Origin of the sequence: Streptomyces sp. CBMA291 (genome assembly GCF_014596525.1) — a bacterium.
Lineage (GTDB): Bacteria > Actinomycetota > Actinomycetes > Streptomycetales > Streptomycetaceae > Streptomyces.
Window position 1 is genome coordinate 1 of record NZ_MSJP01000043.1, and the last position, 56,032, is coordinate 56,032.

Below are 56,032 nucleotides of genomic sequence, written 5' to 3' on the forward strand. Positions count from 1 at the left end.
ATAGTGTTTCGGTGGTCATAGCGTTAGGGAAACGCCCGGTTACATTCCGAACCCGGAAGCTAAGCCTTTCAGCGCCGATGGTACTGCAGGGGGGACCCTGTGGGAGAGTAGGACGCCGCCGAACAATTTTTAGCCTCAACCCCCGGACCTTGTCCGGGGGTTGAGGCATTTTTGCGTTCAGGACCCGGTCCGGTCCTAGGCTGTGGCCATGAGCTTCGACATGGTGATCTTCGACAACGATGGTGTGCTCGTGGACAGCGAGCCGATCTCCAATTCCCTGCTCGCCGCGTATCTGACGGAAATCGGGCACCCCACCACGTACGAGGAATCGGTACGGGACTACATGGGGTCCGCCATGCACCGCATCCACGACATGGTCGAGGAGCGCAGCGGACAGAAACTGCCGGCGGATTTCGACGAGGTGTTCCACGCACGGGTCTTCGCCGCCTTCCAGGAGCGGCTGGAAGCCGTACCCGGCGCCGGGAAGGTCGTCGAGCGGCTCTCCAGGGCAGGGGTGCCGTACTGCGTGGCCTCCTCCGGGAGCCATGAGCGGATCCGGGTGGGGCACCGTAAGACCGGGCTCGACGCCTGGTTCCGGGACGAGATCATCTTCAGCGCCGAGGACGTCGGGCGCGGCAAGCCGGCGCCGGACCTCTTCCTTCATGCCGCCGAACGGATGGGCGTGGCGCCCGAGCGGTGTGTGGTCGTCGAGGACAGCCTGCTCGGGGTTCAGGCGGCGCTCGCCGCGGGGATGGAGGTGTACGGGTTCACCGCGATGACCCCGCCGGAGAAGCTCGCCGGCGCCCACCGGCACTTCGCGACGATGGACGAACTCCCGGCGATATTGGGTCTGTGATCCATCTACCCAGCGGTAGTTTTCGGCCGTACGCTGTGCCGCCATGACAGATGCGCGGTTGCGGCGTGGGCGGGGATCCCTTGCGGTCAGCTTCTTCGTGCAGGGGGTCACCTTCGCCCTGCTCGTGACCCGAATACCGGCGATCCAGGACCGGTACGGGATCTCGGACGGGCTGCTGCCCGCCTTTCTCGCGGCCGTTCCGATCCTGGCCGGAGTGGCGAGCGTGGTGACCGAGAAGGTCGTCGCGAAGATCGCCCCGGCCGTGGTACTGCGCTGGGCACAGCCCTTCGTCCTGCTTGCCCTCCTCGCCGTCGGCATGGGCTCCGAACTCTGGCAGGCCGCCGTGGCCCTGGGGCTCTTCGGCCTCGCCGTGGGCGCCCTCGACGCCTCCATGAACATGCTGGGGGTGAGCCTCCAGCGGGCGTACGGGCGGAGCATCATGCTCGGCTTCCACGCCTCGTACAGCCTCGGCGGGATCGTGGGGGCCTCGCTGGCCTGGGCGGGGGCGCACTGGCACCTGTCGCTGTTCGTGTCCTACCTGCCGGTGGTCGCGGTGCTGCTGCCCGCCGCCGCCCTCGGGAGCCGGTGGTACGCGTCCGGTGGGGACGGGCCCCGGGCCGAGACGGCGGAACCGGTGGAGGGCAAGGGGAGCGCGGGCGTCGCCTTCCGGCTACTGCTGCCGCTCTGCCTGGTGATGTCCTTCGCCTATATAGGGGACTCGACGGTCTCCAACTGGAGTGCCAAGTACCTCCAGGACGTCCTCGGCAGTTCCGAGGAGCTGGCCACCGTGCCGTACAACGCGTACATGGTGACGACGCTGCTCGGGCGGGCCGTCGGGGACTTCGGGGTGCGGCGGCTCGGGGCCGCGGCGGTCGTGCGGGGCGGCGCGGTGCTCGCGGCGCTCGGTTTCGCCGCGGTGGCGACGGCGCCGGGCGCCTGGGCGGGGATCGCCGGGTTCACGGTCCTCGGGCTCGGGCTGAGCGTGCTCGTGCCGCAGACGTTCGCGGCGGCCGGGCGGCTCTTCCCGGGGAACAGCGACGCGGCGGTGGCGCGGCTCAACGTCTTCAACTACGTCGGGTTCCTGATCGGATCCCCGCTGGTGGGGGCGCTCGGGGACGCGTGGAGCTACCGGGGGGCGATGGTGGTGCCGATGCTGCTCGTCCTGGTGACGGTGGTGTACGCCACGTCGTTCGGTGCGCGCGGGGCCCGATACGGTGGCGGGCATGAGCGGCCGCACACTGTTGATGTGGGATGAAGCTGTCACGGAGTACGACTTCGGGCCCGAGCACCCGATGGACCCGGTCCGGCTCGCGCTGACGATGTCGCTGGTGCGGTCCTTCGGCCTCGACCAGGCGGTGGACGTGACGGCCGCCAAGCCGGCGGGGGACTCCACCCTGCGGCTGGTGCACCGCGAGGACTACGTGGCCGCGGTGCGGGCCGCTTCGGAGGATCCGCGCCACGCGGACCAGGCGTACGGGCTAGGGACGGTCGACGATCCGGCGTTCGCCGGAATGCACGAGGTGTCGTCGCTGATCGCCGGGCAGTCGGTGGCGGCGGCCGAGGCGCTCTGGCGGGGCGAGGCCGCGCACGCGGTGAACTTCGCCGGCGGACTGCACCACGCCATGCCGGGGGCCGCGTCCGGCTTCTGCATCTACAACGACGCCTCGCTGGCGATCGCCCGGCTCCTCGAACTGGGCGCGGAGCGGGTGGCGTACGTGGACGTGGACGTCCACCACGGGGACGGGGTGCAGGCGGCGTTCTGGGAGGACCCCCGGGTGCTCACCGTCTCGCTGCACGAGCATCCCCGGACCCTGTTCCCGCATACGGGATGGCCCGAGGAGACCGGCGCGGACGGGCCCGGCGAAGGCGGGGCCGTGAACCTGGCGCTGCCCGCCGGGACCGGTGACGCGGGCTGGGTGCGGGCCTTCCACGCGATCGTGCCCGAGCTGCTCGCCGAGTTCCGGCCGCAGGTCCTGGTGACCCAGCACGGGGCGGACACGCACTTCGAGGACCCGCTCGCGCACATGGCGGTGTCGCTCGACGCGCAGCGGGCGGTCCAGGAGGCCTGCCACGGACTCGCGCACGAGTACGCCGACGGGCGCTGGCTGGCGCTCGGCGGCGGGGGGTACGCGGTCGTGGACGTCGTCCCCCGGTCGTGGACGCATCTGGTGGGGATCGCGGCACACGCCCCGGTGGACCCGGCGTCGGCGATCCCGGAGTCCTGGCGGGACGAGGTGTACGCGCGGACCATGCAGCCGGGCCCCCGGCGGATGACGGACGGGCGGTGGCCGGTGGACTTCCGGGAGTGGACGGCGGGGTACGACCCGGCGGACCGGCTCGACCAGGCCGTGCGGGCGACCCGCAGGGCGGCCTTCCCGCTGCGGGGGCTGCTCGCCTGACGGCGTCCGGCGGACCGGTCTCCACGGCCCGCCGGAACGTTTCGCGGATCCTCGGCGAGCGTCTCCCGGTGCCGCGAAGGATCGTTTCCCTGCCGGGATTACGCCGACTGTGCGGTGTGCGGGGGATTCCAGGGCCCGCCCCGGGGCGTTCCGGCAGCATCGGACGGGTGTTGAGTACCGGGGCGCTGCGGGCGCATCTGTTGGCGGCGGGGTTGGCGGGCACGGTCGCGACTCCTCGGGAGGCGAATCTGCGGAGCTATCGGCTCTTCGCGGCGCGCGATCCGAGGGTGCTGCTGGGGCTCGATCCGGCATGGGCGTGGGACGAGGCGGATCTGCTGCGGCTGATGGCCGACAAGTGCGGGGTGTCGGGCGATCCGGCGCACCGGTCGGGGGCCGACCGGATCGACCCGGAGCGGACGGTACGGGCCCTCGACGCGTTCGCGGCTCGGCTCGGCGAGGCGGCCGCGCGGCGGGTTCCGGTGCTCCTCGGGACCGGACATCCCCATCGACTGCTCGGTTTCTACGTCGCTCTCGCAGACGCCTTGTCGGCGGCGGGATGTCTTGTCCTCACCCCGGCGCAGGGGAGATGTGTCGACATAACGACCCGGTTCGGCGTACGCACGCACCACCTCGACTACGTCCGGGGGGTCGCGCTCGTACGGGAGTCGGGGCCGTCGGGCGAGGGGCGCGCGATGGGGGCGCATTCCCATTCTCCGCTGCCGGTTCGCGCCGCGCTGGAGAGCGCCGCCGGGCAGGGCGGACCGCTCCCCGAGCTGGTGGTGGGAGACCACGGATGGGTCTGCGGTGCAGGTCAGCTGGGTATCGAGGCCATCGGTCTGGCCGATACGGATGATCCGGCCCTGTTCGTCGGTGAGGCGGAGGGGCAGGTGTCGGTGGCCGTTCCGCTTGATGACGGCGTACGCCCCGCGTACTACCGACCGCTCACACGCTATGTACTCAATCGAGCCCGTCTGTCACGGTAAACGGCCGATGGCAGCTCCTCTTCCCCACTCGTACCACCCGCCCCTAGTCTGGAGAGTGAGCGCTCGGCGACGAAGAGTCACCGGAGGGGAAGCCGGTGAGCGTCGCGGCGGAAGGTACAGGTGGGTCATGGCTGCTGGCGATCGGCCTCTCAACGAGGTCAAGTTTCTGACCGTGGCGGAAGTAGCCTCGGTGATGCGCGTCTCCAAGATGACCGTGTACCGCTTGGTGCACAGCGGTCATCTGCCGGCGATCCGGGTGGGCAGGTCCTTCCGGGTGCCGGAACAGGCGGTGCACGAGTATCTGCGGGAGTCCTTCGTGGGGGTGGGGACCGCGTAGAGTGAGCGCGGCGATACAGCCCGGCTAGCTCCCTATGTCCCTCGGATTACAAGCGCGGTGCTCGGGACGGTAGGCTAGGCCGACGTAGGTCGTGTGGGCCCAGACGCCCCGCACCGATCCCCGCCGGGAGGCTGGGATGTTCCGAGAAGTGAGCGAGGGTAGTCGTGGGCTCTGTTATCAAGAAGCGGCGTAAGCGGATGGCCAAGAAGAAGCACCGCAAGCTGCTCAAGCGCACGCGCGTTCAGCGTCGCAACAAGAAGTAAGCGACCGCTGTTCCGCAGCGATTCGTGCGTCAAGCGTGGCCCCTCACCGTTCGCGGTGGGGGGCCACGCTTCGTTGCGGGGAGAACCTCAGGCGCTACGGTGGCGGCAACGGAAGACCGACGGAAGGCGCTGATCTTGGGCAAGGTCGTGCTCGTCACCGGTGCCGCCCGGCATCTGGGGGGCCGTTTCGTACGCCGGATCCAGCGGGACCCGGAGGTGGAGCGGGTGATCGCGGTGGACGCGGTGGAACCGGCGCATGGGCTCGGGGAGGCCGAGTTCGTCCGCGCGGACATCCGCCGACCGGAGATCGCCAAGGTCCTCGCCGCGCATGACGTGGACACGGTGGTCCATCTGGACGTCACCGGCACGGCGCTCGGCGGCGGTGGCCGTACGTCGGTCAAGGAGACCAACGTCATCGGCACCATGCAGCTGCTCGGCGCCTGCCAGAAGTCGCCGAGGATCGGGCGTCTGGTGGTCAAGTCCAGCACCAACGTCTACGGCGCCGCCTCCCGCGACCCGGCCGTCTTCACCGAGACGACGCCCGCGAAGGCACTGCCGCGCGGGGGCTTCGCGAAGGACGCCGTCGAGGTCGAGGGATATGTGCGCGGGTTCGCCCGGCGCCGCCCGGACGTGGCCGTGTGCGTGCTGCGGTTCGCCAACATCCTCGGGCCCCGCGTCGACTCCCCGCTCTCCGAGTACCTGGCGCTGCCCGTCCTGCCGACCGTCCTCGGCTACGACCCGAGGCTTCAGTTCGTCCACGAGGACGATGTCGTCGACGCGCTGCGCCTCGCGGCGCACGAGCCCCGCAGGGCCACCCAGAACAGCGGCACGTTCAATGTGGCGGGGGACGGGGTGCTGCTGCTCTCCCAGTGCGCCCGGCGGCTCGGACGGCCCACCGTGCCGGTGCTGCTGCCCGCCGTGACCTGGGTGGGCTCGGCGCTGCGGACCGTCGGGCTCACCGACTTCGCACCCGAGCAGATCCGGCTGCTCACCCACGGCAGGGTCGTCTCGACGGTTCAGACCCGTGAGGTGTTCGGCTTCTCGCCGCGCCGGACGACGGCGGAGACCTTCGCCGACTTCGTCCGCGGGCGTGGCCCGGGGCTGCTGCCGCCGGAGACCCTGGCCGGGGCCGTGGACCGACTCGCGGAGCGGGTGGGGGCGCGGCTGGAGGTGCCGGTGGGGGAACCGGGAAGGGAGCCGGTGGGGGAGCCGGTGGGGCCTTCGGCGCCCTCCGCCGTACCTCCTGCCACCCCCGTACCTCCCATCACCTCCGTACCCCCTGTCACCCCCGTACCCCCTGTTAATCCTGTTCACGACGGATCCTGAGGAGACCGGACAGCGATGGCGGATGCCAAGGTCATTCCGTTCGACGACGACCGGTCCCGGGCGCGGCGGCGGCCCGGACGCTCCGACGGCGAGGCGGCGGCCGTGCGCGCCCTGCCGGGGGCCGTGGAGGGCGCCGGGCGGGCACCCGGGCCGGAGCCCGAGCACATCGGCGCCGGCTCCGGGGCCGGGGGCTGGGAGCGGCGGCTCGCGGGCGGGCTGTCGTTTCTGCGGCGGCGGATCACCGGCGACTACGAGGTCGACGAGTTCGGCTACGACGAGGAGCTGACCGATCAGGTCCTGATGTCGTTGCTGCGCCCGTTGTACGAGAAGTACTTCCGGGTCGAGGTGAAGGGCGTCGAGAACATCCCGGAGAAGGGCGGGGCGCTGATCGTCGCCAACCACTCGGGGGCCCTGCCGCTGGACGGGCTGATGATGCAGGTCGCCGTCCACGACCACCATCCGGCCGACCGGCATCTGCGGCTGCTCGCCGCGGACCTGGTCTTCGCCCTGCCGGTGGTGAACGAGCTGGCCCGCAAGGCGGGGCACACGCTCGCCTGCGCGGAGGACGCGGAGCGGCTGCTGCGGGCGGGCGAGATCGTGGGCGTGATGCCGGAGGGCTTCAAGGGCCTCGGGAAGCCCTTCTCCGAGCGGTACAAGCTTCAGCGCTTCGGCCGGGGCGGCTTCGTCTCGACGGCGCTGCGGGCGGGGGTGCCGATCGTGCCCTGTTCGATCGTCGGGGCCGAGGAGATCTATCCGATGGTGGGGAACGCCAGGACGGTGGCGCGGGTGCTGGGCCTTCCGTACTTCCCGGTGACCCCGACCTTCCCCTGGCTGGGGCCGCTGGGGGCGCTGCCGCTGCCGACGAAGTGGACGATCCAGTTCGGCGAGCCGATCTCGACGGACTCGTACGCGCCGGAGGCGGCGGAGGATCCGATGCTGATGTTCAACCTGACGGATCAGGTGCGGGAGCAGATCCAGCACACCCTGTACAAGCTGCTCGTGCAGCGCCGGTCGGTCTTCTTCTGAGCCGTTCAGGAAGGAAGGGGCGCCCCCGTCGTCGGGGGCGCCCCTTCCTTCCTGCTAGCGAGCGTCCTCGCTGTCGATGCCGAGGCCTGGAAGCAGCCCTGGCAGGAGCGGCGGCAGGGTCACATCCGGTACGTCGGAGGTCGCCGTGCTGCCGGTGGGGGACGTCGGCGTGCTGGTGGGGGAGGGCTTGAGCAGCCCGCCGGCACTGCCGCCGAGGAGACCGGCGTCCTCCGGGGAGCCGCTGCCGCCGTCCGGGCTCGGACTGCCGCTGGGGCCGGGGGAGTGCGGCGACGCGGAGTGGCTGCCCGTCGGGGAGGACTCCTGGGCGGACGGCGGATGGTGCGTGCCCGTGCCCTGGTGGTCCCGCGCCGTGCTGGGCCTTCCGCTGGGGCTCTCGGAGCCGACCGCGCCCGTCTCGGGCAGCCGGGGGAGCACCGACTGGAGCGGCTCGACCTCTTCGTCTATGGCGTCGAAGACGTTCGTCACCTCGCTGCCGACGTCCGCGAGCTGTACGGGCAGCCGGTCGCGGAGGCCGTTCCAGGTGGTCCGGTGGGCCTGGGAGAAGGAGTTGAGCCGGGCCATCGGGCCGATCTCGCCGTCCCGCTCGTACGCCTGGAGGAGCAGCCGGTGGCCCTCGGTGGCGTCGTGTCTCATCCCGCTGAGGACACGACGGATCTCGGAGAGGGACTCGTGGTCGAGATCGCCGGACCGGCCGCGCTCCATGAGCCTGCGGGCCTCGCTGAGCCGGGTGGACGCCTGGTCGAGGTAGAGATCGCCCCGGTCCGCGTCGTCGTCCGCCATGCCCAGTTTGATGTCCTCCATGCCCCGCTTGAGCCCGTAGAGCGAGTCGCCTGGGAGCGCGTCGGAGCTGGCGGCGGCGACTCCGCCGAAGGCGCCCGCCGCCACACCCACGGTGAGGCCGCCGGCGGCGAGCCCCTTGGACCAGCGGGACCGGGGGCGGAGTTTTCGCAGCGGGGACGCCCGGTGGGTGCCCTTGCCCGCGGTCCGTTGCTCCGGCACCGTGGGGCTCGCGGTCGTGCTGCCCTCCCTGAGCATCGCTTCCATGGCGGCGACGAGCTGGGCTCGCTGCACCACCTTGACCTCGGGGTCGAGCTGTGGCTTCGGCAGTTCGCCGAGACCGTTCGCCAAGGCCACCAGCCGACCCTGCTCGGCCGGTTCGGGCGGGGCCTCGGGCTGTTCGGGCGCAGTGCCCTCGGACGCCCGGTCCTCCAGGGCCTGGGCGAAGGCGTTCGCCCGCCGGTGGGCCGATACGTTCGCGATCACTGGCGGCACCTCCTCTCGTCATGACGGTCGACTCCCCGGGGTTTCCGGAAGGTTGCACACCTTGGGCGCGGCCACACGAAAGGGTGAGTGGCTGCGGACAGGGTGTGTCCACAGGGAGCCTGCATCCCGCACAACGAGCGGCGCGGCACTTGGGTTACGCGCGAAAGATGATCGGACCAGTGCGTCATCGAGGCGTCACCGACTGTGAGTTGGGTGGGGATCGTGGGTGTGCGCGGGGGACGGCAGGGGAGGGCCGGGGAGCCGTGGGGGGAGTCGGGGCGGAGGGGCCCGCCGGGCCGGTGTGGGGGACGCGTGCCGGGGCGCGCGTACCGGTCAGCGGGCGTCGTCCGGGAGGAGCCGGGCCAGGGTGCGTACGGCCCGGTACTGGAGGGTCTTGATCGCGCCTTCGTTCTTCCCCATGACCCGGGCGGTCTCGGCGACCGAGAGTCCCTGGAGGAAGCGGAGGGTCACGCACTCCTGCTGCTGGGGGTTGAGGCGGCGGACCGCGTCGAGCAGGGCGGCGTTGGAGAGGGACTCCAGGACGGAGTCCTCGGGGCTCCGCTCGACCTCGTTGGCGTCGAGCATCTCGCCGGTGGTGACTTCGAGGCGGAAGCGGCTGGACTTGAAGTGGTCGGCGACCAGGTTCCTGGCGATGGTGACGAGCCAGGCTCCGAAGTCGCGGCCCTGCCAGGTGAAGGTGGAGATCCGGCGCAGGGCGCGCAGGAAGGTCTCGCTGGTGAGGTCCTCCGCCGTCGCCTTCCCGCCGACGCGGTAGTAGATGTAGCGGTAGACCGTGTCGCTGTACTGGTCGTACAGGCGCCCGAAGGCCTCGGCTTCGCCCGCCTGGGCGCGCTCCACCAACTCCATCATCCGGGCGCTGTCGCTGTCGGCGGTGGGTCGGCGGGCGGTGGCCGAGGCCCCGGAGCCGGTGCGGGCACCGCGTCTGCCCACGGCTGCCCTGCCGTCGGCCAGGGCATAGCAAGGGCCGGCGGGTGCCGGGGCGGCGAAGGCGAAGGCGGGGACAGGGCCGGCGTACGCGGTGGGGACGAAGCCGCGCAAGTGGTCGAGGACCGTTGCGCGCAGCGTAGCCAGGCCCGAGGCGTCAACCCCGACGTGTGGGTACACGGGACTCCCAGAGGCAGAGCTTCCATCACGTGCAGTGCGGGACCATTCACCCGTCGTAGCGACGTGAGGGGTCCTTTGTGCGTTTGAGGAGAATAACGCTTCGTACAGGCAGCGCTACACCCAGTTGCTGAAATCACCGATTCCGTCGGTTTCGTTACTCATTGCAGTCGGAATTGCTTGCAATAAGTGGTCGAATTTTGATCGATTTGCTTTCGGGTGTGACTGCGCGCGCGTTGTGTTGTGCTCAAGTCCGGGGCCGGAGAGTGATCGGGGCCGCTGCGGGGTAAGGGGGCGGGAATGCCCGGTGGTCGAGGTGTACGGGGATGTTCGACCACGGATGGGTGAGGGCCGCTGGTCCGGGGCTGTCGCAGATGATCGAGGCCGAACGGGGGCGGGGTCCGCGCGGGGGCGATGGCGAGGGGCGGCCAGGGGCGGCCGGAGGCGGCTGCCGCGGCAGAAGGGTCGACGGGGATCGTCCGGGGGCCGCCGGGCGGTAGCCGGGGGCCGCTGCGGGCCGGTGGCGACCGGTCGGTGCCGACCGGTCGGCGAGGCTCAGTCGCGGGGCTCGGTCGGTGGTGCTCGGGTGGGTCAGGCGCGGCGGCGGTGCAGGGCGACCGCTGCGGCGGTGCCGCCGGCGATCGCGCCCAGGCCCGCGGCGGCGGGGATGCCGACCTTGGCGGCCTTGCGGCCGGTCCGGTAGTCGCGCAGCCGCCAGTCCCGTTCCTTGGCGTGCCTGCGGAGCTTGGCGTCCGGGTTGATCGCGTACGGGTGCCCGACGAGGGACAGCATCGGGATGTCGTTGTGCGAGTCGCTGTACGCGGCGCAGCGGCTCAGGTCGAGGCCCTCGGCTGCGGCCAGCGCCCGGACCGCCTCGGCCTTGGCCGGGCCGTGCAGGGGCTCGCCGACCAGCTTGCCGGTGTAGACGCCGCCGACGGACTCGGCGACCGTGCCGAGCGCGCCGGTCAGGCCGAGGCGCCGGGCGATGATCGTGGCCGTCTCCACCGGGGCGGCCGTGACCAGCCAGACCTTCTGGCCCGCGTCCAGGTGCGCCTGGGCGAGGCCCCGGGTGCCGGGCCAGATGCGGTCGGCCATGTACTCGTCGTAGATCTCCTCGCCGATCGACATCAGTTCGGAGACGCGGTGGCCCTTGACGATGGACAGGGCGCTGTCGCGGGCGTCCTGCATGTGCTCGGGGTCCTCGACGCCCGCGAGGCGGAACCAGGCCTGCTGCCAGGCGAAGCGGGCCAGCTCGCGGCGCTGGAAGAACTTCCGCTTGTACAGACCGCGGCCGAAGTGGAAGAGCGCGGCGCCCTGCATCACGGTGTTGTCGAGATCGAAGAAGGCGGCCGCGCGTGCGTCGCCGACGACGGGGAACTCGGGCTCCTCGGGGGTCTCCGCCTCGGCGGACGCCTCCGCCGCCTCCTCCCGCTCGCGTTCCAGCCGGAGCGAGGTCTCGCGCGCTGCCTCGGCAGCGGCCTCGCCTGCGAGGACGCTGCGCGCGGTGGCGGAGCGCCTACGGGGGGTGAGCCATCCCAGAGCGGCCATGCCGTGAGCATAGCCAGTCTGTTCGGTACTTCCCGACTTGTGGCGGTGCCGGGACGTGAACACCTGGGGGCTCCTTCCGTGCCGTCGAGGTCGGCGCTCCGGGTGGGCGGTGTCCGTGTCGCCGGGGAGCGGCTGTCTCCCGGCGGGCGGTGCTTCCCGGGGGCTGCTGTCCCTGGGGACAGAATGGACGGCATGTTCGGACGGACGAAGAAGAAGACGGACGGCTCCGCGAAGACGGCGGACGCCCTTGGGAAGGCGACGGGCGTCTCGGCGGGGAAGGCGGGCGTCCCGGCGGGGAAGGCGGGCGCCCCCGCGCGCACCGTGACGCTGATCGGCAAGCCCGGGTGTCACCTCTGCGACGACGCCCGCGCGGTCGTCGAGGCCGTATGCGCGCAGACGGGGGCGCGCTGGGAGGAGAAGGACATCAGCGTGGACGAGGAGCTGTATCGGGCGTACTGGGAGCAGATCCCCGTCGTCCTGGTCGACGGCGAGCAGCACACCTTCTGGCGCGTGGACCCGGAGCGGCTCCGGCGCGAACTGGGTACGTGACCGAAATACGGCTACCATCATGGACGTTTTGTTGAGTTTCGGGGGCGGGGTCGTAAGGAGAGTGTGCGGTTTTGCCCCCTTCAGGTTTTCAACGCTCTGACGGGTTCTGCGGTTCCGCGACGATGCGAACCGGCCACGTGACCCCGGTCACTTTGGCCAGACAAAACGGACACCATCTTTGTGCACGCGTTCACAAAGACATAGCCTGCATTCGACGGGGCGGTCTAGGGACATATGGCCGCCTGCAGCCCCGCTCATCCCGCAGGAGCACCGTGGCAACTGGCCGAACTCACCGACCGGCGACTCGTAGCCGAGGAATTCCCGAGGCCACCGTCGCCCGGCTTCCGCTGTATCTGCGCGCCCTGACCGCGCTCTCGGAGCGCTCCGTACCCACGGTGTCCTCCGAGGAGCTCGCGGCGGCGGCGGGGGTCAACTCCGCGAAGCTGCGCAAGGACTTCAGCTACCTCGGCTCCTACGGCACCCGTGGTGTCGGCTACGACGTCGAGTACCTCGTCTACCAGATCTCCCGTGAGCTGGGCCTCACCCAGGACTGGCCTGTTGTCATCGTCGGCATCGGCAACCTCGGCGCGGCCCTCGCCGGATACGGCGGCTTCGCCTCCCGCGGCTTCCGGGTGGCCGCGCTGATCGACGCCGACCCGGCCATGACCGGCCGGCCCGTCGCGGGCATCCCCGTACAGCACAGCGACGACCTGGAGCGGATCATCCAGGACGACGGCGTCTCCATCGGCGTCATCGCGACCCCGGCGGGCGTCGCCCAGCAGGTCTGCGACCGGCTCGTGGGCGCGGGCGTCACCTCCATCCTGAACTTCGCCCCGACCGTGCTCTCCGTGCCCGACGGCGTGGACGTGCGCAAGGTCGACCTCTCCATCGAGCTCCAGATCCTCGCCTTCCACGAGCAGCGCAAGGCGGGCGAGGAGGCGGACGCCGAGAACGGTCAGGACGCCGCCGAGACCGGCGCCGTCGGTATGGCGCCCGAGCGCCGTGGCGCCCCGGCCGGGGCTTCGACCGCCGCCGCTTCGACCGCCGCCGCCCCTTCGGCTGCCGCCGCCGCTTCGACCGCCGGTCGCAAGGGGCCCGACGGGGACGTCCCCGCGGTGATGCCCGCATGAGCCTTCTCGTCGTCGGTCTCAGCCACCGCAGCGCCCCCGTCTCCATCCTGGAGCGGGCGGCGCTGGCCCCGGACGCGCAGACCAAGCTCCTCCACGACACCCTCGCCGCCGAGCCGGCCACCGAGGGCACCGTCCTGGCCACCTGCAACCGCATCGAGCTGTACGCCGACGTGGACAAGTTCCACGCCGGTGTCGCCGAGCTGTCCACGCTCCTCGCCCAGCACAGCGGCGTCGGTCTGGACGAGCTGACCCCCTACCTCTACGTGCACTACGAGGACCGGGCTGTCCACCACCTCTTCTCGGTGGCCTGCGGCCTCGACTCGATGGTCGTCGGCGAGGGCCAGATCCTCGGCCAGATCAAGGACGCCCTCGCCCTCGGGCAGGACCTGCACACGGCGGGCCGCCTCCTCAACGACCTCTTCCAGCAGGCCCTGCGGGTCGGCAAGCGCGCCCACAGCGAGACCGGCATCGACCGGGCCGGGCAGTCGCTCGTCACCTTCGGACTCGAACAGCTCGTCCAGGGCGAGGACGAGGGCGCCGAGGGCGTCCCGGACATCGACACCTGGGCCAAGGGCAAGAGGGCGCTGGTCATCGGCGCCGGTTCGATGTCCTCGCTGGCCGCAGCCACGCTCGCGCGGTCCGGCGTCTCCGAGATCGTCGTCGCCAACCGCACCCTGGCCCGCGCCGAGCGGCTCGCCCAGATCCTGAACGAGCCCGGCGGCACGGGCGTCACCGCGCGCGCCGCCGAAATGGTTGCCGTCGGCGACGAACTTGGCCGGGCCGACATCGTCGTCTCCTGCACCGGAGCCACCGGCCTCGTCCTCACCGGCGCGGACGTCGAGAGCGCCGCCCGGGGCCGCCGGGCCCCGCTCGCCCTGCTCGACCTCGCCATGCCCCGTGACATCGATGCCGCCGCCCACCGGATCCCCGGGGTCCGGCTCGTCGACATCGAGTCGCTCGCCGAGGCCTCCGCCGACGCGCCCATGGCCGCCGACGTCGACCAGGTGCGGGGCATCGTCTCCGACGAGGTGGCCGCCTTCGGCGCCGCCCAGCGCGCCGCCCACATCACGCCCACCGTCGTCGCGCTGCGCACCATGGCCGCCGACGTGGTGACGAGCGAGGTCGCCCGGCTCGAAGGCCGGCTCCCCGATCTCGACGACAAGCAGCGCGCCGAGATCACCCAGACGGTGCGCCGCGTGGTCGACAAGCTCCTGCACGCGCCGACCGTGCGGGTCAAGCAGCTGGCCAGCGAGCCCGGCGGCGCCGGGTACGCGGACGCGCTGCGGACACTCTTCGACCTCGACCCGGAGACGGTGGCTTCTGTCAGCCGGGCCGACCTGAATGACGCCGACGTCAAGAACCGAGGGCGAGTATGACCGAGAGGGCACTGAGGCTCGGGACCAGGCGCAGCAAGCTCGCCATGGCCCAGTCCGGGCACGTGGCCGATGCCGTCCGGGAGCTGACCGGCCGGGCCGTCGAGCTCGTGGAGATCACGACGTACGGGGACACCTCGCGCGAGCACCTCGCGCGGATCGGCGGCACCGGCGTCTTCGTCGCCGCGCTGCGCGACGCGCTGCTCGACGGCGAGGTGGACTTCGCCGTCCACTCCCTGAAGGACCTGCCGACGACGCCGCACCCGCGGCTCACGCTGGCCGCGATCCCGCGCCGCGAGGACCCGCGCGACGTCCTGATCGCCCGCGACGGGCTGACGCTCGACCGGCTGCCCCGGGGCGCCCGGGTCGGCACCGGCTCGCCGCGGCGGATGGCGCAGCTCCACGCGTACGCCCGCAACCACGGTCTGGAGCTGACCTGCGTCCCGATCCGGGGGAACATCGACACCCGGGTCGGCTATGTGCGCGGCGGTGAGCTGGACGCCGTGGTCCTCGCCGCCGCCGGACTCAACCGCATCGGCGGCGAGGAGGAGCTGACCGGCTCCCTCTCGGTCGACCGGCTGCCGGTCGACGCCGTGCTGCCCGCCCCCGGCCAGGGGGCCCTGGCGATCGAGTGCCCGGCGGCCGACGCCGAGCTGGTCGCCCTGCTCGCCGAGCTCGACGACCCGCGCACGCGGGCCGCCGTGACCGCCGAGCGATCCCTGCTCGCCGCCCTGGAGGCCGGCTGCTCCGCACCCGTGGGTGCGCTGGCCGACCTGCTGGCCGACGACCCCGGTCACGGGCAGGTTGCCACTGAAATGCGCCTGCGCGGCGTCGTCGGCACCACCGACGGCTCGACGCTGGTGCAGCTGTCCACCACCGGACCCGTACCCACCTCGCACGACGAGGCCATGGCGCTCGGACGCGAACTCGCGGACGAGATGCTCGCCAAGGGTGCGGCCGGTCTTATGGGGGAGCGAGCACTTTGAACCCCGCCAGCCCGAACACCAGCCCGCTGTCCCCGGTTTTCGCGGGTCAGGGGCACGTCACTTTCCTCGGCGCAGGGCCGGGCGACCCCGGACTCCTGACCCTCCGGGCCGTCGAGGCCCTGGCCGGCGCGGACGTCCTGATCGCCGAGCCGGAGGTCCTCGAAGTCGTTCGCTGTCATGCGCGCGTTGGGGTGAGCACGCCCGAGCTGACGATAGTTGACGAAGCGTCAACAACCGCCGGTGTCCCCGTGTTGAGGGATGCCGCCAATCTTGTCATGGAGGCCGCGAGGGGCGGCAGGCGGGTGGTCCGTGCGGTGACCGGCGACCCCGGTCTCGACGGGAACGCGGGCGCCGAGATGCTCGCCTGCGCCGCCGAGGGCATCCCCTTCGAGGTCGTGCCCGGCGTGGCCACGGCCGTCGGCGTGCCCGCGTACGCCGGTGTCCCGCTCCGGGACGCCCAGGGCACGGACGTGCGCTTCGTCGACGCCAGGACCGCCGACGAGCGGTGCTGGGCCGAGGTCGGCGCCTCCGACGGCACCGTCGTCGTGTCGACCTCGCTCGACGCGGTGGCCGCCGCCGCCGGTGAGCTGGTGGCCGCGGGCCGCAAGCCCGAGACCCCGCTCACCGTCACCATCGCCGGTACGACCACCCGGCAGCGGACCTGGAGCGCCACCCTCGGCACCATCGCCCAGGTCTTCAAGCAGGGCAAGATCCTCCCCTCGCCCGAGGGGCACCGGCCGGTCATAGCCGTCGTCGGCGAGGCCGTCGCCCCGGCGCGACGCGACCAGCTGTCGTGGTTCGAGTCCAAGCCGCTCTTCGGCTGGCGGGTCCTCGTGCCGCGCACCAAGGAGCAGGCCGCCTCGCTCTCCGACCAGCTGCGCTCGTACGGCGCGGTGCCGCACGAGGTGCCGACCATCGCCGTCGAGCCGCCGCGCACCCCCCAGCAGATGGAGCGCGCGGTCAAGGGTCTGGTCACCGGCCGTTACGAGTGGATCGCCTTCACCTCGGTCAACGCCGTCAAGGCGGTCCGGGAGAAGTTCGAGGAGTACGGGCTCGACGCCCGCGCCTTCGCCGGGATCAAGGTCGCGGCGGTGGGCGAGCAGACGGCCGCCGCGCTGGTCGACTTCGGCGTGAAGCCGGACCTGGTGCCCAGCGGCGAGCAGTCCGCCGCCGGTCTCCTGGAGGACTGGCCGCCGTACGACCCGGTTTTCGACCCGATCGACCGCGTCTTCCTGCCGCGTGCCGACATCGCCACGGAGACGCTGGTCGCGGGCCTGATCGAGCTGGGCTGGGAGGTCGACGACGTCACCGCCTACCGGACCGTACGGGCCTCGCCGCCGCCGGCGGACACCCGTGAGGCGATCAAGGGCGGCGGCTTCGACGCGGTGCTCTTCACCTCCTCGTCGACCGTGCGGAACCTGGTCGGCATCGCGGGCAAGCCGCACAACGTGACGGTCATCGCCTGCATCGGCCCCGCCACGGCCAAGACGGCCGAGGAGCACGGGCTGCGGGTGGACGTGCTGTCGCCCGAGCCCTCGGTGCACAAGCTCGCCGAGGCGCTGGCGGACTTCGGTCTGCGGCGCCGGGAGTCGGCCCTTGAGGCGGGGGACCCGGTCACCCGCCCGAGCGAGCGGCGTCCGGGCGCGCGGCGCAGACGTACGACCTGACCGGACCTCCGGCGGACGGCCAGGACCGTCCGGGAGGGTCCGGGAGGGTTCGGACGGTTTTCTAGGCGGGGCCTTTCGGGGCCCCGCCTTCGTCGTGCCCGGAAGCGGGCAGACGGAGGCGGACCCGCCTCGGCCGGGCGCGGACGGGACGGCCCCGCCCTGGTCGTGCCCGGGGCCGGGCAACACCCTGTCGGTAAGTGCACCGTTTGTACGGGCGTAGCCTCGGGCGTATGAACTCGTATGGATCTTTTCCCGGCGCCCGGCCGCGGCGGCTGCGGACCACGCCCGCCATGCGCCGGATGGTGGCCGAGACGCGGCTGAGTCCCGCCGATCTGATCCTCCCCGCGTTCGTGCGCGAGGGGATCACCGAGCCCGTGCCGATCCAGGCCATGCCCGGGGTCGTCCAGCACACCCGGGACACCCTGCGGAAGGCGGCGGTGGAGGCCCTGGAGGCGGGAGTCTCCGGGATCATGCTCTTCGGGGTGCCCGAGGACGCGAAGAAGGACGCCGCCGGAACGGCGGGCACGGACCCCGAGGGCATCCTCCAGGTCGCGCTGCGGGACGTGCGGGCCGAGGTCGGCGACGAGCTGGTGGTCATGTCGGACCTCTGCCTCGACGAGTACACCGACCACGGGCACTGCGGGGTCCTGGACGCCGACGGGCGGGTCGACAACGACGCCACGCTGGAGCGGTACGCCGAGATGGCGCAGGTCCAGGCCGACGCGGGCGCCCATGTGGTGGGGCCCTCCGGGATGATGGACGGCCAGGTCGGGGTGATCCGGGACGCCCTGGACACCATCGGCAAGGAGGACGTGTCGATCCTCGCGTACACCGCGAAGTACTCCTCCGCCTTCTACGGCCCCTTCCGCGAGGCCGTCGGCTCCTCGCTCAAGGGCGACCGCAAGACCTACCAGCAGGACCCGGCCAATGTGCGCGAGTCGATGCGGGAGCTGGCGCTCGACCTGGAGGAGGGCGCCGACATGGTCATGGTGAAGCCGGCCGGCCCGTACCTCGACATCCTCGCGAAGGTCGCCGCCTCGGTGGACGTGCCGGTGGCCGCGTACCAGATCAGCGGTGAGTACGCGATGGTGGAGGCGGCGGCGGAGAAGGGCTGGATCGACCGCGAGCGGGCGATCCTGGAGACCCTGACGGGCATCCGGCGGGCCGGGGCGCAGATGATCCTCACCTACTGGGCCACCGAGGTCGCGCAGGGCCTGGGCCGCGGCGGGTACTGAGCCCGGAATGGTGGGCGGACGCCGTCCGGCGCACCCTGGAGAGGTAGCCGACAGGTACCTCGCCGGAGGTGGTCCTCATGACGCACACACTCGTCGGATGGCACGTGGAGATGGAGTTCCGGGAGGAAGGTGACCGGACGCGGGCCGCGGCGATGGTGCGGCTCTCGGACGGCACCGAGTTCCGGGCCCACGGGACGGCGAACCGGCACCCTTCCGATCCGGACCAGCTCCGGGTCGGCGAGGAGATCGCGGGCGCGCGGGCGCTGATGGACCTGGCCTCGCAGCTGCTCCAGAAGGCGCACACGGAGATCGACGCGGTGTCCGGCAGGACGTCGCACGCCCTTCGCTGACCCCGGGACGGACCAGGACGAAGCCCCCGGCACGATGTCTCCGTGCCGGGGGCTTCGTCGTCGGACCGGGGGATCAGAGACGCTCGGGCGTCCTGATGCCGAGGAGCGCCATGCCCTGGTGGAGGGTGCGGGCGGTCAGGTCGCAGAGGAAGAGGCGGTTCTCCGCGACCTCACGGGCCGGTGCGGGCTTGATGACCGGGCACTGGTCGTAGAACGTCGTGTACAGCGAGGCCAGCTGGTAGAGATACGCGGCCAGCTTGTGCGGGGCGTGCTCCTCGGCCGATTCGAAGACGACCTCGCCGAACTGGTCCAGGTGCAGGCCGAGCGCGCGCTCGGCGGGGGCCAGCTCAAGCTCGGGGTGGGCCTGCGGGGTGCGGTCGCCCGCCTTGCCGAAGATCGACCGGATGCGCGCGTAGGCGTACTGGAGGTAGACCGAGGTGTCGCCGTTGAGCGAGACCATCTGGTCCAGGTCGAACTTGTAGTCGCGGGCGGCGGAGGTCGACAGGTCGGCGTACTTGACCGCGCCGATGCCCACGTACCGCCCGTTCTCCACGATCTCCGCCTCGGTCAGGCCCACCTTCTCGGCCTTCTCGCGGACGACGCCCGTGGCACGCTCGACGGCCTCGTCCAGCAGGTCCACCAGCCGGACCGTCTCGCCCTCACGGGTCTTGAACGGCTTGCCGTCCTTGCCGAGGACCGTGCCGAAGGCCAGCTGGACGGCGCGCACGTCGTCGCCCAGCCAGCCGGCCCTGCGGGCGGTCTCGAAGACCATCTTGAAGTGCAGCGACTGGCGGGCGTCGACCACGTAGAGCAGGGTCGTCGCCTTCAGGGAGCCGACCCGGTCGCGGATCGCGGAGAGGTCGGTCGCCGCGTAGCCGAAGCCGCCGTCGGACTTCTGGACGATCAGCGGGGTCGGGTTGCCGTCCGGGCCCTTCACATCGTCGAAGAAGACGCAGAGCGCGCCCTCGGAGCGGACGGCGACGCCCGTCTCCTCCAGGATGCGGCAGGTCTCCGCCAGCATGTCGTTGTAGCCGGACTCGCCGATGACGTCGGCGTCCCGGATGTCCATGTCGAGCTTGTCGAAGACCGAGTAGAAGTAGATCTTCGACTCGTCGACGAACCGCTGCCAGAGCGCGAGGGTCTCCTCGTCGCCCGCCTGGAGGTCGACGACGCGCGCGCGGGCCCGGGTCTTGAACTCCTCGTCGGAGTCGAAGAGGGCGCGCGAGGCCTTGTAGAGCCTGTTCAGGTTCGACATGGCCTCCTCGCCCGAGACCTCGGTCTCCGGCGAGTGGTCCAGCTCGTGCGGGTGCTCGATCAGGAACTGGATGAGCATGCCGAACTGGGTGCCCCAGTCGCCGATGTGGTGGCGGCGGACCACCGTCTCGCCGGTGAACTCCAGGATCTCGACCATCGCGGCGCCGATCACGGCGGAGCGCAGGTGCCCGACGTGCATCTCCTTCGCCACGTTCGGCTGGGCGTAGTCGATGACCGTGGTGCCCGCCGACTCGTTGAACGGCACGCCGAGCCGGGCGTCGGCGGCGCGGGCCGCGAGGGTCCGCACGATCGCCGCGTCGGTCAGCGTGATGTTCAGGAAGCCGGGGCCCGAGACCTCGATCTCCCGCAGGACGTCGTTCTCCGGGATGGCCGCGACGACCTGGCCGGCCAGCTCGCGGGGGTTGCCCTTGAGCCGCTTGGCGAGGGCCAGGATGCCGTTGGCCTGGAAGTCGGCCCGGTCGCTTCGTCGGAGCAGCGGGTCGGCGGCGCCGGCTTCCGGCAGGGCTGCCGAGAGGCCGTCCGCGAGGCGCTGCTGCACGGTCGAGGCGAGGGAAGGGACCGAGGCCATGAGCTTCCGTTCCTGTTGAGTCCGGTGGGTCTGAATCGCCCGTCAAGTGTCCCACGGCGGCGCAACGGGGTTTCCCCGCCTGTGGACAACCCGGCCGCTCGATCTTTCGCCTGTGGACAACTGCGGAGAGCACTCTTCCGTCTGGGAGAATGAGGGACGTAGGGATGTCAGTCAGAACCCTTCAGGAAGAACCTCTCCAAGAACCTCCCCGGAAGAAGGACGTACCGACCGTGGCACAGAGCAGCACCGAGACCGACTGGGTCTCCCGTTTCGCGGACGAGGTCATCGCCGAGTCGGAGCGACGTGCGCCTGGCAAACCGGTCGTCGTCGCCTCCGGCCTCTCCCCGTCCGGCCCGATCCACCTGGGCAACCTGCGCGAGGTCATGACCCCGCACCTGGTCGCCGACGAGATCCGCCGCCGGGGGTACGAGGTCAGGCACCTCGTCTCCTGGGACGACTACGACCGCTACCGCAAGGTGCCGAACGGCATCGAGGGCATCGACGCGTCCTGGGCCGAGCACATCGGCAAGCCGCTGACCTCGGTCCCGGCGCCCGCGGGCTCCCCGCACGCCAACTGGGCCGAGCACTTCAAGGCCGCCATGGTCGAGTCGCTGGCCGAGCTGGGCGTCGAGTACGACCCCATCAGCCAGACCGAGCAGTACACGGCCGGCGCCTACCGCGAGCAGATCCTGCACGCCATGCGGCACCGCGCCGACATCGACGCGATCCTCGACCAGTACCGGACGAAGAAGGCGCCGAAGAAGCAGTCGCAGAAGCCGGTCGACGAGGCCGAGCTGGAGGCCGAGGAGGGCTCCGGCGCGGCGAGCGAGGACGACGGCTCCGGCGGCTCCTCGGGCTACTTCCCGTACAAGCCGTACTGCGGCCGGTGCGAGAAGGACCTGACGACCGTCACGTCGTACGACGACGAGACCACCGAGCTGGCCTACACCTGCGTCTCCTGCGGCTTCGCCGAGACGGTGAAGCTCAACGAGTTCAACCGGGGCAAGCTGGTCTGGAAGGTCGACTGGCCGATGCGCTGGGCGTACGAGGGCGTGATCTTCGAGCCCTCCGGCGTCGACCACTCCTCGCCCGGTTCGTCCTTCGTCGTCGGCGGGCAGATCGTCCGTGAGATCTTCGGCGGAGTGCAGCCGATCGGCCCGATGTACGCCTTCGTCGGCATCAGCGGCATGGCCAAGATGTCCTCCTCGCGCGGTGGCGTCCCGACCGCCGCCGACGCGCTGAAGATCATGGAGGCCCCGCTGCTGCGCTGGCTGTACGCGCGCCGCAGGCCCAACCAGTCGTTCAAGATCGCCTTCGACCAGGAGATCCAGCGGCTCTACGACGAGTGGGACAAGCTGGAGGGCAAGGTCGCCGACGGCACCGTGCTGCCCGCCGACGCCGCCGCCCACTCCCGGGCCGCCCGCACGGCCGCCGGCGAGCTGCCGCGCACCCCGCGCCCGCTGCCGTACCGCACGCTCGCCTCGGTCATGGACATCACCGCGGGCCACGACGAGCAGACCCTGCGGATCCTGACCGAGCTGGACCCGGAGCACCCGGTCACCTCGCTCGACGAGGTCCGGCCGCGTCTCGACCGCGCCGAGAACTGGATCACCAGCCAGGTCCCGGCCGATCAGCGCACCATCGTCCGCGAGCAGCCCGACACCGAGCTGCTCGGCTCCCTGGATGACGAGGGCCGGGAGTCGCTCCGGCTGTTCCTTGAGGGCCTCGACACCCACTGGTCGCTCGACGGGCTCACCACCCTCGTCTACGGCGTCCCGAAGGTGATGGCCGGTCTCGACCCGGAGGCCAAGCCGACGCCCGAGCTGAAGCTGGCGCAGCGCGCCTTCTTCGCCCTGCTGTACAAGCTCCTGGTCAGCCGGGAGACCGGCCCGCGTCTGCCCACGCTGCTGCTCGCGGTCGGGGCCGAGCGGGTGCGGACGCTGCTCGGCGGCTGAACCGGGTGACGTCCGGCGGCTGAGCCGGTCGACGTCGAAGGGCCGCCGCCCCGGTCGGGGTGGCGGCCCTTCGACATGGCCGGGGCGGGTCAGGCGGAGTCGTGCTCGGCCATGCTGTCGTGGACCCGCTGCTTGATGCCCGGGAGGAGCTGGAAGAGCAGCTCCGTGCGGTCGGCGGGGAACTCGGGGAGTTCGTAGTACTCGGCGAGGGCGAGCGGCAGCTTCGCGTCGTCGGGGAAGTCGTTGTTGTCCTGGGCGTAGGACCACATGAACTTGAAGACGTCCTCCTCGAACTCGTTCACCGGAGCCTGCGGCTCCTCGACGAACTCGGGGTAGGGGACGAACTCCTCGGGACCCGGCGGGGGGAAGTCCTCCGGGCCTTGCGGCACCGGGACCGGCATGGGTTCGAGACCCTCCACGATCCGGGGGTTGTAGCTGCCCTCGTAGGAGGCGGGGGAGACCGTCTGGGCCGCGAACCACTGGCTCTCGTGGGTGGACGGTCCCTCGGGCGCGCCCTCGGCCCCCGGCTGGACCGGGGACTGCGCCTGGGCCTGTGCCTGGTCCGGGGTCTGCGCCGGTATCTGGTCCGGGGCCTGTGCCTTTGCCTGGGCGGGGACCGGTCCCACCGGCTGCTGCGGTACGGGTACGGGCGCCGCCGGGACGATCGCCGGGGGCAGGGGCTGAAGGTGTTCCCGGGGCGGGGCGGGGAGGAGGGCCGTCTCGACGCCGGCGGCCGCGAGGCCCGCCGCCGCCGTCTCCGCCAGCGGCACCCCGTAGCGCGCGAGGCGCAGCGGCATCAGGGCTTCCACCGGGGCCTTGCGGCGCCAGGCGCGGCCGTACCGGGCCTGGAGCCTGGCCTGGTAGATCATCCGCTCCTGCTCCAACTTGATGACCTGCTCGTACGACCGTAGCTCCCACAGCTTCATCCGGCGCCACAGCCGGAACGTCGGCACGGGGGAGAGCAGCCAGCGGGTCAGCCGGACGCCCTCCATGTGCTTGTCGGCGGTGATGTCCGCGATCCGGCCGACGGCGTGCCGGGCGGCTTCGACGGCGACGACGAAGAGGACCGGGATCACCGCGTGCATGCCGACGCCCAGCGGGTCGGGCCAGGCGGCGGCGCCGTTGAAGGCGATGGTCGCGGCGGTCAGCACCCACGCGGTCTGGCGCAGCAGCGGGAAGGGGATCCGCAGCCAGGTGAGGAGCAGGTCGAGGGCGAGCAGTACGCAGATGCCCGCGTCGATGCCGATGGGGAAGAAGTAGGAGAAGGTGCCGAAGCCCTTGTCGATGGCGAGTTCGCGCACGGCGGCGTACGAACCCGCGAAGCCGATTCCGGCGATGATCAGCGCACCGCCGATGACGAGGCCGATGAGTACCCGGTGTGTGCGTGTCAGCTGCATCGCGGCCACCCGCGACCCCTCCCGTCAATCGACAACCCGCCGCTCAGAGTCGCACATGTGCGCGGAGCCCGGCCCTCGGGGGAGGGACGGGCTCCTGGCGATGTGCCTGTCTGCGTTGGTTTGTGACTACTTGTTGGCTGCCGCGATGGCGGCGACGGCTTCCTTGGCGGCGGTCGTCGCGCCGTTGGCGATCGTCGTCTCGCTCGGGGTGGGGGCGCCCGCGTAACCGGCGCCGTTGTAGGAGAGCAGCACCAGCACGTTGCCGGAGCGGGCGATCACGGAGGTGTAGACGAAGTCCTCGTCCGTCTTGCGCAGCTGGTACGTCACCGTCTTGGCCTCTTCGCCGATGCCCGTGGCGGCGACGGTGCGGAGCTTCTTGGCGCCCTGGGTCTCCTGGACCTTGGCCAGCTCCTTGGCGAGGTTCTGCCGGGCGCGCTCCTGGCCGCTGCCGAGGGTGAGGTCCGAGGTGTAGCGGTAGAAGGACACGTCGAGCCAGCGGTACTGCGAGCCCTTCACGCCCTTGTCGTCCAGGCCGTTCCACGAGCAGCCGCCGCGGCTGGTGAGGTCGCTGGAGGGGGCGGGGGTGCCCGCCTTGGTCTTCGCCTTGGGCACCAGGGCGTCGATGGTCTTGGCGGTGACCGCCTTGCAGGCCTCGGGCAGCTTGGCGAACTTCGCGGGCTCGACCGTCTTCGTCGTCTGCGCGGGCGAGGGCGTCTCGGACGCCGTGGCGGTGGCCTTGTCCTTCGCCCCGGACGCCCCGGTGTCGCCCGAGCCGCCGGAGTCCGAGGAGCAGCCGGCGACGAGGAGCATCGCCGGGACGGCGGCGCAGGCGAGTATGCGGGTGAGGCGCGGAGCTGTTCGCTGCATGGTTCCTTCAGTCGCTTGTCGTACGGTCCGGCCGGTCCGGCGCGGGCGTGGGTACGGCCACGGCGTGGGGCCACGGGTACGCCGACACGTTACGTGCTCGACCCGTGCTCACGGACCGGAGCCGGGCGACTACTCCTCAAGGCGCTCGGCGAGCAGGCGGGCCAGATTCCGGGCCTTTTCCTGTAGTTCCCTGCTGTCGGGGGCCTCGGCCGCGCCGGTGGTCTGCTCCCGGTAGGAGACGGTCACGATGACGTTCGATGTGCGGAACACCACGCTGACGGTCCGCTGGTGCCCGTTCGCGCCGACCGTGCCGAGGGCGTCGTCGAGGAACGAGGTCTCGCCGAGACCTTCGAGGAGCCGGGGTTCCAGACCGGTGGCGTCGGCGGCGGTGCCGTCGGGCGAGCCCGGGGTGGGGGAGGTGGTGGCGGACGCCTGGGTCTGCTGGGTGGTGGTGCCCGGCGGTGTGGTCGGCGTGGCGGTGGCCGAGGCGGTCGGCGGGACCGTGGGCAGCGGGATGCCGGCCGCGAGCTGCTTGCGGGCGTACACCTCCTTCGCCCGGTCGTCGTCGCTGACGGCGGTGTCGTACGAGACGACCCGCTCGATGTCGAGGGCGAGCCGGTGGGAGGTGTCGGGGGTGTCGGCCCTCCAGGTGCAGCCGACGCGCCGGTCGGTGTCGTAGGTGACGGCGGCGGAGCCCCGGTAGGCCTTGTTCCGCTCGGCGTCGGGCAGGGCGGCGGCGCCCGGGAGCAGGTCCTTGAGGACGGGCTGCGGGACGGCGCGGCACGGTTCGAAGAGCGTGCGGTAGCGGCCGGGGGGCGCGACGGGCGGGGCGGAGGCGGCCTTGGCGTCGACGGAGACCTCGTCGGCGGGGGCGCCGGAGGAGCATCCGGTGAGGCCGGTCCCGAGGCCGAGGCCGAGGGCGAGTACGGCGGCGGCGCGCGCCGCGGACCCGGTGCGGCCGGGGGTGTACCTCATTCGCTGCACGGTCCCAGGCTCCCTTCTCCCGAAGACTTTCCCGAAAACTGTTTGCCGCTCAAACCCGGCTGATGGACACAATGTCTATCGCACACGCAGCCGTTGATGCCGGTCCGCTGTCACCTGTACGGGCTTTGGCTCCGGTTTTTGCGTTTTCAGACTTTTGAGCGAATCGGGGAGTTATGTCGTATGTGGAGGTACCGGGAGCGAAGGTTCCCATCCGGTTGTGGACCGATCCCGCATCGGTGGACGACGGCGCCATGCGCCAGTTGCAGAACGCGGCGGCACTGCCCTGGATCGAGGGGCTGGCCGTGATGCCGGACGTGCACTACGGCAAGGGCGCGACGGTCGGTTCGGTGATCGCGATGCGGGGCGCGGTCTGTCCGGCGGCGGTCGGGGTGGACATCGGCTGTGGAATGTCGGCGGTGAAGACCTCCCTGACGGCGAATGACCTGCCGGGGGACCTGTCGCGGCTGCGCTCGAAGATCGAGCAGGCGATTCCGGTGGGCCGGGGTCTGCACCGCTCGGAGGTGGCTCCGGAGCGGCTCCATCAGTTCCCGATGGCGGGCTGGAACGACTTCTGGTCGCGCTTCGACGGGGTCGCGGACGCGGTCAAGCCCCGCGGGGACCGGGCGCGCCGGCAGATGGGCACGCTGGGCGGCGGCAACCACTTCATCGAGTTCTGTCTCGACGAGTCGGGCGCGGTCTGGCTGATGCTGCACTCCGGCTCCCGCAACATCGGCAAGGAACTGGCCGAGCACCACATCGGCGAGGCGCGGAAGTTGTCGCACAATCAGGGGCTCGTGGACCGCGATCTGGCGGTGTTCGTCACGGACACCCCGCAGATGGCGGCCTACCGGCACGACCTCTTCTGGGCGCAGGAGTACGCGAAATTCAACCGCGCGGTCATGATGGCGCTCTTCCAGGAGGTCGTCCGGCGCGAGTTCCGCAAGGCGCGGGTGACGTTCGACCCGGTGATCTCCTGCCACCACAACTACGTGGCGGAGGAGCGGTACGAGGGCATGGACCTGCTGGTCACCAGGAAGGGCGCGATCCGGGCCGGTTCCGGGGAGTTCGGGATCATCCCGGGCTCCATGGGCACGGGCTCGTACATCGTGAAGGGCCTGGGCAACGAGGCCTCGTTCAACTCGGCCTCGCACGGGGCGGGCCGGCGGATGAGCCGCAGCGAGGCCAAGCGCCGGTTCTCCACGCGGGACCTGGAGGAGCAGACACGGGGGGTGGAGTGCCGCAAGGACTCCGGTGTGGTCGACGAGATCCCGGGCGCGTACAAGCCGATCGAGCAGGTCATCGAGCAGCAGCGGGACCTGGTGGAGGTCGTCGCCAAGCTGAAGCAGGTCATCTGCGTGAAGGGCTGAGCGGGGGCAGTGCGCCTCGTGAGGGGTGCGGGCCGCGTGGGTCGTGGCGGCTGTGCGGGACGTGGCGGTCGCGCAGGGAGTGGCGGTCGCGTGGGGCCGGAGGCCGGGAGGGAGGGAAGGGCCGGTGCGGGTGCGCCGGCCCTTCGTCTGTTCACGGACGTCCGGGGGCGGCCGGTTTACGGCTCGCGGTGGACCTTGGTGTTGGAGGCCTGGGCGCGGGGGCGCACGACGAGCAGGTCGATGTTGACGTGCGGGGGACGGGTGCAGGCCCAGGTGACGGTCTCGGCGACGTCCTCGGCGGTGAGGGGCTCGGCCACGCCCGCGTAGACCTTGGCGGCCTTCTCGGTGTCGCCGCGGAAGCGGGTGGTGGCGAACTCCTCGGTCCTGACCATGCCGGGGGCGATCTCGATGACGCGGACGGGGGTGCCGACGATCTCCAGGCGGAGGGTCTCGGCGAGGACGCGGGCGCCGTTCTTCGCGGCGACGTATCCGGCGCCGCCCTCGTAGGTGCCGTGCCCGGCGGTGGAGGACAGGACGACGATCGTGCCGTCGCCGCTCGCGGTGAGAGCGGGGAGCAGCGCCTGCGTCATGTGGAGCGTGCCGAGGACGTTGACCTCGTACATCCGGCGCCAGTCCGCGGGGTCGCCGGTGGCGACGGGGTCGGCGCCCAGGGCGCCGCCCGCGTTGTTGACGAGGACGGCGAGGGAACGGAACGCCGTGGCGAACTCGTCGACGGCGGCGCGGTCGGTGACATCCAGGGCGTAGGCGGCGGCCTGGTGGCCCGCCGCGTTGATCTCGGCGGCGAGGGCCTCGATGCGGTCCGTGCGCCGGGCGGTGAGGACCACGCGGTAGCCGGCCTCGGCCAGCTGCCTGGCCGTGGCGGCGCCGATGCCGCTGCTCGCTCCGGTGACGACGGCGATGGGGGTACCGGGGGCAGTCATGGCGGGGAGGCTCCTCGTGCGGCTGGTCGATGGGGTGGGCGCCCGGCCAGGATAGGTCGGGGCGCCGGTCAGCGGCCTCGCGGGGCGTACATGATCATGGCCATCCCGGCGATGCAGACGAGGGCTCCGATGACGTCCCAGCGGTCGGGCCGGTAGCCGTCGGCGGCCATGCCCCAGACGAGGGAACCGGCCACGAACACGCCTCCGTAGGCCGCGAGGACCCGGCCGAACTCGGCGTCGGGCTGAAGGGTGGCGACGAAGCCGTACACGCCGAGGGCGATGACTCCGGCGCCGATCCAGATCCAGCCCCGGTGCTCACGCACGCCTTGCCAGACGAGCCAGGCGCCGCCGATCTCGAACAGGGCGGCGACGACGAAGAGGGCGAGGGAGCGCAGGGTGAGCATGAGGGCAGCGTGCCATGGGACACGCGGGTTGATGGAGTGTCAGGAGATGGGGTGATAGGTGGCTATTTTTGGCTTATGTATGGAATTCGGAAGGGTGTGCTCGGCGTCGCGCTCGCCCTCGCGCTCGTCACCGTGACGGGCACGGGGGCGAGTGCCGGGGCCTGGGGGTCGTCGACCGGTCCGGGGGGCGGGCCGTCGGCTCGGTCGGGAGTGGCCGATGAGGGCCGGGGTTCGCCGGGCGGGTCGGGGGCTGTCGGCGGGGGGCACGGGTCTTCGCCCGGGGCGGGAGCGGTCGGTGGGGGCCGGGAGTCGCCGGTCGGGTCTGGGGCCGTCGGCGAGGCGGATGAGGTGTCGGGCGGGCCGGAGGCCGATCTGGCTCACCATGGTCATGTCTCCCTGTGGGGCGGGGAGGTCGGCGTCTGGCTGGTCACCGAGAACTTCGGGCCCGCCGATCTCGCTCAGGCGACCGTACGGCTCGCTTTCTCCGAGCCGATGGCGGGCGGCCGGGAGCTGCCGCCGTCCTGTCTGTGGAGCGGCGACCGGGTGCTGTCCTGCCGGACCGGCGCCCTGCCCGCCGTCGGGTCCGTCGGAGAACTGGCCCTCGACCTGCGGACCGCCGGTCTTCCCGACGAGCTGACCGTGGAGGTCTCCACGGCCTGGCAGGGCGGCACGGCCGACGGGAACCCGGTGAACGACCGGCACCGCGTCCTGGTGCTGGCCACCGGCGACCCGTACGTCTTCTGAAGCCCGGCACCGAAGCCCGCCCGGGTGTCCGACGGCCGGGCGATGCTCGGCCGGGCGTCCTGCGGCTCTGCGGCGCCTGGTCCGGTCTCCTGCGGCTCGGCGGGGGTCGGTCCGGTCTCTCGCGGTTCGGCGGGGGGCGGCCCGGGGGTCATCGGCCCGCCCAGCGGACGTAGCCGTCGGGGCGGACCAGGACCGCGTCGCGCTTTCCCGGGTCCCGCCAGGTGGCCCGGACGAGCCGATCGGGGGTGACGGGGGCGCTCGCGGGGAGGTCGGGGCGGGCTCCCTCAGGGGCGATCAGGACGAACTCGCCCGCCCGCAGCAGCTCGTAGAGCCGTCCTTCGCGCAGCCGCACGTCCGGTGCGCGCCGTCCCGCCGGGCGGGCGGTGCCCGCCGGAGGCGCGTACGAGATGCCGAGTCCGCTGATCAGGCCCATGGCCAGGGCGGAGACCGGCCGGACCGCGCTGACGAGCCGGGCGGTGAGGGTGCGGGCGGCCCGCGTGAGGGGCGTGTGGACCATCGCGAGCCGGATGATCGCGCCACTGGTGCGCAGCACCATCGCGCCGACCGGGTGCCGCTCGGAGTGGTAGCTGTCGAGCAGGGCCTCCGGGTCGGGTGCGGCGCCGCGCACGACGGCGGTGAGCTTCCAGGAGAGGTTGGCGGCGTCCTGGAGGCCGGTGTTCAGTCCCTGGCCGCCGGCGGGGGAGTGCACATGGGCCGCGTCCCCCGCGAGGAAGACCCGGCCCACGCGGTAGGCGGGGACCTGGCGCTCGTCGCTGTGGAAGCGGGAGATCCAGCGGGGGTCGTGCATGCCGTAGTCGGTGCCGATGGCGCGGCGGGTCAGCTCGCGGACCTCCGCGAGGTCGACGGGCTCGCTGTCGGCGACCTGCCGGGTGCGGCTCCAGCTCGTCACCCGGTACCAGCCGTCGCCGAAGGAGGCGAGGAAGGCGAAGGCGTCGTCGGAGCCCGCGACGGTGAAGCTCTCGGTGGGCTCCTGTGCCAGGCGCACATCGGCGAGGACCATGGAGTGGATCACGGCGCCGCCGGGGAAGGGCAGGCCCAGGGCGTCGCGGACCGCGCTGCGGACGCCGTCCGTGCCGACCAGGTGGCCGGCCCGCAGGGCGAACGGGGCGCCGTCGGGGCCGGTGAGCTCCGCCGTGACCCCGTCGGCGTCCTGGCGCAGTCCGCGCAGCTCCGTGCCGTAGCGGAAGGTGACGCCCGCGTCCACGGCCCGCCGTTCGAGGAGTCTCTCCACTTCGTACTGCGGGGTGACGAGCAGATGGTTGAAACGGCTGGGCAGCTGGTCGAGGTCGAGGTCGAGCGCGCCGAAGAGGCGTGCGCGGCCGAGGGTGGTGCCGGTGGCGAGGAGTTCTTCCGCCAGTCCCCGGGCGTCCAGCTGCTCCATGGTCCTGGCGTGGACGGCGAAGGCGCGGGTGATGTTGCTGAGGTCGTGCGGGCGCCGCTCGACAAGGGTGACGTCGATGCCCGCGGTGGCGAGGTCACCGGCGAGCAGCAGGCCGGTGGGGCCCGCGCCGACGACGAGTACCTGGGTGTTCGTCTGCTCCATGGTGCTCATGACCGCCTCCAGGGTGCCTACGATCGTTGGCCCACAACTGTTGGTCAACGCTTGTTGGCAACTGTAGTCCGGGTGCGATTGGAGTGTCAACACCTGTTGGCCTACAGTCGTTGGTATGACGACCGCCCGCCGTTCCGACGCCACCAGAGCCGCGATCCTGGAGGCCGCCCGCGAGCGCTTCGCCTCCGACGGGTACGACCGCGCCACCATCCGGGCCATCGCCCGCGACGCCGGGATCGATCCGTCGATGGTGATGCGCTACTACGGCAACAAGGAGGGTCTGTTCGCCGCCGCGTCGGAGATCGAGATCAGCCTGCCGGAGCTGGGCTCCCTGCCCGCGCGGCACATCGGGGCCGTCCTCGTCACCCACTTCCTGGAGCGCTGGGAGCGGGACGAGACGCTCACCGCGATGCTGCGGGTCAGCGTCACCAACGCGGCCGGGGCCGAACGCATGCGGCAGGTCTTCGCCGAGCAGCTGGGACCCGTCACCCGGGGTGTCTGCCCCGATCCGGCGGAGGCCGCGCACCGGGCCGCGCTGGTGTCCTCGCAGATCCTCGGCCTGGCGCTCACCCGCTATGTGCTGCGGCTGCCGCCGGCCGTCGAGATGACCCCCGAGGAGATAGTGGCCTGGCTCGGCCCGACCGTGCAGCGCTATCTGACCGCCGAGGCGCCCTGAGCCCGCCCGCGACACCAGGGGCGCGGTGCCCGGTTCGTACACTCTCCGCATGCCGCAGAAGAGTTCCGCCCGGCGCGACGCGCTGATGACCGAGTTGTTCGGGGAGGCCCGCCGCTACATGGCCGCCTACGCCCTGTTCAACCAGGCCGTCGCCGACCATCTGGGGCTCCACCCGACCGATGTGCAGTGTCTGAACCTGCTCGGTCTCGAAGGCGGGCCGGTGACCACCGGCCGTGTCGCCGAGCTGACCGGTCTCACCACGGGCTCGGCGACCCGACTCGTCGACCGCCTGGAACGCTCCGGCTATGTGACGCGTGAACGCGACACCGAGGACCGGCGTCGGGTCCTGGTCACGCTCGTCCCCGGACGGATCGCGGAACTCGGCGCCCTGTGGCGGAAGCTCAACGGCACCTGGGGCACGATGTTCGACGTCTACAGCGACGCCGAGCTGGCCCTGCTCATCGCCCATATGCGGCGGACCGTCGAGGTCGGCGCCGCCCAGATCGAGCGGCTGCGCCAGGGGGATCTGGACTGAGGCAGCCGTCGGTCCCGTCGGCCCGCCCGTCGGCCGCTCAGCCGGTCGTGGCCCCGCCGAACTCCCGTACCGCCTCGGACACGATCTCCTCCAGGCGCGCGTGGTGCGCCCCGCGCCAGTAGACCCGGCCGCACTCCCCGCACTCGGCGAACACGTCGTACGTCTTCTCCGTGCCCTGCTCCAGTCGCTCGCGCACCGCGTCCTTGTCGGTGTCGCTCAGCTGTCCGTTGCACGCCGTGCACCGGGTCCAGGGGGCGAGTGGCGGCGCGAAGCGCTCCAGGACGTCACGGAGCTGTTCGTCCGGCCGGTCGCTGTAGACGTAGGCCCCCGCCCACAGTTCGCGGCGGCGCAGCAGCCCCCGGTCCCGGGAGAGCAGCACGCGCCGCTCCCGCGCCGAGAGGGCGGCGAGCGCGGGGTCCCCGAGGTCCTCGCTCTGGTAGGCCGCGTCCACACCGAGCAGCCGCAGCCGCCTGGCCAGGGTGCCGAGGTGTACGTCCAGCAGGAACCGCAGCGGCGCACCCGGCACCCGCTGGGGGCGGACGACGCCTTCGACCTCGACGGACTCTCCTTCGGCCGGGATGTGCGAGGCGTCGACGGGCCGCCCGTCGACCAGCAGCCGCCCGGCTTCGGTGAGCGGCACGCCCAGGGACTCCACGAGATGTCCGAGGGAGGAGGCGCCGTCGGTGGTCACGGCCGTGCGGCCCGTGCGGCGCCCCGGTGCGACGAACAGCGCGAGGCCGGGGGCGAAGCTGATCTGGATCTCTGGTCCGTTCACGGGGACAGGATGGCATCGGGGCGGAAGGGGTGGCCAGGCAATTCCCCGGGGCGGAGCCCGTGGACCAAGGGGTGATGGCGGGGTGTCCGAGGGGCCGGTGGGAGCGGTGGCCGCAGGGGGTGGGCGGGGCTCAGGCGAGGAAGGTCTCCTTGTGGTCGCCGGCCCAGGCGGCGAAGGTGCGGGCCGGGTGGCCCGTCAGCTCCTCGACCGTGCGGGTCAGCGGGGTCGGGTGGCCGTCGTAGGCCGACCAGTAGGACAGCAGGGCGTCGGCGAGGCCCTCGGGCAGGAAGGCGGTGTCGGACTCCTTCCACCGCGCGGGGGTGGTCACGGTGTGCGGGGCCGGACGGCCCGTCACCTCGGCGAGGATCGCGAGCTGTTCGACGAAGGTCAGCGATTCGGGGCCGGTCAGATGGTGTGCGGTGCCGCGCAGCCGGGGCTCGGTGAGCACGGCGAAGGCGGCCTCGGCGATGTCCCGCTCGTGGATCGGGTCCCCGTACGCCCCCGGAACGGGCAGCGCGGGCCCGTGCCCGGCCCGGAGCGGTCGGGCCCACTGGAGGGCGTTGGCCGCGAAGGCGCCCGGCCGCAGATGGGTCACCTCGAAGGCGCCACTCGCGGAAGCGGCGTCCAGGGCGCGCTCGGCGGTGAGATGGAGGGCGGCGATCCGGTTCTCCTCGGCGTCCGGGGCGAGGACGGAGCTGGAGGAGAGCAGGACGACATGGTCGACGCCGGCGGCGCGGGCCCGCTCGGTGAAGGTCCCGGCATGGCTCGCCTCGGCGTACAGGAAGACGGAGCCGACGCCGTCCAGAGCCGTGTCGAAGGTGGCCGGGTCGGCGAGGTCGCAGCGCACGGTGCCGACCCCGGGCGGCGGGGAGAGGGCCTCGGGGTCCTTGGAGGCGGCTCTGGCCTCGATCCCCGCGGTGTGGAGCAGTTCGAGCAGGGTCGAGGCGACCCGGCCGCGGCTTCCGGTGACGAGCACGGTCATGGGAATTCCTTCCTGAGGGGCGTCGGCGGGGAGTATGCGCAACACATCATCTGCGTCACGCAGTCAAATATCCAGCGCGGTCCACGACCCGTCAACCCTGACAAAACCCTGAGGTACCGTCCCGCCATGAAGATCATCGACCTTGAGCCCGGCGACCCCAGGCTGGAGAGCGACCTCCTGCCGGTCCTCACCGAACTCCGCCCGCACCTCACCCCCGGACTGTTCCGCGAGGTCTACGCGACGGGGCACCCCCAAGGGCTGCGTTTCAGCGCCGCCTACGCGGACGACGGGCGCTGTGTCGGCGCGGCGGGCTGGCGGATCGTCGCCAACACCAGCTCCCTGCGCAAGCTTTACGTCGACGACCTCGTGACCGCCGCCGCCGACCGCTCCACCGGCGTCGGCCACGCCCTCCTCGCACACCTGGAGGCCCACGCCCGCGCCGCCGGTTGCCATGAACTCGACCTGGACTCCGGAACGCACCGCACGGGAGCCCACCGCTTCTATCTGCGCGAGCGCCTCGACATCGTGGCCTTCCACTTCTCCCGGCAGCTCATCACTCCGGGCGACACCGCCTCCTAGGCAGGTCCTCAGGGTCTCGTCTCCGGGAGATGTCCGGGACGCGCCCTGGATCTGGCGCGTTTTCTCCGGACGGCGGCGGGCAAGATCGGAGAGCATCGATCCCATGACGCACACCACCCCGCCCGGCATCGGCGACCTCCTCCGTATAGCCGCCGCACACGCCACGCCCCTCATCGCCGAGACCCCCGACACGGCGCTCGGCGCGCCCACGCCCTGTGCCGAGTACGACGTGCGCGCCCTCCTGAACCACCTCTTCGACGTCGTGGTGAACTTCCAGGGCCTGGCCGCCAAGGAGTCCGTCGACTTCTCCAGCACCCCGGACCGGCTGGCCGAGGAGGGCTGGCGCGACCGGTTCGCGGCCGAGACCGGCAGCCTCGTCGAGGCCTGGTCGCGGCCCGGCGCCGAGGAGGGCGTCACCGGGTTCTTCGGTCTGCCCGCGCGGACGGTCGGCCGCATGGTGCTGCTCGATCTGACCGTGCACGCCTGGGACCTCGCCCGCGCCACCGGGCGGGACTTCGAGCCCGATGCGGCCGTCGTCGCCGGGCTCGCCGAGGAGGTGGAGCAGCTGGCGCCGACGGGCCGGGAGATGAAGGTCTTCGGGGACGCCGTCGAGCTGCCCGCCGGAGCCACGTCCTTCGAGCGGCTGCTCGCCACCACCGGGCGCGACCCGCACGCCTGGGACGGCCTGTCGGGGACGGCCGAGGCCGCCCGGAGCGTCTGACCCCGCCGCCCGCCCCCGGGCCACCGGGACCTTGGCCCCGTCAGCCCGTCAGCCCGTCAGCCCGTCAGCCCGTCAGCCCGTCAGCCCGCGCGGGCGCCGTCAGCGCACAGCCACTGTCGGACCGGCGCCCCTGTCGGACGGCGGGCCACTGTCGGCCCACAGGTACCGCCAGACGGCGGCCCCCGTCAGACCGGCGCCCCCGTCGGACCGGCGTCCCCGTCAGACCGGTGCCGCCGTCAAGCGGGTGCGGCGGAGGGAGTCGGCGAACTCCTCCGCTCGGGTGAGCTGGGCCCGCAGTTCGGCGACCCGCTCGGCGGCGGCCCGCTCGTACCCCCGGACGAGGGCCACGAGCGCGGTCCGCTCCTCCGGTTCGAGGCCCGGCTCGGCCGCCGCGCGGTCGGCGGCCAGCCGGTCCACGGCGGAGAGCAGCTCACGGGTCTCGTCGAGGGTGAAACCGAGCGGCTTCATCCGGCGGACCACCATGAGCCGGGCCACGTCGGCGTCCGTGTAGAGCGGGAAGCCGCCCGGCGAGGCGGCGGACGGGACGACCAGACCGCTGTCCTCGTACTGCCGGATCGTGCGCAAGGGCAGTTCGGTCCGGGCGGCGACCTCGCCGATCTGCAAGGGCCCGCCCGAGGTGCCCACCGCTCGCGCTCCCCGGGGCTCTCGGGCTTCCCGCGCTTCTCGTGCTCCGCTCACGCGTCAGGTCCTTCCTGGTACGGGGCGACCCGGGGCGTTCCCCGAGGCGTACGGGGCTCACCCAGGGCGCGGCTTCCTCGTATGACATGGCATTCGTCCTAACTTCAGCACTTATGAGAGCTGGAAGTGCGGCGAAACGCCTGCTGGTAGGTCGTCCGTTGGACAGCGGCAGGCTCGGGGAGACCCTGCTGCCGAAGCGGATCGCGCTCCCGGTCTTCTGTAGCGACCCGCTCTCCTCGGTCGCGTACGCCACCGAGGAGATCCTGCTGATCCTCGCGCTCGGCGGGCTCGCCGTCCTGCACCTCGCCTGGTACGCGGCCGTCGGCATCGTCGTCCTGCTCCTGGTGGTCGTCGCCTCCTACCGGCAGACCTGTTACGCGTATCCCGGCGGGGGCGGCGCCTACGTGGTCTCCGCCGAGAACCTCGGGCGGACCGCCGCGCTCACCGCCGCCTCGGCGCTGCTCATCGACTACGTGCTGACCGTCGCCGTCTCCGTCGTCTCCGGGGTCGCCGCGATCACCTCGGCGGTCCCCACGCTCAACGGCTACGCCGTGGCCCTCTCGGTGTTCTTCGTGGTGGTCCTGGCCTGGATGAACCTGCGCGGAGTACGGGAGTCGGGGCGCTGGTTCGCCGTCCCCACCTATGCCTTCGTCGGCGTCGTCTATCTGATGTTCGCGGTGGCCGCCGCCCGGCTGGCGACCGGCGTGACGATCCGCGCGGAATCCGCCGACCTGCCCGTCGACGCGGTCTCCGCCTACTCCGGGATCGCGCTCGTGCTGCTCGCGCTGCGCGCCTTCGCCTCCGGCTGCACCGCGCTCACCGGCGTCGAAGCCGTCAGCAACGGCGTACCGGCGTTCGAGAAACCCAAGAGCCGCAACGCGGCCATGACCCTGGCCGTCATGGGCGGGCTCTCGGCGACCATGTTCTTCGGGATCACCACGCTCGCCATGGTCTACGAGGTGCACGTCGCGGAGGATCCCACGCGGCTCGGGCTCGCCCCCGGCACCCCGGTCTCCACCGCGCTGGCCCAGATCGGCCGCGCCACCTTCGGCGACTGGCACGTCCTGTTCTATCTGCTCCAGGCCGTCACCGCGGGCGTCCTCGTGCTGGCGGCCAACACCGCCTTCAACGGCTTCCCGATGCTCGCGTCCGTCCTCGGGCGCGACCGCTACGCGCCCCGGCAGCTCGTCCACCGCGGCGACCGGCTCGCCTACTCCAACGGCATCGTCCTCCTCGCGCTCGCCGCGATCGTCCTCATCGTCGCCTTCGACGCGCAGCTGACCCGCCTGATCCAGCTGTACATCGTCGGCGTCTTCGTCTCCTTCACCCTTTCCCAGGCCGGCATGGTCAAGCACTGGCGGCGAGAACTCGCCAGCCTCGCCGGAACCGGAACCGGAACCGGAACCGGAACCGGAACCGGAACCGGAAGCAGAACCGGAACCGGCATCACCCCTGGCCCCCGCACGAGGCCCCGTCCCGGCTCCCGTCCCGGCTCCCGGTCCGTCGCCTCCGAGCGCCGCCACATCCTGCGCCGGCTCTCCATCAACTCGGTCGGCGCCTGTCTCACGGCGGTCGTCCTCGTCATCGTCCTCGTCACCAAGTTCACCCATGGCGCCTGGATCGTCGTCATCGCGATGCCCTTGCTCTTCGCCGGGATGAAGGGGGTGCGGCGGCATTACGAGACCGTCGCCGCCGAGGTCGCCGTCGGGGCGGACGAGCGGCCCCGGGCCCTCGCGGGGAACCACGTCCTGGTCCTCGTCGCCACGATCAACGCGCCCAGCCTCCGGGCGCTCTCCTACGCGCTGACCCTGCGGCCCGACTCGCTCACCGCCGTCACCGTCGCCGAGGACCCGGCGGAGGCGGAGGTGCTCCGCGCGGCCTGGGACGCCCATGGCATCGAGGTCCCGCTACGGGTGCTCAGCTCCCCGTACCGCTCGATCGTCCAGCCGGTGCTGCGGCACGTCAGGGACGCGCCCGAGCGCGCGGGGGACGCGGTGATCTCGGTGATCATCCCCGAGTACGTGGTGGGGCGCTGGTGGGAGCAGGCGCTGCACAACCAGAGCGCGCTGCGGCTCAAGGCCCGGCTGCTGTTCATGAGGAACGTCGTCACGATCGACGTGCCGTACCGACTGGCCTCGGCCCGCGAACTCGCCGCGCAGCGGGCCTCGGCGGCCCGGGAGAGGGAGGAACGCCCCTGAAACGGGCCCCTTGCCTACCCCGAGACGGGCCCCGTACTCACCCCGAGGCGGCCCTCGAATTCACCCCGCACTGTCCCCGACGCCAGCCCCGGTCCGGTCTCAGGGCCACACCAGGCAGTACGGCTGATGGCCCGCCTCGTGGAGGCGGACCGAGAAGTCCTGCCATTCGTGGAGGAGCCGGTAGACGTCGAAGGCGTCGCGTGGGCCGCCCCGGTCCGGGACCGTGGACCAGATGAAGGCCGCCGCTCCCACCGACTCCTCGCCGATCGCGCGCAGCGGGTCGACCACGGTCATCGGCAGCTTCACCACCGCGTAGTCCGGGTGCAGCACCACCAGCTCAAGCGGGGGCACCCGGTGCAGGGGCATGCCCTGGATGCCGGTCAGGACCATGGCGGCTATGGTCTCCGGCTTGATCTTGGTGAACATGCCGCCCATGCCCAGTTCGTCCCCGCCCAACTCCTCGGGGCGCATCGAGATCGGGACCCGGGCCGCCGTCGCGCCGTCGGGCGCGCCGAAGTACTTGTACGTCACCCCCAACCGGCCACTCCCGCCTCCGGGGGCCGGTTCGCCGGGGGTCTCCCCGGAGCCCGGGAGCCCCTGCGCGTCGGGGTTGCCGCCCGGGGCGCCCGACGCCGGACCTTCGGTCCTCCGGCGCCGGTGCCTCCCCCGCCGGGCAGACTCCGGACCCAAATCGTCCGTCCCCTCGCCCGGTCCGCCACCGCGATGCATATCTCCACCCGACTGCTTTTTTTCGGCAACACGACCCCGCCGCGCAACCCGATCATCGTGTCAGTGACCTCCCCCGCGTTCGTACGGTGAAACACCTGTCCGCAAGAACGCCGTCGCCTCTGACACCATGGATTACGTGAGCCATCCCTATGTAGCCCCAGTTTCGCAGACGCGGAGGGCGAACGCCCCGGCGTAATACCGAGGATGTCCTCACCGTCCGTTCGTTCCCGATGTCGTGCCCTCAGTCGTTCTCGCAGGTCAGGATCACAGTGCCGTATTCATACGAAGCCCCAGTCTCACAGACGCTTTTCGACCGCGCGTCCCTCGTGACGCCCGGCGGCGTGAACTCCCCGGTGCGTGCCTTCCGGGCCGTGGGTGGAACGCCCCGGTTCATGGTGTCCGGTTCCGGTCCCTACCTCACCGATGCCGACGGGCGCGAGTACGTCGACCTGGTCTGCTCGTGGGGGCCGATGATCCTGGGGCACGCGCACCCCGAGGTCACCGCCGCCGTGCAGGAGGCCGTGGCCCGCGGCACCTCCTTCGGCACCCCCGGCGAGGGCGAGGTCGCGCTCGCCGAGGAGATCGTCGCCCGGGTCGAGCCGGTCGAGCAGGTGCGGCTCGTCTCCTCCGGTACGGAGGCCACGATGTCCGCCATCCGGCTGGCCCGCGGCTTCACCGGGCGCGCCAAGGTCGTCAAGTTCGCGGGCTGCTACCACGGGCACGTGGACGCGCTCCTCGCCTCGGCCGGTTCGGGTGTCGCCACGCTCGGGCTGCCCGACACCCCGGGCGTGACCGGCGCGCAGGCCGGGGACACGATCGTGCTCCCCTACAACGACCTGGAGGCCGTGCGGGCCGCGTTCGCCGCGCACCCGGGCGAGATCGCCTGTGTCATCACGGAGGCCTCGCCCGGCAACATGGGCGTCGTGCCGCCGCTGCCGGGCTTCAACCAGGGGCTCGCGGACGCGTGCCGGGAGAACGGCGCGCTGTACATCTCCGACGAGGTGATGACGGGCTTCCGTACCTCGCGGGCCGGCTGGTACGGCGTCGACGGCGTCAAGGCCGACCTGCTGACCTTCGGCAAGGTCATGGGCGGCGGCTTCCCGGCCGCCGCGTTCGGCGGGCGGGCCGACGTCATGGGCCACCTCGCCCCGGCCGGTCCGGTCTACCAGGCGGGCACGCTCTCCGGTAACCCGATCGCGACGGCCGCCGGGCTCGCGCAGCTGCGGCTGCTCGACGAGGCGGCGTACGCGCAGGTCGACGCGGTCTCGGCACAGGTCCGGGGCCTGGTCTCGGAGGCGCTGACGAAGGAGGGCGTGGCGCACCGGGTGCAGACCGCGTCCAATATGTTCTCCGTCTTCTTCACCGCCGACGAGGTGCGGAACTACGACGAGGCGAAGCGTCAGGAAGCCTTCCGCTTCAACGCCTTCTTCCACGCGATGCTGGCCGAGGGCGTCTACCTGCCGCCGTCCGCCTTCGAGTCCTGGTTCGTCTCGGCGGCCCACGACGAGCGGGCGATCGAGCGGATCGCCGCCGCCCTGCCGTCCGCCGCCCGCGCCGCCGCGGAGGCCACGGCATGAGCGAGCAGCGCGGCACCGACCGCAAGACCGACCGCAACGGCGAGGACATCACCGTCGTCCATCTGATGCGCCACGGCGAGGTGCACAACCCCGACGGCGTGCTGTACGGGCGCCGCCCCGGCTACCACCTGTCGGAGCTGGGCCGCCGGATGGCGGACCGGGTCGCCGAGTCCCTGGCGGACCGGGACGTCACGTACGTCGTCGCCTCCCCGCTGGAGCGGGCGCAGGAGACGGCGACGCCGATCGCCAAGACGCACGGTCTGGACCTGGCGAGCGACGAGCGGCTGATCGAGGCGGCGAACGTCTTCGAGGGCAAGACCTTCGGCGTCGGCGACGGGGCCCTGCGCAAGCCGGCGAACTGGAAGCACCTGACCAATCCGTTCCAGCCGTCCTGGGGCGAGCCGTACGTCGAGCAGGTCGTCCGGATGATGGGCGCGCTGGACGCGGCGAAGGACGCGGCGCGGGGGCACGAGGCGGTCTGCGTCAGCCACCAGCTGCCGATCTGGATCGTCCGCAGCTTCGTGGAGAAGCGGCGGCTCTGGCACGACCCGAGGCGGCGGCAGTGCACGCTGGCCTCGCTGACCTCGTTCACGTACCGGGGCGACCGGATCGTCTCGGTCGGATACAGCGAGCCCGCCCGGGACCTCGTCCCCGCGCATCTGCTCGCGGGCGCGAAGCCGGTCAAGGGCAAGTCGAAGGCGTTCGGAGCGTAGCCCCGGCCGGGGGCTCACGGCTCACGGCTCAGGCTCAGGGCTTACGGCTCGCGGCTCAGCCTTACGGTCCGCGGCTCGGGCTAACGGCTTACGGGAAGGGGCCCGGGGACACTAGTCTCCGGGCCCCTTCCCCGCGCCCGGCACCCCCCGCGCCCCCGCGCCCGGCACCGCCCGCGCCCGGCACCCCGATCCCTCCCAGCGCGGGCTCCCCTGCCCATACGCCTCCCCGGATCCGTACATTCCGGACGAAGGCCGTCCCCGCTGGACAGCGTGCCGTCGCGCGGGTCAGAGTGCGGGGACGGTCGACGGTGTCCATGCCAAGCACTCGCACGCGGCGCACCCGTAGCCCACCCGCAGCGCACCTCCCCCAGGGCGCCCATCGCACACCCGTCGGACACCGTGAAATTTTTGTGCTATTTCCCGGAACCTCCATGTTCGTCCTGGCATCTTTCCCATTGTCGGATTGGATGACGTTCAGGTCATACATCAGCGCGAATTGGGGAAGTCATGCGCGGGATCAAGGGGATCAGTCGAAGGGGGCTGCTGGGGGCGGGCGTAGGTGCCGCGGCGGCGGTGGGACTCGCCGCCTGCAACACCGGAAACCAGGGCAAGTCCGGACACGCCACGCCCGGCAAGGGCGGCGGAGTCACGGCGGATCCCGCCAAGCCCACCCCCACCGAGGAACACGTCAGGCTCATCGGGGACGGTTCCACCGCCGACACCGGCGCGCAGCCGCACCAGCCCGACGCCCCCGTGCCCCTGGAACCCGGCCAGACCCCGCCCCAGTTCGTCGTCTTCTCCTGGGACGGCGCCGGCGAGGTCGGCAACGGCCTCTTCCCGCGCTTCCTCGAACTCGCCGGGAACCACGGCGCGGCGATGACCTTCTTCCTCTCCGGGATCTACCTCCTCCCGGAGTCCAAGAAGGACCTCTACCGCCCGCCGAACAACCGCGTCGGCGCCTCCGACATCGGCTACCTCACCGACGACCACATCAAGGACACCCTGAAGTACGTCCGTCAGGCCTGGCTCGACGGACACGAGATCGGCACCCACTTCAACGGGCACTTCTGCGGCGGCTCCGGCTCCGTCGGCCACTGGACCCCGGCCCAGTGGCAGAGCGAGATCGACCAGGCGGTGAAGTTCGTCACCGAGTGGAAGACCAACAGCGGCTGGACCGACCTCGACCCGCTGCCCTTCGACTACACCAAGGAACTCGTCGGCGGCCGCACCCCCTGTCTCCTCGGCCAGGACAACCTGCTCCCCACCGCCAAGCGGCTCGGCTGGCGCTACGACGCCAGCTCGCCCGGCGGACGGCAGACCTGGCCCGAGAAGCGGAAGGGAATCTGGGATCTGCCCCTCCAGGCCGTTCCCTTCCCCGGGCACTCTTTCGAAGTCCTCTCGATGGACTACAACATGCTCGCGAACCAGTCGAAGAACACGACGAAGGGCATGCCCTCGCGCTACCCCGGCTGGCGCAAGCAGGCGACCCAGGCCTATCTGGCCGGATTCACCCGCGCATACGAGTCGAATCGCGCGCCCTTCTTCATCGGCAACCACTTCGAACAGTGGAACGGCGGCATCTACATGGACGCCGTGGCGGAAGCCCTCAAGGGAATGGCTGGAAAGAAGGAGGTGCGTCTCGTCTCCTTCAAGCAGTTCACCGACTGGCTCGACGTACAGGACCCGAAGATCCTCGCGAAACTGCGCACGCTGGAAGTGGGAGAGAAGCCGGAAGGCGGCTGGAATACTTTCCTTCGGCCCGCCACGCCCACCCCGACCGCCCACTCGTCGACCCCTTCCACTTAGAAGATCTTGACAAGGGGCTTTCCGGGCACGTAGGGGGGTGCCCGAGATCTCCCAAACGCCCATGCGAAACTTTTCACATGAGCCTTAGCCGTGCCCCTCGACGCACCCTGCTCGCCGTCGGAGTGCTGACCGCCGCCCTCGCGCTCTCGGCCTGCGGCGGCGACAACGGCAAGTCCGGCGGCGGTGGCAACACCAACTTCGTGACCAACACGGGCGGCATCTCCACCGCCGCCAAGGGCGAACGCGCCTCCACCGGGAAGCTCGCGGGCGAGACCCTCGAAGGCAAGCAGCTCGACGTCGCCGACCTCAAGGGCAAAGTCGTCGTCCTCAACGCCTGGGGCTCCTGGTGCAGCCCCTGCCGCGCCGAGGCACCGCACTTCGCCAAGGTCTCCAAGGAGCTGAAGAGCCAGGGCGTCGAGTTCGTCGGACTCAACACCCGCGACCCCAACAAGCAGCCCGCCCTCGCCTTCGAGGAGGACTACGGGATCTCGTACCCCAGCCTCTACGACCCGCAGGGCAAGCTCATCCTCTTCGGCTTCCCCAAGGGCACCCTCAGCCTCCAGGGCATCCCCTCCACCGTCGTCCTCGACAAGGAGGGCAAGATCGCCGCCCGCTCCCTCATGGCGCTCGACGAGCAGAAGCTCCGCTCGATGATCGAGCCCCTCCTCAAGGAGAAGTGAGCCGGTGAACGAGACGGTCACCAGCGGAGCCCTGCTGCTCGCCCTGCCCATCGCCGTCCTCGGCGGGCTGGTCTCCTTCTTCTCGCCCTGCGTCCTGCCGCTCGTCCCCGGCTACCTCTCGTACGTGACTGGGGTCACCGGCTCGGACCTCGCCGAGAAGCGCCGCGGCCGGATGACCGCGGGTGCCGTCCTCTTCGTCCTCGGCTTCACCGCCGTCTTCGTCTCCGGCGGCGCGCTCTTCGGCTACTTCGGTTCCACCCTCCAGGAGTACCGGGAGACGCTCACCACGATCCTCGGCGTGCTCATGATCCTCATGGGCGTGTTCTTCATGGGTCTGATGCCCTGGTTCACCCAGCGGGAGTTCCGCGTCCACAAGAAGCCCGTCGCCGGTCTGATCGGCGCGCCCCTGCTGGGCGCGCTCTTCGGCATCGGCTGGACCCCGTGCATCGGCCCGACCCTCGCCTCGGTCAACGCGCTCGCCCTCGAACAGGCCAGCGCGGGCCGCGGGGCGCTCCTCGCCTTCGCGTACTGCCTCGGGCTCGGCGTGCCGTTCGTGCTCGCCGCGCTCGCCTTCCGCAAGGCCCTGGGTGCGTTCGGCTGGGTGAAGAAGCACTATGTATGGGTGATGAGGATCGGCGGCGGCATGATGCTCGTCACCGGCGTCCTGCTCCTCACCGGCGCGTGGGACAGCATGGTCGCCACGATGCAGGGCTGGTCCAGCGGTTTCACGGTGGGGATCTGACGTTCCGAATGAGCACGACCGACACTTCCGACACGACGGAACGGCAGGAGAGCCTCGGCGAAGCCGGAGCGCACCTGTCCACCGCCCCCGCCGACGACCGGGCCGAGACCGCCATCGGCGGCCCCGCCCTCGGGATCATCGGCTGGTGCCGCTGGTTCTGGCGGAAGCTGACCTCCATGCAGGTCGCCCTGATCCTGCTGTTCCTGCTCTCCCTGGGCGCCGTCCCGGGCTCCCTCATCCCGCAGACCAGCGCGGACGAGATGAAGGTCCAGGCCTTCAAGGACGCCCACCGGACGCTGACGCCGCTCTACGAGAAGCTCCAGCTCTTCGACGTCTACAGCTCGGTGTGGTTCTCCGCGATCTACATCCTGCTGTTCGTCTCCGTCATCGGCTGCATCGTGCCCCGCACGCTCCAGTTCGTCGGCCAGCTCCGCAGCCGTCCGCCGGGCGCCCCCCGGCGCCTCGACCGGCTCCCCGCGTACGCCACCTGGCGGACCGAGGCCGAGCCCGAGCAGGTCAGGGCCGCCGCGCTCGACCTCCTCAAGCGGCGCCGCTTCCGCGCCCACCCGGCGGGCGACGCGGTCGCCGCCGAGAAGGGCTATCTGCGCGAGGCGGGGAACCTGGTCTTCCACATCGCCCTGATCGTGATGCTCGTCGCCTTCGCCTGGGGCCAGCTCTTCAAGTCCGAGGGCGGCAAGCTGATCGTCGAGGGCGACGGCTTCTCCAACACGCTCACCCAGTACGACGACTTCAAGTCGGGCTCCCAGTTCGGCATCGACGACCTGTCGCCGTTCAGCTTCACGCTCGACCGCTTCGACGGCACGTACGAGAAGAGCGGCCCCCAGCGCGGCACCCCCCGCACCTTCGAGGCGTCCGTCCGCTACACCGAGGGCGGCGCCGACAAGAAGGCCGTCATCCGGGTCAACGAACCGCTCATGGTCGGCGACTCCAAGGTCTATCTGATCGCCCACGGCTACGCGCCGGTCGTCACCGTCAAGGACGGGCGCGGCAAGGCCGTCTACCACGGCGCCGTGCCGCTGCTGCCGATCGACAACAACATCACGTCCACCGGCGCCATCAAGGTGATGGACGGCTACCGGGACAAGAACGGCAAGCGGGAGCAGCTCGGCTTCCAGGCGTTCTTCGTGCCGACCTTCGCGGGCGCGGGCAAGGGAACGATGTTCTCGCAGTTCCCCGCCCTGGACTTCCCCGTCATGGCGCTCACCGGCTACCACGGCGACCTGCGGGTCGACTCCGGGCTGCCGCAGAACGTGTACCAGCTCGACAAGTCCAAGATGAAGCAGTTCACGGACGCGTCCGGCAACAACCTCGCCCGGCGGCTGCTGCCCGGCGAGACCATGACGCTCCCCGACGGAGGGGGCTCCATCACCTTCGAGAAGGACGTGAAGGAGTGGGCCAGCTTCCAGATCTCGCAGCAGCCCGGCAACGGGCTCGCCCTCACGGGCGCGATCGCCGCGATCGCGGGTCTCTCCGGTTCGCTCTTCATCCAGCGCCGCCGGGTCTGGGTCCGGGCCGTCCGCGGTGACGACGGTGTGACCGTCGTCGAGATCGCGGGTCTCGGACGCAGCGAGTCCGCGAGGCTTCCCGAGGAGCTGGGCGATCTCGCGCTCGCGCTCACGACGGACGCACCCCCCGCCCCCGAGGCCGTACCGGAACCGGAGGCGTCCCCCACCCCGGGCGCCGCGCCGGAGCCGGACGCGCCCCGCACCCCCGGCGCCGACACCGCCGTCGGGGAAGAAGCCGCAGGTGCCGCACCGGAACCCGCGGAAGAACCCGCAGAAGCACCTGCCCCTTCTGGAGAGGCCGACAAGTGATCCTCGCCGCCACGACCAACGAGAGCCTGGCGCAGGTGAGCGACTTGCTCATCTACTCCTCGATGGCCGTCTACACCCTGGCTTTCTTCGCCCACATCGCCGAGTGGGTGCTGGGCAGCCGCAGCAAGGTCGGCCGCACCGCCGCCGCCCTCACCCCGCGCGCTGCGGCCCCCGCCACCGCCGCCGTGTCCGTCCAGGTCAAGCGAGGCGGCGGGACCGCCGTGCTCGACAAGCCGAAGGTCGTCACCCGGTCCGCCGCCGGCACCCGGGACGTCCCGGACGGCCCCGGCGCGGCGGGCGGCACCGTCAAGGGCGACCTGTACGGCCGGATCGCCATCTCGCTGACCGCCCTCGCCTTCCTGATCGAGGCGGCGGGCGTGACCAGCCGGGCGTTCTCGGTGCAGCGGGCCCCCTGGGGCAACATGTACGAGTTCTCCACCACCTTCTCCACGGTGGCGGTCGGCGCGTACCTCGGCTTCCTCGTCGCGAAGAAGAACGTGCGCTGGATCGGCCTCCCGCTGGTCACCACCGTCCTGCTCGACCTGGGCATGGCCACCACCTGGCTGAAGACCCCCAGCGACCAGCTGGTCCCGGCGCTCGACTCGTACTGGCTCTGGATCCACGTCTCCACCGCGATCTTCTGCGGTGCGGTCTTCTACATCGGCGCCGTCGCCTGTCTGCTGTACCTGTTCCGCGACTCGTACGAGAACAAGATCGCGACCGGCGGGAACCCCGGCGCCTTCGCCCGCTCGGTGATGGAGCGGCTGCCCTCGGCCGCCTCGCTCGACAAGTTCTCCTACCGGGTCAACGCGGCCGTCTTCCCGCTCTGGACGTTCACGATCATCGCGGGCGCGATCTGGGCCGGTGACGCGTGGGGCCGCTACTGGGGCTGGGACGCCAAGGAAGTCTGGTCCTTCATCACCTGGGTCGGCTACGCCGCCTATCTGCACGCGCGGGCCACGGCGGGCTGGAAGGGCCGCAAGGCCGCGTACATCGCGCTCATCGCCTTCGCGTGCTTCCTGTTCAACTACTACGGCGTCAACATCTTCGTGAGCAGCAAGCACTCCTACGCCGGAGTCTGATCCCGCGACCGCCGGAACCCCGGCCCCCGGCCCACACGGCCGGGGGCCGGAGTCGTCTCCGGCCCCCTCGCCCCGTCTCACCCCCGCTTCGGCGGCAGGCAGGTCCCCGTCGGCGGCTTCCCCTCCGGCCAGGCCATCTGCACGAAGCGCTGACTGCCGTCCTGGGCCAGCTCCACGATCGGGACCGCCTTGTTGTACGGGTTGCCGTAGTTGTCCAGGCAGATCCAGCCGCTCGCCCCCTGCACCCGCAGCGAGCCCTTGACCTGCGGCCACTGATTGCCGACGTCCTCCTTCGCGGGGAAGGCGGAGCCGTCCGGGGTGGCCTGGCGGATCGCGTGCACCGCCGTCGCCATGGCGTCGTACGCGATGATCGCCTGCCCGTCCGCGAGCGCCACGGGCCGCTCCTTCGGCGCCGACTTCGCGATGTCCCGGACGAAGTCCTCGTAGGCCCGGACCGAACCGCCCGTCGCCGGGACCTTCCGGCCCGGTCCCGGCCGCCACGCGTCCGGGTGGGCGAGGGCCGCGTACCGCACCGTCACCTTGTTCTTCAGGGCCTTGCGGTCGAGCTTGCGGTCCGCGCCCAGGTACGAGCCCTCGTCCCCGGTGAGGATCGTGAAGGCGCGGTCCACGCAGCCCCGGGCGCCGAGCGCGTTGATGAACTGGCGCAGCTGGGTGTGGCGCCCGGCGAAGAACACGGTGTCGGCGGAGGTGTCGCAGAGCAGCAGGGTGATGTTGCGGAAGGTGTTGGCGGTGGTGCCTTCCTGGGTGGAGTCGGAGGGGTCGGAGGTGAACTGCTGGGGTTCGAGCGGCGCGTTCTTCAGGGAGGCGTCGAAGGCCGACTTCAGGGTGTCGATGTAGTGGTCGCCGGTCCGGTCGTCCTGGACGAGGATCGCCTTGGCGGAGTCGACCCGGCCGAAGTGCGCGAGGGCCTTCGCCTCGTCGCTGTTGGTGGGGGAGACCCGGGCGAGCCCGGGGAAGGGCTTGCCGCCGGGGCCGTTGGCGATGTCGTCGGCGGTGATGGTGGTGCCGACGACCGCGATCCGCGCCTGGGTGAGGACGGTCACCGCCTCCCGCATCTCCGTGGAGGAGGTGGCGATGCCGGACACGGCCCGCAGCCGCTGGGGCCCGTCGGCGAGCGCGAGGAGCCGGTCGACGGCGGTGCGCCAGTAGGCGTTGCCCCGGCCGGTGTTGGCGAGCACCAGGCGGATGGTGGGCCGCTGCCCGTTGGACTCCCGGTTGGCCCGGAGCTGGTAGGCGTACGCCCCCTGCACCTCGTGCAGCACCTTGGTCCGCATGCCGGTGTCGGTGGAGGTCAGCGGCAGCATGACGGCGACGGTGACGTACTCGCCGGAGGCCAGCGTGGCGTTCTCCGCGCGGATCGCCCCGGCGACGTCCCGCAGTTCGGGCACGCCGAAGTCGTGGCCGTCGCCGTTGACGCCGACGCACTCGGAGCTGCCGACCGGGCGGTCCACCCCGGCGGCGCAGGAACGGTCCTCCGGGGTGGTCAGCCGGAGGATGCCGTACGCGCCGAAGCCGAGGACGACACAGGCGGAGACGAAGAGGGCGACGAGTTTCTGACGTGGGGTGCGGACACGGCGGCGGAGGGGATCGAGCGGGCGGTGGGGCATGGCGTCAGACTCCGTCCTCACGGCCGGGCGGCAGCGACGGCTCCCGCCAGGCACGGATGTCACGCGGCCAGTGGGTGGCCGCGTCCCAGAGCGAACCGCTGCCCGTCAGATGACGGCCGGAAAGCCGCCGCAGTTCGTGCGCGAGCCGGTCGGCCACCTCCTCGTCGGGCAGCGCCAGCGGATCGGTGAGCAGCCATACGGCGTGCAGCAGACGCCGTACGGCGAGGTGCAGTTCGGCGGTGTCGGCGTCGAGCCCCGGCGGCAGCGGGACCGGCGCCCCCTGGCCGAGGGCGACCGCACGGCGCGGATCGGGCTCGGTCACGGTCCGCTCGCGCGGATGCGGCGCCGAGCCGATGAACCTCAGCCGCCCCAGCCAGTCGAGGACGTCCGGCCCGGGAAAGGTCTCCCGCAGATGCGCGACGGCCTCGTCGGTGTGCCCGAGCGCCAGATCGTGGTGGAGCCGGTACGGGCCGGGCTCGGGCCCGTAGTGCCGGCGCAGGGTCTCGTGGACCGCGAGCCAGGCGCTGTACCGGGGGTGGTCCTCGTCCTCGAAGCGGAGCCGGTGCAGCAGCAGGGCGCGCAGCAGCGGATCGGCGACGAAGTGCCGGGGGCTCTCGGTCCACTCCTCCGCGCGCAGCAGGTCGCGCACCCGCAGCGCCACGTCCCCGTCGAGGGACTCGCCCTGGAGCCGGGCACGGGCCAGCATCCGAGCGGACTCCTCGTCGTGGGCGGCGGCGAGCACGGCGTAGGGACCCGGGCGGAGGACCGGCAGCAGCTCGGCGAGGAGGGCGGGGGCGACCGGCACCGGCGCGGTGTCCTCGCGCAGCTCCACCGTCAGGTCGAGCAGCCGCCCCGGGGTGAGCCGGGCCCGCAGCCGGGGCTCGACCTCGCCCGCCGCCCGGCCGAGGAGCGCCACGCCGAGGGGCCGGCCGCCGGTCAGCCGGTGGACGGCGCGGGCCAGCTCGGCGGGGGCGCGGCCCGCCGGGTCGTACCGGTCGAAGACGGCCCGGGTCTGCGCGGGGGAGAGCGGGGTCAGCTCGACGGCGAGGATGCCGGAACCGACGCTGGAGCCGCGCGGGCAGGGCGCCCGGTGCGCGGTCTCCGGCAGCCGGGTGCGGGTGGCCTGCCGCAGCCCCTCGTGGTCCCGGATCCGGGAGGCGGCCAGGACGACGATGCGGTCCCTGCGGCCCTCGGCGCGGGCCCGCAGGACCGGCTCGACGAGCCGTCGGCCGAGGGGTTCGTGGGCGTTGTCGAGGAGGAGCAGCGGGCGGCCGACGCGGGAGCCGCGCCGGAAGCCGGTGTAGGCCCTCAGCAGGTCCTCGGTGAGCGCGCCGACGAGGAAGTCCTCGGCCTCGCGGCGGCGCCTGCCGTCCAGCTCGAAGTCGATCGCGAGCTGCCGCAGCCCGGCCTCGCCCCGGCCGCCCGCGTTGCGGTAGCCGCCGTACCAGGCCTCGGCGGAGCGCTGGAGGCGTCCGAAGACCTCTTCGAGGACGGTCTCCACGGTCGCCTCGGCCAGCAGCCCGGCGATCGGCACGGTGGCCTCGGCGAAGGTGGCGGCGAGCTTGGCGAGGACCTTGCCGACCCAGTTGGCGGCGGCGCCCCGGGTCGCGTCGACGGTCGCGAGGAGCGGTCCGAGCCGCAGCAGATCGCGCCGGGCCCGCTCGTCGTCCTCCCGTGACCAGGCGAGGGAGGCGACGGCGACCAGCCCGAGGGAGAGCCGGGGGAACCGTACGGGCGAGGCCCCCGGCACCTTCGGCGACAGCTGGACGGCCAGCTCGGCGAGGGCTCCGGTGACCGGGGTCCAGCCGGGGCCGTGGTCGGCGGGCGGCTCGATGCGGGCGCAGTCGACGAGGGCGAGCGGGGTGTGGCCCTTGTAGCGGTTGCGGACCTCCTTGAGCAGGGCCGTCTTTCCGGTGCCGCGCCCGCCGGTGAAGACGGTGACCGGCGGGTCGTCGCCGTGCTCGAACGGCACCTTGCCCGCGCCGTCGCGGGTGAGCCCGCTGAGCCGGGCCACCAGACCGGCGTCCTCCAGGGCCGCCTCGCGGCCGTACAGCTCCCTGTCCACGAACCGTCACCCCCGTCACAGTCAACTCCAGGATAGGGAGGGCGCGTTGGGAAAGGCGTCTTCTTTTCGTCTCTGCTTTCGAGTCGTTGCGGGGGTGTTGTGGGGCTGTGGCGGTGGGGGAGGTTTGGATCGGCCGCAGGCCGGCTCGGACGCCTGGGGCGCGGGGCCCTTGCGGCGGGCGGGCGTCGGGCCCGTACGACTCGCGGACGGTCTGGGCGTCGGGCCCGTACGACTCAAGGACGTCGCGCCCGTCGGGTCCGTACGTCGGGCGGGTGCCCGGCCCGTACGGCTCCCGAGGGGATCTCCCCGGTCAGCTCTCCGGGTCCGCGTCCCGTTCGCGGCGCTTCAGCTCCTCCTCGCGGCGGCGCAGGTCGGACTCCCAGTCCTTGAGCGCGGACTCGTCCTTCGCGGGTTCTTCGGAGGGGGCGGCCGACGGTTCCGGCTTCGGCTCCTCGCGCAGGGACTTCAGGAACTCGGGGTTGTCGTCGGGGGCCACCCAGCCGCCCGAGGAGCCCCGGGCACGGGTGGCGCGGGGGCCGCGCTGTCTGCCCGCGGCGATCCAGCCGATCGCGCCGACGACGGAGAACAGCAGGATCACGATCGCCCAGACCGGCTTGGGGAGGTGCTTGACCTCGTCCTCCGGGGTGTTCAGGCAGTCGATGAAGGCGTAGATCATCAGCGCCAGCGGCAGGATGAACATCAGCGCCCTGAGCATGTGGAACGGCCCCCTGGAAGCGGTGGCGGGGGCGCGCTACGGCGGCCCCGGTGACAGGTCAAGGGTAGCCGGTGACCGATACTTGCCCCTATGGCTTACGACGATCTCCGCTCGCTGCTCAGGGCTCTGGAACGCGAAGGCGACCTCAAGCGCATCAAGGCCGAAGTCGACCCGTACCTGGAGGTCGGGGAGATCGTCGACCGGGTGAACAAGGCAGGAGGCCCGGCGCTTCTCTTCGAGAACGTCAAGGGCTCCGCCATGCCCCTCGCGATGAACGTCTTCGGCACCGACCGCCGCCTCCTCAAGGCCCTCGGCCTGAAGTCGTACGCGGAGATCGGCGAGAAGATCGGCGGACTGCTCAAGCCCGAGCTGCCGCACGGCTTCGTCGGCGTCCGCGAGGCCTTCGGCAAGCTGGGCTCGATGGTCCACGTGCCGCCGAGGAAGGTGAAGTCCGAGGCCGCCCCCGTCCAGGAGGTGGTGCTCACCGGCGACGACGTCGACCTCGACCGGCTGCCCGCGCTCTTCACCTGGCCCAAGGACGGCGGCTCCTTCTTCAACCTGGGGCTCACCCACACCAAGCACCCCGAGACCGGCGTGCGGAACCTGGGCCTCTACCGCCTCCAGCGCCACGACAAGCGCACCATCGGCATGCACTGGCAGATCCACAAGGACAGCCGCAACCACTACGCGGTCGCCGCCGCCCGGGGCGAGCGGCTGCCGGTCGCGATCGCCTTCGGCTGCCCGCCCGCCGTGACGTACGCCTCGACGGCTCCGCTTCCCGGCGACATCGACGAGTACCTGTTCGCCGGGTTCGTGCAGGGCAAGCGGATCGAGATGGTCGACTGCAAGACCGTCCCGCTCCAGGTCCCCGCCCAGGCGGAGGTCGTGATCGAGGGCTGGCTGGAGCCGGGCGAGATGCTCCCGGAGGGCCCCTTCGGCGACCACACCGGCTTCTACACCCCGCAGGAGCCCTTCCCGGCGCTGAAGATCGACTGCGTGACCATGCGGAAGCGTCCGCTGCTCCAGTCGATCGTGGTCGGCCGTCCGCCGACCGAGGACGGTCCGCTGGGCCGGGCCACCGAGCGGTTCTTCCTGCCGCTCCTCAAGATCATCGTGCCGGACATCGTCGACTACCACCTGCCGGAGTCGGGCGGCTTCCACAACTGCGCGATCGTCTCGATCGACAAGAAGTACCCGAAGCACGCGCAGAAGGTCATGCACGCCATCTGGGGCGCGCACATGATGTCGCTGACCAAGCTGATCATCGTGGTCGACAAGGACTGTGACGTCCACGATCTGCACGAGGTCTCCTGGCGGGCCCTCGGCAACACCGACTACGCCCGTGACCTCACGGTCGTCGAAGGCCCGGTCGACCATCTCGACCACGCCTCCTACCAGCAGTTCTGGGGCGGCAAGGCGGGCATCGACGCCACGAGGAAGCTGCCCGAGGAGGGGTACGTCCGGGACGGCGGCTGGCCGGACATGGTCGAGTCGGACCCGGCGACGGCCGCCCTCGTCGACCGGCGCTGGAAGGAGTACGGACTGTGATGGCCACGGCCGCCGTGCCGGGCGCGCAGCCCGGCCGCACCAAGGCGTTCCTCCGGCTGGTGATGATCGAGCACTCGGTCTTCGCGCTGCCCTTCGCCTACATCGCCACCCTGACGGCCATGTTCCAGCTGGACCGGAACATCCACTGGTGGAAGCTGCTCCTGGTCACCGTCTGCATGGTGGGTCTGCGGACCTTCGCGATGGCCTGCAACCGGATCATCGACCGCGAGATCGACGCGCGTAATCCGCGCACGGCGGGCCGCGAGCTGGTGACCGGCGCGGTCTCGGTGCGCTCCGCGTGGACCGGCGCCGGCATCGCGCTCGTCGTCTTCCTCGGCGCCGCCGCCCTGCTCAACCCGCTCTGTCTGGCCCTCGCGCCGCTCGCGGTCGTCCCGATGGTCGTCTATCCGTACGGCAAGCGGTTCACCAACTTCCCGCACGCGATCCTGGGCCTGGCCCAGTCGATAGGGCCGATCGGCGCCTGGCTCGCCGTGACCGGCTCCTGGTCGTGGGACGCGGTCGTCCTGGGGCTCGCGGTCGGCGTCTGGATCGGCGGCTTCGACCTGATCTTCGCCTGTCAGGACGTACAGGCGGACCGGGCGCACGGGGTGCTCTCGGTGCCCGCCCGCTTCGGCGTCCCGGCGGCGCTGTGGGGCGCCCGCGGTTCGGCGGTCGTCACCACGGGGCTGCTCGTCTGGTACGCGCTCGCGACGGACGCCGGGCTGTTCTTCTGGGCCGGTCTGGTGATCGTGGTGGCCGCCTTCTGCTACGAGCACTCGATCGTGAAGCCGCACGACCTGTCCCGGCTCGACCGCGCGTTCTTCACGACGAACGGCTTCATCGGGATCACCCTGTTCGTCTGCGCCCTGCTGGACCTGCTGGTCCGCGGTCTGACCCCGTAGTCCCCGGCACGATGACGGATAGGCTCGACGGCATGAACGACGGCAAGCGCACCCCCTGGGTCGTCGGGGTCTCCGGGGCGTCGGGCACGCCGTACGCCGCCGCCGTGCTGCGCGGGCTCCTCGCCGCGGGGGAGAGCGTCGACCTGGTCGTCTCGCGCTCCTCGCGGCTCACGCTGCTCGACGAGACGGGGATCTCCTTCCGCGACGCGCACTGGCGCGAGGACCTGGCGCTCTGGCTGGCGCGGGGCGCGGACGGGAAGCCGGACGCCTTCGACGTCGCGGGAGCCCTGGACGACGTGCGGTACTGGGCCGCCGGGGACCTGGCGGCGGGGCCGTCCTCGGGTTCGTACCCGGCGAAGGGGATGCTGGTGGTGCCCGCCTCGACCGCCGCGGTGGCGGGAGTGGCACTGGGGCTTTCGAAGGACCTGTTGCAGCGGGTCGCGAGCGTGACGCTCAAGGAACGACGGCCGCTGGTGGTCGCGGTGCGGGAGACCCCGCTGAACGGGCAGACGCTGCGCCACATGGTGACGCTGGACGAGGCGGGCGCCGTGGTGCTGCCCGCCTCTCCGGCGTTCTACGCGGGGGCGACGCACATCCAGGATCTGGTGGACTTCGTCGCCGGGCGGGTACTGGACGCGGCGGGAGTGCCGCACGGCCTGTACCGGCGTTGGGAGGGTGAGCTGGGCGGTGCCGCGTCCCCCCGGTCTGATTAGCGCTTCGCGGCGTGCTTCTTCTCGGCACGCTCGGCAGCGGCGGACTTCTGGTGGGCACGCGAGCGGTTGGCCATCTCCTGTAGCTCGCGCATACGGGCGTAGGCCATCTCGATCGTGTACACGGTGACACACTCCTGAAGGATCGTCTTTGATCTGGTGAAAGATTCAGGGGGTCTCATCCCCTGCATGCCTTAGATTCTATACTAAAACTCGCGGTAACGCTGGAGATTGGAAGGTTTTTTCCTATGGACGCCGTGGACAGGCAGCTCATCCAGGCTCTGCGTGAGAACGGGCGCGCCTCCTACGCCGAGCTGGGTCGGCTCGTCGGGCTCTCCGGCCCCTCCGTCACCGACCGCATCAACCGTCTCGAAGCCGCCGGGGTCATCACCGGCTACCGCGCCACCGTCGACGCCGCCTCGCTCGGCCTCGGCGTCACCGCCCTCATCGGCATCTCCCTCTCCGACGCCGCCGACCACGAGGACGTGGCCCGCCGTCTGAAGGACCTGGCCGAGATCGAGGACTGCTGGTTCATCGCCGGTGACGACTCCTTCATGCTGAAGGTCCGCGCCAGCGACGTGGACGGCCTGGAGCGGACGATCCGCCGGCTCAGCGGCACCAAGGGCCTCTCCCGTACGCGCACCACCATCGTGCTCTCCACGAAGTGGGAGAACCGGGTCGGAGAGCTGCCCGAGGAGGTCTGAGAGTACGGTGAACGACTGAGTCTGATTTCGGAGAAAAGGGAGGCGGCCGCAGATGGACGCTGGGCTCAAGCGCGACCTTGAGCAGAAGGTCCGGGACGGTGAGCGGCTGAGCCGTGAGGACGGCATCGCCCTGTACGAGTCCGACGACCTGGCCTGGCTCGGCGGTCTGGCCCACGAGGTCCGGACCCGCAAGAACGGCGACGTGGTCCATTTCAATGTCAACCGGCATCTGAACATGACCAACGTCTGCACCGCCTCCTGCGCCTACTGCTCGTTCCAGCGCAAGCCGGGCGAGAAGGACGCGTACACCATGCGCATCGAGGAGGCCGTGCGCCTCGCGAAGGCGATGGAGAACGAGAACCTCACCGAGCTGCACATCGTCAACGGGCTGCACCCCAACCTGCCCTGGCGGTACTACCCGCGCTCCCTCTCCGAGCTGAAGAAGGCGCTGCCGCACGTCTCCCTCAAGGCGTTCACCGCCACCGAGATCCACCACTTCGAGACCATCTCGGGGCTCTCCGCCTCCGAGATCCTCGACGAGCTGATCGAGGCGGGTCTCGAATCGCTGACCGGCGGCGGCGCCGAGATCTTCGACTGGGAGGTCCGCCAGCACATCGTGGACCACCGCACCCACTGGGAGGACTGGTCCCGGATCCACCGGCTCGCCCACGAGAAGGGGCTCAAGACCCCGGCGACCATGCTCTACGGGCACATCGAGGAGCCCCGGCACCGGGTCGACCACGTGCTGCGGCTGCGTGAGCTCCAGGACGAGACCGGCGGCTTCCAGGTCTTCATCCCGCTGCGCTACCAGCACGACTTCGTCGACATGAAGGACGGCAAGGTCCGCAACAAGCTCCAGGCGCGCACCACGATGGCGACCGGCGCCGAGGCGCTGAAGACCTTCGCGGTCTCCCGGCTGCTC

At 71.5% G+C, this 56,032-nt stretch carries 53 protein-coding genes and 1 rRNA gene (1 of these 54 cut by a window edge); 36 read left to right on the top strand and 18 right to left on the bottom strand.

Features of this window, described 5'->3' with window-relative positions:
• The first annotated feature begins 7 nt into the window (after nt 1–7).
• The 9 genes from rrf (at nt 8) to BU197_RS12010 (ending at nt 7,190) form a co-directional block, all read left to right on the top strand.
• Nucleotides 8–124, top strand: a 5S ribosomal RNA gene (gene rrf, locus BU197_RS11970).
• An 84-nt stretch (nt 125–208) separates the two neighbouring features.
• Complete coding sequence (locus BU197_RS11975) at nt 209–856, top strand: HAD family hydrolase (RefSeq protein WP_188268235.1); 648 nt, start codon at nt 209–211, stop codon at nt 854–856.
• Nucleotides 857–899: 43 nt separating this feature from the next.
• Nucleotides 900–2,111, top strand: a complete 1,212-nt coding sequence (locus tag BU197_RS11980; RefSeq protein WP_188268236.1) for an MFS transporter — start codon at nt 900–902, stop codon at nt 2,109–2,111.
• Nucleotides 2,080–3,255: an acetoin utilization protein AcuC gene (locus tag BU197_RS11985; protein WP_188268237.1), complete on the top strand. Its 1,176-nt coding sequence runs from the start codon at nt 2,080–2,082 to the stop codon at nt 3,253–3,255. Before BU197_RS11980 ends, BU197_RS11985 begins: the two co-directional genes overlap by 32 nt.
• Nucleotides 3,256–3,422: 167 nt before the next feature.
• Nucleotides 3,423–4,238: a phosphatase gene (locus tag BU197_RS11990; RefSeq protein ID WP_188268238.1), complete on the top strand. Its 816-nt coding sequence runs from the start codon at nt 3,423–3,425 to the stop codon at nt 4,236–4,238.
• Nucleotides 4,239–4,365: 127 nt separating this feature from the next.
• Nucleotides 4,366–4,575, top strand: coding sequence for a helix-turn-helix domain-containing protein (locus BU197_RS11995; RefSeq protein WP_030223786.1), 210 nt, complete (start codon nt 4,366–4,368; stop codon nt 4,573–4,575).
• Between the two features lie 164 nt (nt 4,576–4,739).
• A complete protein-coding gene (locus BU197_RS12000) occupies nt 4,740–4,838 on the top strand; it encodes a 30S ribosomal protein bS22 (protein WP_003948845.1) in 99 nt (32 codons plus the stop codon).
• Nucleotides 4,839–4,973: 135 nt separating this feature from the next.
• Entirely contained in the window at nt 4,974–6,164 is a 1,191-nt protein-coding gene (locus BU197_RS12005) for an NAD-dependent epimerase/dehydratase family protein (RefSeq protein WP_223183454.1), read from the top strand.
• Nucleotides 6,165–6,179: 15 nt separating this feature from the next.
• The gene (locus BU197_RS12010; protein ID WP_188268239.1) at nt 6,180–7,190 is read left to right on the top strand and encodes a lysophospholipid acyltransferase family protein; all 1,011 of its coding nucleotides are present in this window, start codon (nt 6,180–6,182) and stop codon (nt 7,188–7,190) included.
• Between the two features lie 54 nt (nt 7,191–7,244).
• On the opposite strand, the gene BU197_RS12015 is transcribed toward BU197_RS12010, so the two are convergent.
• The 3 genes from BU197_RS12015 to BU197_RS12025 form a co-directional block, all read right to left on the bottom strand.
• The gene (locus tag BU197_RS12015; RefSeq protein WP_188268240.1) at nt 7,245–8,474 is read right to left on the bottom strand and encodes a DUF5667 domain-containing protein; all 1,230 of its coding nucleotides are present in this window, start codon (nt 8,472–8,474) and stop codon (nt 7,245–7,247) included.
• Nucleotides 8,475–8,807: 333 nt separating this feature from the next.
• Entirely contained in the window at nt 8,808–9,599 is a 792-nt protein-coding gene (locus BU197_RS12020; RefSeq protein ID WP_188268241.1) for an ECF subfamily RNA polymerase sigma factor, BldN family, read from the bottom strand.
• Nucleotides 9,600–10,187: 588 nt separating this feature from the next.
• Entirely contained in the window at nt 10,188–11,144 is a 957-nt protein-coding gene (locus BU197_RS12025; RefSeq protein WP_188268242.1) for an HAD family hydrolase, read from the bottom strand.
• 321 nt (nt 11,145–11,465) lie between these two features.
• Here BU197_RS12025 and BU197_RS12030 point away from each other — a divergent pair, with 321 nt between their 5' ends.
• The 7 genes from BU197_RS12030 to BU197_RS12060 all read left to right on the top strand — a co-directional run bounded on the left by BU197_RS12030 (nt 11,466) and on the right by BU197_RS12060 (nt 18,434).
• A complete protein-coding gene (locus BU197_RS12030; protein WP_188268290.1) occupies nt 11,466–11,693 on the top strand; it encodes a glutaredoxin family protein in 228 nt (75 codons plus the stop codon).
• Nucleotides 11,694–11,965: 272 nt separating this feature from the next.
• Nucleotides 11,966–12,823, top strand: a complete 858-nt coding sequence (locus BU197_RS12035; protein WP_188268243.1) for a redox-sensing transcriptional repressor Rex — start codon at nt 11,966–11,968, stop codon at nt 12,821–12,823.
• Nucleotides 12,820–14,199: a glutamyl-tRNA reductase gene (locus tag BU197_RS12040; protein WP_188268244.1), complete on the top strand. Its 1,380-nt coding sequence runs from the start codon at nt 12,820–12,822 to the stop codon at nt 14,197–14,199. The genes BU197_RS12035 and BU197_RS12040 overlap by 4 nt, the downstream gene beginning before the upstream one ends.
• Nucleotides 14,196–15,182 (top strand): hydroxymethylbilane synthase, encoded by a 987-nt coding sequence (gene hemC, locus BU197_RS12045; protein ID WP_188268245.1) that lies wholly within the window; start codon nt 14,196–14,198, stop codon nt 15,180–15,182. Before BU197_RS12040 ends, hemC begins: the two co-directional genes overlap by 4 nt.
• Nucleotides 15,179–16,849: a uroporphyrinogen-III synthase gene (locus BU197_RS12050; protein WP_188268246.1), complete on the top strand. Its 1,671-nt coding sequence runs from the start codon at nt 15,179–15,181 to the stop codon at nt 16,847–16,849. Before hemC ends, BU197_RS12050 begins: the two co-directional genes overlap by 4 nt.
• A 230-nt stretch (nt 16,850–17,079) precedes the next feature.
• Nucleotides 17,080–18,084: a porphobilinogen synthase gene (hemB, locus tag BU197_RS12055; RefSeq protein ID WP_188268247.1), complete on the top strand. Its 1,005-nt coding sequence runs from the start codon at nt 17,080–17,082 to the stop codon at nt 18,082–18,084.
• A gap of 77 nt (nt 18,085–18,161) precedes the next feature.
• Nucleotides 18,162–18,434: a DUF1876 domain-containing protein gene (locus BU197_RS12060; RefSeq protein WP_188268248.1), complete on the top strand. Its 273-nt coding sequence runs from the start codon at nt 18,162–18,164 to the stop codon at nt 18,432–18,434.
• 73 nt (nt 18,435–18,507) lie between these two features.
• Here the strand turns inward: BU197_RS12060 and argS are convergent, their stop codons facing one another.
• Nucleotides 18,508–20,277: an arginine--tRNA ligase gene (gene argS / locus BU197_RS12065; RefSeq protein WP_188268249.1), complete on the bottom strand. Its 1,770-nt coding sequence runs from the start codon at nt 20,275–20,277 to the stop codon at nt 18,508–18,510.
• 164 nt (nt 20,278–20,441) lie between these two features.
• Here argS and lysS point away from each other — a divergent pair, with 164 nt between their 5' ends.
• On the top strand, nt 20,442–22,232 hold the full coding sequence (lysS, locus tag BU197_RS12070; RefSeq protein ID WP_188268250.1) for a lysine--tRNA ligase: 1,791 nt from the start codon (nt 20,442–20,444) through the stop codon (nt 22,230–22,232).
• A gap of 89 nt (nt 22,233–22,321) precedes the next feature.
• On the opposite strand, the gene BU197_RS12075 is transcribed toward lysS, so the two are convergent.
• From BU197_RS12075 to BU197_RS12085, 3 genes are all read right to left on the bottom strand, one after another.
• Entirely contained in the window at nt 22,322–23,638 is a 1,317-nt protein-coding gene (locus tag BU197_RS12075; RefSeq protein ID WP_188268251.1) for a DUF2637 domain-containing protein, read from the bottom strand.
• Nucleotides 23,639–23,755: 117 nt separating this feature from the next.
• Nucleotides 23,756–24,496, bottom strand: a complete 741-nt coding sequence (locus BU197_RS12080; protein ID WP_188268252.1) for a DUF3558 family protein — start codon at nt 24,494–24,496, stop codon at nt 23,756–23,758.
• A gap of 129 nt (nt 24,497–24,625) precedes the next feature.
• Nucleotides 24,626–25,480 (bottom strand): DUF3558 domain-containing protein, encoded by an 855-nt coding sequence (locus tag BU197_RS12085; RefSeq protein WP_188268253.1) that lies wholly within the window; start codon nt 25,478–25,480, stop codon nt 24,626–24,628.
• A gap of 173 nt (nt 25,481–25,653) precedes the next feature.
• On the opposite strand from BU197_RS12085, the gene BU197_RS12090 reads away from it, so the two are divergent.
• The gene (locus BU197_RS12090; RefSeq protein ID WP_188268254.1) at nt 25,654–26,847 is read left to right on the top strand and encodes an RtcB family protein; all 1,194 of its coding nucleotides are present in this window, start codon (nt 25,654–25,656) and stop codon (nt 26,845–26,847) included.
• 176 nt (nt 26,848–27,023) lie between these two features.
• Here BU197_RS12090 and BU197_RS12095 read toward each other — a convergent pair whose 3' ends face one another.
• Complete coding sequence (locus BU197_RS12095) at nt 27,024–27,788, bottom strand: SDR family NAD(P)-dependent oxidoreductase (protein ID WP_188268255.1); 765 nt, start codon at nt 27,786–27,788, stop codon at nt 27,024–27,026.
• 68 nt (nt 27,789–27,856) lie between these two features.
• Nucleotides 27,857–28,192 carry a YnfA family protein gene (locus BU197_RS12100; protein ID WP_188268256.1) on the bottom strand — a complete coding sequence of 112 codons (336 nt, stop codon included), beginning with the start codon at nt 28,190–28,192 and terminating at the stop codon, nt 27,857–27,859.
• A gap of 348 nt (nt 28,193–28,540) precedes the next feature.
• Between BU197_RS12100 and BU197_RS12105 the strand changes: the two genes are divergently transcribed.
• Nucleotides 28,541–28,936, top strand: coding sequence for a hypothetical protein (locus BU197_RS12105; RefSeq protein WP_188268257.1), 396 nt, complete (start codon nt 28,541–28,543; stop codon nt 28,934–28,936).
• A gap of 148 nt (nt 28,937–29,084) precedes the next feature.
• Here BU197_RS12105 and BU197_RS12110 read toward each other — a convergent pair whose 3' ends face one another.
• Nucleotides 29,085–30,509, bottom strand: coding sequence for an FAD-dependent monooxygenase (locus BU197_RS12110; protein ID WP_188268258.1), 1,425 nt, complete (start codon nt 30,507–30,509; stop codon nt 29,085–29,087).
• Between the two features lie 115 nt (nt 30,510–30,624).
• On the opposite strand from BU197_RS12110, the gene BU197_RS12115 reads away from it, so the two are divergent.
• On the top strand, nt 30,625–31,185 hold the full coding sequence (locus tag BU197_RS12115) for a TetR/AcrR family transcriptional regulator (protein ID WP_188268259.1): 561 nt from the start codon (nt 30,625–30,627) through the stop codon (nt 31,183–31,185).
• A gap of 49 nt (nt 31,186–31,234) precedes the next feature.
• The gene (locus tag BU197_RS12120; protein ID WP_188268260.1) at nt 31,235–31,720 is read left to right on the top strand and encodes a MarR family winged helix-turn-helix transcriptional regulator; all 486 of its coding nucleotides are present in this window, start codon (nt 31,235–31,237) and stop codon (nt 31,718–31,720) included.
• Between the two features lie 37 nt (nt 31,721–31,757).
• On the opposite strand, the gene BU197_RS12125 is transcribed toward BU197_RS12120, so the two are convergent.
• Together BU197_RS12125 and BU197_RS12130 are read right to left on the bottom strand one after the other, a co-directional pair.
• A complete protein-coding gene (locus BU197_RS12125) occupies nt 31,758–32,495 on the bottom strand; it encodes a Mut7-C RNAse domain-containing protein (protein ID WP_188268261.1) in 738 nt (245 codons plus the stop codon).
• 130 nt (nt 32,496–32,625) lie between these two features.
• Nucleotides 32,626–33,477, bottom strand: a complete 852-nt coding sequence (locus BU197_RS12130) for an NAD(P)H-binding protein (protein ID WP_188268262.1) — start codon at nt 33,475–33,477, stop codon at nt 32,626–32,628.
• A 126-nt stretch (nt 33,478–33,603) separates the two neighbouring features.
• On the opposite strand from BU197_RS12130, the gene BU197_RS12135 reads away from it, so the two are divergent.
• Both BU197_RS12135 and BU197_RS12140 read left to right on the top strand, forming a co-directional pair.
• Nucleotides 33,604–34,056 carry a GNAT family N-acetyltransferase gene (locus BU197_RS12135; RefSeq protein WP_188268263.1) on the top strand — a complete coding sequence of 151 codons (453 nt, stop codon included), beginning with the start codon at nt 33,604–33,606 and terminating at the stop codon, nt 34,054–34,056.
• Between the two features lie 103 nt (nt 34,057–34,159).
• Entirely contained in the window at nt 34,160–34,777 is a 618-nt protein-coding gene (locus tag BU197_RS12140; protein WP_188268264.1) for a TIGR03086 family metal-binding protein, read from the top strand.
• A 219-nt stretch (nt 34,778–34,996) separates the two neighbouring features.
• Here the strand turns inward: BU197_RS12140 and BU197_RS12145 are convergent, their stop codons facing one another.
• Entirely contained in the window at nt 34,997–35,422 is a 426-nt protein-coding gene (locus tag BU197_RS12145; protein WP_188268291.1) for a MerR family transcriptional regulator, read from the bottom strand.
• Between the two features lie 167 nt (nt 35,423–35,589).
• On the opposite strand from BU197_RS12145, the gene BU197_RS30405 reads away from it, so the two are divergent.
• Nucleotides 35,590–37,674 carry an APC family permease gene (locus tag BU197_RS30405; RefSeq protein ID WP_223183456.1) on the top strand — a complete coding sequence of 695 codons (2,085 nt, stop codon included), beginning with the start codon at nt 35,590–35,592 and terminating at the stop codon, nt 37,672–37,674.
• A gap of 99 nt (nt 37,675–37,773) precedes the next feature.
• Here BU197_RS30405 and BU197_RS12155 read toward each other — a convergent pair whose 3' ends face one another.
• Nucleotides 37,774–38,403, bottom strand: a complete 630-nt coding sequence (locus BU197_RS12155; protein ID WP_188268265.1) for a hypothetical protein — start codon at nt 38,401–38,403, stop codon at nt 37,774–37,776.
• Between the two features lie 230 nt (nt 38,404–38,633).
• Between BU197_RS12155 and hemL the strand changes: the two genes are divergently transcribed.
• The 7 genes from hemL to ccsB all read left to right on the top strand — a co-directional run bounded on the left by hemL (nt 38,634) and on the right by ccsB (nt 46,838).
• Nucleotides 38,634–39,980, top strand: a complete 1,347-nt coding sequence (gene hemL / locus BU197_RS12160) for a glutamate-1-semialdehyde 2,1-aminomutase (protein ID WP_188268266.1) — start codon at nt 38,634–38,636, stop codon at nt 39,978–39,980.
• A complete protein-coding gene (locus BU197_RS12165; protein ID WP_188268267.1) occupies nt 39,977–40,693 on the top strand; it encodes a histidine phosphatase family protein in 717 nt (238 codons plus the stop codon). Before hemL ends, BU197_RS12165 begins: the two co-directional genes overlap by 4 nt.
• A 516-nt stretch (nt 40,694–41,209) precedes the next feature.
• Entirely contained in the window at nt 41,210–42,499 is a 1,290-nt protein-coding gene (locus BU197_RS12170; protein WP_188268292.1) for a hypothetical protein, read from the top strand.
• A 77-nt stretch (nt 42,500–42,576) separates the two neighbouring features.
• The gene (locus BU197_RS12175) at nt 42,577–43,179 is read left to right on the top strand and encodes a TlpA family protein disulfide reductase (RefSeq protein ID WP_188268268.1); all 603 of its coding nucleotides are present in this window, start codon (nt 42,577–42,579) and stop codon (nt 43,177–43,179) included.
• Nucleotides 43,180–43,183: 4 nt separating this feature from the next.
• Nucleotides 43,184–43,921: a cytochrome c biogenesis CcdA family protein gene (locus BU197_RS12180; protein ID WP_188268269.1), complete on the top strand. Its 738-nt coding sequence runs from the start codon at nt 43,184–43,186 to the stop codon at nt 43,919–43,921.
• 8 nt (nt 43,922–43,929) lie between these two features.
• Nucleotides 43,930–45,756: a cytochrome c biogenesis protein ResB gene (locus tag BU197_RS12185; protein WP_188268270.1), complete on the top strand. Its 1,827-nt coding sequence runs from the start codon at nt 43,930–43,932 to the stop codon at nt 45,754–45,756.
• The gene (gene ccsB, locus BU197_RS12190; protein ID WP_188268271.1) at nt 45,753–46,838 is read left to right on the top strand and encodes a c-type cytochrome biogenesis protein CcsB; all 1,086 of its coding nucleotides are present in this window, start codon (nt 45,753–45,755) and stop codon (nt 46,836–46,838) included. Before BU197_RS12185 ends, ccsB begins: the two co-directional genes overlap by 4 nt.
• 77 nt (nt 46,839–46,915) lie before the next feature.
• Here the strand turns inward: ccsB and BU197_RS12195 are convergent, their stop codons facing one another.
• The 3 genes from BU197_RS12195 to BU197_RS12205 all read right to left on the bottom strand — a co-directional run bounded on the left by BU197_RS12195 (nt 46,916) and on the right by BU197_RS12205 (nt 51,246).
• The gene (locus tag BU197_RS12195) at nt 46,916–48,466 is read right to left on the bottom strand and encodes a hypothetical protein (protein ID WP_188268272.1); all 1,551 of its coding nucleotides are present in this window, start codon (nt 48,464–48,466) and stop codon (nt 46,916–46,918) included.
• A gap of 4 nt (nt 48,467–48,470) precedes the next feature.
• Nucleotides 48,471–50,531, bottom strand: a complete 2,061-nt coding sequence (locus BU197_RS12200) for a hypothetical protein (RefSeq protein ID WP_188268273.1) — start codon at nt 50,529–50,531, stop codon at nt 48,471–48,473.
• A gap of 310 nt (nt 50,532–50,841) precedes the next feature.
• On the bottom strand, nt 50,842–51,246 hold the full coding sequence (locus BU197_RS12205) for a PLD nuclease N-terminal domain-containing protein (protein WP_188268274.1): 405 nt from the start codon (nt 51,244–51,246) through the stop codon (nt 50,842–50,844).
• 90 nt (nt 51,247–51,336) lie between these two features.
• Between BU197_RS12205 and BU197_RS12210 the strand changes: the two genes are divergently transcribed.
• Genes BU197_RS12210 through BU197_RS12220 form a run of 3 tightly spaced genes read left to right on the top strand, consistent with a single transcriptional unit; the run spans nt 51,337 to nt 54,409 of the window.
• Nucleotides 51,337–52,794: a menaquinone biosynthesis decarboxylase gene (locus tag BU197_RS12210; RefSeq protein WP_188268275.1), complete on the top strand. Its 1,458-nt coding sequence runs from the start codon at nt 51,337–51,339 to the stop codon at nt 52,792–52,794.
• Nucleotides 52,794–53,696, top strand: coding sequence for a menaquinone biosynthesis prenyltransferase MqnP (gene mqnP / locus BU197_RS12215; protein WP_188268276.1), 903 nt, complete (start codon nt 52,794–52,796; stop codon nt 53,694–53,696). The genes BU197_RS12210 and mqnP overlap by 1 nt, the downstream gene beginning before the upstream one ends.
• Nucleotides 53,697–53,728: 32 nt before the next feature.
• Nucleotides 53,729–54,409 (top strand): UbiX family flavin prenyltransferase, encoded by a 681-nt coding sequence (locus BU197_RS12220; RefSeq protein ID WP_188268277.1) that lies wholly within the window; start codon nt 53,729–53,731, stop codon nt 54,407–54,409.
• Here the strand turns inward: BU197_RS12220 and BU197_RS30975 are convergent.
• On the bottom strand, nt 54,406–54,531 hold the full coding sequence (locus BU197_RS30975; protein WP_262928241.1) for a hypothetical protein: 126 nt from the start codon (nt 54,529–54,531) through the stop codon (nt 54,406–54,408). The two genes, BU197_RS12220 and BU197_RS30975, sit on opposite strands and share 4 nt — an antisense overlap.
• 123 nt (nt 54,532–54,654) lie before the next feature.
• Between BU197_RS30975 and BU197_RS12230 the strand changes: the two genes are divergently transcribed.
• Together BU197_RS12230 and mqnE are read left to right on the top strand one after the other, a co-directional pair.
• Nucleotides 54,655–55,110: an Lrp/AsnC family transcriptional regulator gene (locus BU197_RS12230; protein ID WP_188268279.1), complete on the top strand. Its 456-nt coding sequence runs from the start codon at nt 54,655–54,657 to the stop codon at nt 55,108–55,110.
• A 52-nt stretch (nt 55,111–55,162) separates the two neighbouring features.
• Nucleotides 55,163–56,032, top strand: partial view of an aminofutalosine synthase MqnE gene (gene mqnE / locus BU197_RS12235; protein ID WP_188268280.1) — the 5' portion only. It continues 294 nt past the right edge of the window; only the first 870 of its 1,164 coding nucleotides appear in the window; its start codon is at nt 55,163–55,165; its stop codon lies off the right edge, out of view.

Bases quoted from the DNA above. Each gene is read 5' to 3' on its own strand.
- BU197_RS12165 (WP_188268267.1), top strand. From the start codon at position 39,977: ATGAGCGAGCAGCGCGGCACCGACCGCAAGACCGACCGCAACGGCGAG.
- BU197_RS12175 (WP_188268268.1), top strand. From the start codon at position 42,577: ATGAGCCTTAGCCGTGCCCCTCGACGCACCCTGCTCGCCGTCGGAGTG.
- BU197_RS12140 (WP_188268264.1), top strand. From the start codon at position 34,160: ATGACGCACACCACCCCGCCCGGCATCGGCGACCTCCTCCGTATAGCC.
- BU197_RS12120 (WP_188268260.1), top strand. From the start codon at position 31,235: ATGCCGCAGAAGAGTTCCGCCCGGCGCGACGCGCTGATGACCGAGTTG.
- BU197_RS12060 (WP_188268248.1), top strand. From the start codon at position 18,162: ATGACGCACACACTCGTCGGATGGCACGTGGAGATGGAGTTCCGGGAG.
- BU197_RS11980 (WP_188268236.1), top strand. From the start codon at position 900: ATGACAGATGCGCGGTTGCGGCGTGGGCGGGGATCCCTTGCGGTCAGC.
- BU197_RS12040 (WP_188268244.1), top strand. From the start codon at position 12,820: ATGAGCCTTCTCGTCGTCGGTCTCAGCCACCGCAGCGCCCCCGTCTCC.
- BU197_RS11985 (WP_188268237.1), top strand. From the start codon at position 2,080: ATGAGCGGCCGCACACTGTTGATGTGGGATGAAGCTGTCACGGAGTAC.
- mqnP (WP_188268276.1), top strand. From the start codon at position 52,794: ATGGCCACGGCCGCCGTGCCGGGCGCGCAGCCCGGCCGCACCAAGGCG.
- BU197_RS12210 (WP_188268275.1), top strand. From the start codon at position 51,337: ATGGCTTACGACGATCTCCGCTCGCTGCTCAGGGCTCTGGAACGCGAA.
- BU197_RS11975 (WP_188268235.1), top strand. From the start codon at position 209: ATGAGCTTCGACATGGTGATCTTCGACAACGATGGTGTGCTCGTGGAC.
- BU197_RS12155 (WP_188268265.1), bottom strand. From the start codon at position 38,403: ATGCATCGCGGTGGCGGACCGGGCGAGGGGACGGACGATTTGGGTCCG.
- BU197_RS12110 (WP_188268258.1), bottom strand. From the start codon at position 30,509: ATGAGCACCATGGAGCAGACGAACACCCAGGTACTCGTCGTCGGCGCG.
- BU197_RS12100 (WP_188268256.1), bottom strand. From the start codon at position 28,192: ATGCTCACCCTGCGCTCCCTCGCCCTCTTCGTCGTCGCCGCCCTGTTC.
- BU197_RS12130 (WP_188268262.1), bottom strand. From the start codon at position 33,477: ATGACCGTGCTCGTCACCGGAAGCCGCGGCCGGGTCGCCTCGACCCTG.
- BU197_RS12095 (WP_188268255.1), bottom strand. From the start codon at position 27,788: ATGACTGCCCCCGGTACCCCCATCGCCGTCGTCACCGGAGCGAGCAGC.
- BU197_RS12115 (WP_188268259.1), top strand. From the start codon at position 30,625: ATGACGACCGCCCGCCGTTCCGACGCCACCAGAGCCGCGATCCTGGAG.
- BU197_RS12010 (WP_188268239.1), top strand. From the start codon at position 6,180: ATGGCGGATGCCAAGGTCATTCCGTTCGACGACGACCGGTCCCGGGCG.
- BU197_RS12230 (WP_188268279.1), top strand. From the start codon at position 54,655: ATGGACGCCGTGGACAGGCAGCTCATCCAGGCTCTGCGTGAGAACGGG.
- BU197_RS12185 (WP_188268270.1), top strand. From the start codon at position 43,930: ATGAGCACGACCGACACTTCCGACACGACGGAACGGCAGGAGAGCCTC.
- BU197_RS30405 (WP_223183456.1), top strand. From the start codon at position 35,590: ATGAGAGCTGGAAGTGCGGCGAAACGCCTGCTGGTAGGTCGTCCGTTG.
- BU197_RS12090 (WP_188268254.1), top strand. From the start codon at position 25,654: ATGTCGTATGTGGAGGTACCGGGAGCGAAGGTTCCCATCCGGTTGTGG.
- BU197_RS12025 (WP_188268242.1), bottom strand. From the start codon at position 11,144: ATGGCCGCTCTGGGATGGCTCACCCCCCGTAGGCGCTCCGCCACCGCG.
- hemL (WP_188268266.1), top strand. From the start codon at position 38,634: ATGTCGTGCCCTCAGTCGTTCTCGCAGGTCAGGATCACAGTGCCGTAT.
- BU197_RS12135 (WP_188268263.1), top strand. From the start codon at position 33,604: ATGAAGATCATCGACCTTGAGCCCGGCGACCCCAGGCTGGAGAGCGAC.
- hemB (WP_188268247.1), top strand. From the start codon at position 17,080: ATGAACTCGTATGGATCTTTTCCCGGCGCCCGGCCGCGGCGGCTGCGG.
- BU197_RS12195 (WP_188268272.1), bottom strand. From the start codon at position 48,466: ATGCCCCACCGCCCGCTCGATCCCCTCCGCCGCCGTGTCCGCACCCCA.
- argS (WP_188268249.1), bottom strand. From the start codon at position 20,277: ATGGCCTCGGTCCCTTCCCTCGCCTCGACCGTGCAGCAGCGCCTCGCG.
- BU197_RS11995 (WP_030223786.1), top strand. From the start codon at position 4,366: ATGGCTGCTGGCGATCGGCCTCTCAACGAGGTCAAGTTTCTGACCGTG.
- hemC (WP_188268245.1), top strand. From the start codon at position 14,196: ATGACCGAGAGGGCACTGAGGCTCGGGACCAGGCGCAGCAAGCTCGCC.
- BU197_RS12205 (WP_188268274.1), bottom strand. From the start codon at position 51,246: ATGCTCAGGGCGCTGATGTTCATCCTGCCGCTGGCGCTGATGATCTAC.
- lysS (WP_188268250.1), top strand. From the start codon at position 20,442: ATGTCAGTCAGAACCCTTCAGGAAGAACCTCTCCAAGAACCTCCCCGG.
- BU197_RS12220 (WP_188268277.1), top strand. From the start codon at position 53,729: ATGAACGACGGCAAGCGCACCCCCTGGGTCGTCGGGGTCTCCGGGGCG.
- BU197_RS12080 (WP_188268252.1), bottom strand. From the start codon at position 24,496: ATGCAGCGAACAGCTCCGCGCCTCACCCGCATACTCGCCTGCGCCGCC.